The sequence below is a fragment of the Pelotomaculum propionicicum genome (genome assembly GCF_004369225.1).
Classification (GTDB): Bacteria; Bacillota; Desulfotomaculia; order Desulfotomaculales; family Pelotomaculaceae; genus Pelotomaculum_B; species Pelotomaculum_B propionicicum.
The window spans coordinates 1-47,858 of the sequence record NZ_QFFZ01000028.1 but is presented as its reverse complement, the minus strand read 5'-3'; the positions used below and the strand labels follow the sequence as shown (position 1 = coordinate 47,858).

The window sequence follows — 47,858 nt, the reverse complement described above, 5'->3', positions numbered from 1 at the left end:
GGACGAACCTGGATGGAACCCATACTTCATCGACAAGCTTAAAGCTGCCGGCCCACTCTTCGGGGAATTCCGGGAGTTCCCAGTGCCAGAAGCCAATGTTGCAGCGTCCGTCAAAAAAATCCCGGCCCAGGTGGTTAAAGACAATAGGCATCTGATCGGCGTTAATATGAAAGATATTGACCCCGTATTGGGCCTGGGAAACTTCTTTATGCCGCCACCTGCGGTCACGCATTCTCGCAGGGTTACCAATCTCAAAGTTAATGATTCCAAAAGGAATGCCGGCGGCATCCAGGGCATTTGCGGCCATCCGGCAGGACTCCCCGATGCCCATTTCAGCCCTGACATAGCCAATCAGGTTGACACCATATGGATGCTTTTCTCCAGCTGCCGCTTTACCATGGGATTTTGTTTCTACTTCGGGAAAGTTTAAATAAACATTTGACCTGTTATCAAGGCAGGCATTCCTCAAAATAAAGGTATTAATAGCTCTTTTTATGAATTTAAATCTAGATCCACTGCCAAACTTGCGGTTGACTGCGACAGCCAAACAAGACAATTTCCAAAAGATATTGGACTTTAACTTGAAAATATTTGCTCTTATATTTCGAACTACATTTTTTATAATTGATACCATCCTTTAAATTTACTGATTTAGTATATGAATCAAAAAAGAAAATTGTGAAAAAGCCCGTCACAATAGCCTCTTCAACGTTCCCTGGGCATACGGCAGAAGTCGCTTGATGACTCCGAGGATCCCAATATAAGGTATTCAAAAAGCAAGTAACTTTTGGAATGCTTGCGCAATAAAATATCAGGAAGCTGAAGTATAATTATCGCTGAACTGATGGATAAGAAAATGGGCAGCGAGACTGATGCGGGCGTAATATTAAAGTAAAAGAATATAAAGGTTGAGGTAAATTGTCAGAACCTGAGACCTCTGTGGTCATACCCAACTGGAATGGCCGTGACCTGCTGGAAGCCTGCCTTGGGTCTTTGAGGCGCCAAACATACCAGGACTTTGAGGTAATCGTGGTGGATAACGGCTCAAGTGATGATTCAGTGCAGTTTATTCAGACTAATTTCAGCGAAGTGAAGGTCACCCGCCTGCCCGTCAATCAAGGTTTTTGTAAGGCCGTAAATTGTGGCATCAAATTAGCTAGGGGTAAGTACATCGCACTATTGAACAATGACACAGAAACCCACCCGGCCTGGCTGGAAGAACTGGTCGGGGCGCTGCGGGAGAACCCCCGGATTGGCTTCTGTGCCTCCAAAATGCTGAATTTTTTTCAGCGGGACAGGATTGACAATGCCGGTGACGGGCTGTCCTATTACGGATACAATGCAGGTCAGGGCGAAGCCGATTCCGGGCAATACGACAGGACCAGGCTTGTGCTCTCGGCGTGCGCGGGCGCCGCTATCTACCGAAGGGAGCTCTTTTCCGACACCGGTCTCTTTGATGAAGATTTTTTCGCTTATTATGAAGATATTGACCTCGCTCTTCGTGCCCAATTGAAAGGGTATCAATGCCTGTATGTCCCAACTGCAGTTGTATATCACATTCATCAGGCTACATCAAACCGGATACTGGCGAAACAATTCTTTTGCAAGCAGAGGAATATCTGTTTTGTCCACCTCAAGAATATACCCTATAAGCTGTTGCTAAAAATACTGCCTGTATTTCTGGCCCTTCACCTCTTTGTATCATTCTCATACTTCGTAAAAACAAAAGATTTAAAAACAGTTCTCAGGATATACTGGCATGTTTTAAAGGCAATCCCTACAGTAATGAGAAAAAGAAAGGTAATCCAGGTTCATAAGACAGTGCCGTCCTCTTATTTTGAATCAGTAACCGGGCCTTTCCCTTCCCTTTTTAGCTATCTTTTCAAGCAGCGCAAAAAATGATTCCGGTCTTACAAAGATGGAGGCCGGAATCATTCAATTCTCATCGGCGCCACCCCAAAACAGCGTAATCCCGCCAGCCAAATAATATTTCATTTAATTTTTTTATATTACTATCATTTCCTTTTAATCTATATTTCTCAGGTAAAAGTGAAGAAAAGCGGACTTCCACATTTTTAAAACCAACAAATTCTAATAAGAATTTAAGCGTCGATGGAGGTATTGGCTTTCTGTGGGTTAAATCCAAATAAAAGTTACTCAGCGCAAAAAGGCACTCGGGATTCACAGTCTCCAATATTATTAATCCTCCTGGTCTTAATTTAACCAGGGCAGTACTAATAATTTTCCACATTTCCCCAGGATTGAGATGCTCAATAACCTGAAAAGCTGTCACTGCCGCCAGTGATTGATCATCCTGTGCGGCAATAGAATCATACGCGTCCCTTTGCTCTACAATTAAACCTTTATCCCTGCATTGCCGGACCATAACTTCATTTAGATCAACGCCTATTGCCGGTATCCCCTCGTCTCTTAGCAATTCTAGAAATTCTCCTCTACCGGAGCCAATATCCAGCACTTTGCCGCCAGTAAATTTAAATGCTTTTCTTATATAATCAATATAAATACTTTGTCTATTTTTAATAAGCTCTTCCGAGCCACGAAATTTTTGTTCAAAAGCATGGTAAAACCATCCAATGCTTGCCCGCTCAAAATTATCTACAGACTTATCATTTACTACTTCGCTTTTTTCTTCAAAAATGTGTCCTGCATGCAATTGATCTTTGTCATTCATATCCAGATATGCAGTCAGTTTATTAAGAATATTAATGACTGTATAATTAAAATTTGAAATCTGCTCAAATAGTGGCTGGTAAATCCAAAATGTAGCTTTTGCTATAAATTTTTTAACATAGGTAATTAATTTGCCAAATACCGGACGGTGAGAAATCACGGGCGCTTTTCCGGCATTAAGGTTTGCTAAATAGCTAAGATAATCCAAATCCTGTCTTATTTCATGAGACAGGTTAATTGACAATGGTTTACACAAAATCTTCTTTGAATTGAAAATTTCTTCCACGTCTTTTTTTATAGCTTCCTCTATAGGTTGCCCATCCAAAAGCTTTACCTCCCTCAAAAGCCTCATAGCCACCTGCCAGTATGAGCAATTTCATGAAATCATTTCACACTCCCATTCAAGTACCGGACGAACGGCCCCGGGTATGGGACCTGTGTACTGTCCCCTGGTTGCGCTTACATCGATTGGGTCTACCACAGTGAAACTCAGCAGGTCTTTTTCATAGAAATGAACCTTTGACGTCTGCAGGGTGGTCAAGGCAAAACCCACGTAGTAGGTTCCGTCGTTCAGAAAGTTACCGGGTATTTTACACCTTGCCCGGTATATTCCCGGCAGGACTTTGCGCTTGGCTTCCATATCGATGGGGGCATCCATTGTTAGAAAAGCGAATACTCCGTCGGAAGTAAAAAAGTGAAAATTTGGCGTCACCTGCGCGCTGTAAACGTTTACGCTGTAAATCATCTCGATGCACACAGGCTCTTCGATAAAGCTTTCGCTGATCACCTGACCGTCCTCATTTATAATTCTGGCCTTGAGTAAATGGGCTGTTTCATCGCCTATCCGTCTTGGATTCAGGCTGTAGTCAACTTCGCCAAAGATGTTGGAACCCTCAGAGTAATAGTGTTGAATGATATCCACCGCCGGGCCTTTACAGACTAACCGTCCTCCATCGAGTAAAACACACTGATTACAAAGAGAAGCAATCATGGGCATATTATGGCTTACAAAAACTACTGTCCGCCCCTCCTCGCCAACCTTTTTCATTTTTCCCAGGCATTTTTTCTGAAACTTGGCGTCTCCCACCGCCAGCACTTCATCAATCAGCAAAATCTCCGGCTCCAGGTGAGCGGCCACGGCAAAAGCAAGGCGCACGTACATCCCCGAAGAGTACCTTTTGACCGGTGTATCCAGGAATCTTTCTACTTCCGCGAATGCCACAATTTCATCAAATTTCTTATTAATCTCTGCCCGGCTCATTCCAAGGATGGCGCCGTTCAAAAAGATGTTTTCCCGCCCGGTCAGTTCAGGATGAAAGCCAGTCCCTACTTCTAACAGGCTCGCCACTCTGCCCTTAATAGCAACCCGGCCGGCCGTTGGCTCGGTAATCCGGCTGATGATTTTCAACATAGTGGATTTGCCTGCGCCATTGCGGCCAATAATCCCCAGACGGTCCCCCTGCCTGACCTCAAAAGATATATCCTGCAGAGCCCAGAACTCTTCTCTGCTTCGGCCGGCGTCCGGGCCAAAACGTGGACGGGCTAACCACCGGCACCAATTTGATATCGTGACGGCCATCACATCCCGCAGAGCCGTGTAGGGTTCTTGTTTTTGATGGTTGATGAGATACTTTTTGCTCACATTGCAAACCTTTACAACTTTACTCATAGGCACCTCATATAATATCGGCAAACGATGTTTCCGTCCTACGGAAATAACTGATTCCTATAATACAAAACAGTAAGGTGGCACCAACAGACATTAAAAAGCCGGGCCAAAATATTTGTGTACTATCACCCAGGATCGCCCATCGAAAGCCGTCGATGACTCCCACCATCGGGTTTGCTGAAAACAGCAGCCTCCACCTTTCCGGAATAACGCTGCTGCTGAAGCCAACCGGTGATATATAAAGGCCAAACTGGATGATAAAAGGTACTACGTAGCGAAAATCCCGGTACTTTACGTTCAGGGCTGACAACCAGAGCCCTGCTCCCAAAACCGCAAGGAGGTCCAGGAAAAGAAAAAACGGCAGGGTCAAAATTTTCCAGTCAGGCCAGAAGTGATACCATAGCATTAAGGCAAACAAAATGACTATTGAAATCAAGAAGTCTACGAGACTGACAGCCATAGCAGACAGAGGTAAAAGCAGGCGGGGAAAATAGACTTTCGTTAGCAAATTCACATTGTTGATCAACGAATTGCTGCTTTCTTGCAGGGCGTTGGCAAAGAACTGCCACGGCAGCATCGCGGCATAGACCATGATTGGGTAGGGGACACCGTCCGATGGAAGCTTTGCTATTTTCCCAAAAACCACCGTAAAGACGACCATGGTCAGGAATGGCCTGAGCACACTCCAAGCTATACCGATTACTGTCTGCTTGTAGCGTACCAAGATGTCGCGCCAGGTTAAAAAATAGAGAAGCTCGCGATAAATCAGTAAATCACGCCAGTAATGCCGGAAAGAGCGCCCTGGTTCGATTATCAGGTTGAAATCTCCGTTTAGAGCAGGTTCAAACAGCCCTGGACCGTTCTTTTGCGAATCTTTTTTTTTTTGTCGTGAGCCTCACCCCTTCGACGAGATATTTAGTTTAATATATTAGATAGAAATTAGAATTGACACTAAAACATACTTCATCCTGGTCATATGTCTGTCCCAAATTTCTAAAACTAACTTTATAGTGAAAAATTAATTTACATATAATGGTAAAATATATTTATCGTTAAACAAATGGGTTTGTCAAGCTTACATTTTTCAGTGCTTTGTTTTTTTCTTTAAATTTATATCATAGATAAGGGTATCTTTATCTGCAACACCCGTTTCTCCATCAATATAGAAACGCAAAACACAATTTCCCTTATCAACACACTTGAATTGATGACAATAGATCTTTTCTTCATCTTGAATGCTGTTATTAACTATTTGACGCAAATCACTTTCCGACATGTCTAGTTTTAATGTTCCATATCCTTTCGCTATATAAGAGATCTCATATTCCGCGCCAGGCTCCAGCAAGAGGTAGTCTGTAGCAAGGAAAAGACATCCACTGGCCGGAGCGCCTTTCTTTAACAAATAACCTTTTTTACCGTTAACAGGTATCTCAGTAACATATTGATCATTTTTTAAAACAAATCTTACCTCGGAAGGCTCCAGCCTGCTAAGAGCATCTTCGATGAATCCGCTCCCTATACCGGTGATAAATTGCTCGTTTACTTCCAAAACAATAATATCTCTACTAAAGACGTCCTTTTCCCAGTCTAATTCTCCCAGGTTGTCTTCTTCTGCTGGAACTTTGTCATCATCCTTACAATTCATTCGTTTATTATAGTAGAAGATGTCGGAGCATACCCCGTTTTGAACCAGAGTCTGGATAATCTGTCCGGAAAAGCTGCCCCCCCACGAATAAAACGTTTGGTTGAAAACCACCAGGAGCAGCAGTAATAACCGGATGGGGAACCGGATAGCGGTCCGGCGTTCTCCAGACGTTCAGCAGCAACGCCAGGTCGTTGTCCGAACCGGAAGGAATGTCGTCAAGTTCAATTCTTGTACATTCCAGATTAGTAATACTTCGATTGACCAGTTCCTGCAACTTGAGTATCATCTCCCTGGTTGTAAAATAAGCACCCAGGTAATTCCAGTGGGTCCCGCCCCTGCAAAACAGCGGATACTCCGATTTTCTTTTTTGTTTCATGGTAATCTCGTGGCCGTCCAAGTACTGGACATCATACTGTTTCAAGAGATCCACGAAGTTCTGATAGTTTCTGTTTTGCCCGACAGGTATTTTGTTAAAGGCATCCGGTATGTATTCAGGATAGATTGATGCCTTGCTCGGTGTTATTAAGACAACAGAAGCAATCCCTATATAATAGGATATTAAAAAGACAGGCATAAAAATGTAAATAAAAACAGGAGAACTGAAAACCACGGCATAACCCCTTTAATAATCGTTTAAATATATTTTTCCTTTCCTGTAAGCCTTAACTGATTAACCACCGACTTAATATCCTGTACCCGCTCTTTGGGGCAAATCAAAATCACATCTTCACTTTCCACGATCACCATGTTCTTTACACCAACAGTGGCAACCAGCTTGGATTGAGCCTCAATAATACAGTTCTCACTGTTAATATTCAGGCACTCTCCTCCAACCAATACGTTGCCGTCCGCATCCGCTGGCGCAATCCGTTCCATTGCCGCCCAGGAACCAATATCATCCCAGCCAAAATCGCCGGGTATAACCAGTACATTTTTTGCTTTCTCCATCACCCCATAATCAATGGATATATTTGGCATATCATGATAGCAGGCGTTCATAAGCTCCTGATTATTGTCTGCAACAGCCCTGCGCATTTGCGGCAGCTTTTTAGTTATACCGGGCAGGTATTCTTGAACCGAGCTCAGTAAAATGGAAGGCCTCCACACAAACATACCGCTGTTCCAGTAGTAGTTTCCTTCAGCCAGATACTTTTCTGCGGTGAGACGGTCAGGTTTTTCAACAAAGCGTATGACACTGTATATTCTTGCCCCGCCTTCAGTAGTCAGAAGCTGCCCTGCCATTATATAGCCGTAACCAGTCTCCGGTGAAGTCGGGTTGATTCCTATGGTCACTAAAACATCACTGGCAGCCGCAACGCTGCTGGCCGCCTTCATGATGGAAACAAACCGGTCATTTTGCTGAATAACATGATCTGACGGAACGATCACCATTACCGGATCGCCCTTGTTTTCCACATGGAGAGCCGCCAACAAAAGGCAGGGCGCTGTGTTCCTTCCCACCGGCTCCACGATCATATTTTGACGCGGCAATTCAGGCAGGTGCAGTTCAATTGTCGCAGCCAGTTTTTCGGTGGTAACCACCAGGATATTTTCCACCGGGATCCATTTTTGCAAGCGGTTAATAGTACCTCTCAGGAGGGAATCCTTTCCTGTGAAACATAGCAATTGTTTTGGTCTGGCAGCTCTGCTTTTGGGCCAGAACCGTTCGCCGGTTCCCCCGGCCATGATTACCGCGCAAAGTTTATTCTCAATCATTTTCAACCCCAGGACATGGTTTGGCTAAAGGTTTATTGTTCAAACTGGCTACACTTGACTTTGTAGCCGGCATCCATTAAAACTTTATCCTTCCGGGCTAACTCCAGATCGTGTTCAAGCATCATGTCAACCAATTGTTTAAAAGATGTTTTGGGCTGCCAGCCCAGCTTCGTCCTGGCCTTGGTTATATCCCCCTGGAGGTAATCGACCTCAGTAGGACGAAAATAACGGGGATCGATCACCACATATTTTCGCCAGTCCAAAGACAATTTTTCAAAAACCAGGTTTAAAAAATCACGGACGGTATGCGACTCTCCGGTAGCAATCACATAGTCATCAGGCTGATCCTGCTGGAGCATTAACCACATGGCTTCTACATAATCTCCGGCAAACCCCCAGTCCCGCCTGGCATCCAAATTTCCCAAAATAAGTTTATCTTGAAGTCCAAATTTAATTCGTGAAGCCGTCCTGGTTATTTTTCGAGTGACAAAATTCTCCCCGCGCCTGGGGGATTCATGGTTAAAAAGAATTCCATTCACGGCGAACAAGCCATATGCCTCCCTATAATTCACCATCTGCCAGAATGCATGCGCTTTGGCTGCCGCATAAGGGCTGCGGGGTAAAAAGGGAGTCGTTTCAGATTGTGGCGGCTTGGCATTGCCAAACATTTCTGACGAACCAGCTTGATAAAATTTTATCTGCCTGCTGTTCTCTATCTGACAGTCGCGGATAACTTCAATCAATCGCAACGCTCCCAAAGCCACAATATCAGCGGTATATATGGGCTTTTGAAAAGAAACCTTGACGTGCGACTGTGCAGCCAGGTTGTATACCTCGTCCGGTTTGACAAGATTTACAATTCTTCTGAGCACCGTAGAGTCGCTAAGATCACCGTAATGCAAGAAAAATTTGCAGCCGGCTTCATCCGGATTTTGATAAATATGCTCGATACGTCCGGTATTAAAGTTTGAAGACCTCCTGATTACACCGTGCACCTCATAACCTTTGTCGATCAAAAATTCTGCCAGATAGCTGCCATCCTGTCCGGTGATACCGGTAATAAGAGCCCTCTTAGTCATCTAAATCCTCCTAAAACCTGAGTTGCTTGCCCTCTAATAACCTTGATTAACATGGGTAAGCTGGATTGTATGGAAAACCGCTGCTCTACGCACTCCCTGCCTAGCCGTCCCATTTCCCGGCGCAGCCGTTCTGACCGGAGCAAGCTGCAGATTTTATCTGACCATTCGCCCAAAGATAAAGCCAGGTAGCCATTTACCCCATCTTTGACGATCTCATTATTAGCGCTTACAGGAGAAGCCACCGCGGCAACCCCGGCGGCCATATATTGAAGAAGCTTCAACCCGCACTTTCCCCTCGCTTCCTCACTTTCGGTTAAAGGCATCACTCCCACATCAAAACTTAGAATCTGCCCAACCTCACTTTCCAAAGACCACATCAGGTGTTCCACCTTAACTCCCGGACATTCAAAATTCTGTCCCCCAATTATTCTGATGAGAATGTTATAGCTCCGGGCGATTTCCTGAAAAACAGGCTTTAAAATATTGAGGTAAGGCAGTGAACCCGGCATGCCTATCCAGCCGATTACATACGGCTCACCCGGTTTTTTGCCGTTATATTGCTTCACCGGATATCTAACCAGATCGATGGATGTAGGAATAATTACAACATTGTTGTTATAAGTCCGGGCATAGTCAGCCAAATATGAATTCCCCGCAATTATTGTGTCGCATTTGGCAATCACCCTGGCCACCCGGTTGGGGTCGGTGAACTTTTCTGCCAGTGTTTTTTTACGGTGAAGCGATGTTGCATAAATGGCATCGTCAAAATCAAAAATGATACTTTTCCCCAGCAGGCCGGCAATCATACAGATAAGTATTTCCGGTAAAGGATAAATATGGGGCAGCACCAGCCGCTGGATAAATATCGTGTCGTAACGCCAGATTATGAAACAGGCCAGAATGCGGGAAAGAGCACTTATCCCGAAAAAGACAAATTTAGCGATTATACCTTTATAAGGGGCATACCTTGTGTAGACATAATCAGACACACCCGGCCTGCAATCGGCGACAATCCCCTGCCTTCTCAGGTGGTCCAGGTACTGGTAAATTCTGTACCTGCTGGGCGGGTCATTCCACGATGCCGTCGGAAGGAATAATACTTTCAACTCGGCCACACCTCAGATTTCCCCCACCATCCCAGGTTGCCGGCGTACCATTGGATAGTTTCTTGAAGCGCCCGGGCAAAATCATACCGGGGCTTCCAGCCCAGTTCGCGTTGTATTTTACCGCTGTCCACGGCATAACGCCGGTCATGCCCGGGACGGTCGTTTACATGCCTGATCAGGCTGGACGGTTTTCCCAGCTGTCTCAGTATTTCTTCCGCCAGTTCAAGGTTGGTAAGTTCGCGACCGCCGCCGATGTTATATATTTCACCTTCCCTGCCGTTGAGGATAACGGCTTCAAGAGCGCGGCAGTGGTCGGCGACGTAAAGCCAGTCACGAACATTAAGTCCGTCGCCGTAAAGCGGTACAGGCCTGTTTTCAAGTGCGCAGGTTATGGTTACAGGTATGAACTTTTCTGGGAACTGGCGGGGGCCAAAGTTATTGGAGCAGCGGGTGACTATAACCGGTAAGCCGTAGGTTTTGAAATAAGCGCGGCACAGCAGGTCAGCTGATGCTTTGCTGGCAGAGTAGGGGCTGTTGGGAGCCAGGGGTGAATCCTCGTGGAATACCCCGTCCGGGCCCAGAGAACCGTAGACTTCATCCGTGGATACCTGAATAAATTGTGTTATTCCGTGCTTCCTGGCGGCTTCAAGAAGCACCTGAGTGCCTTTGATATTATTTTCAATAAAAGGGGCCGGGTCGTCTATACTCCGGTCCACGTGAGACTCTGCCGCAAAGTTTACGATCACGTCTATACCTTTGCTGATAGCCGTATTTACTGTATCGGCGTCCGCGATGTCACCTTTTACAAATAGGTGGCGATCCTCGGCCAGTCCCTCGAAATTTTTAGGGTTGCCCGCATAGGTAAGTTTATCGAGGTTGGTGATCTTCCAGTCCTGATGTTCGCCGAGAATGTAGTGAATAAAGTTTGAGCCGATAAAACCCGCTCCTCCTGTTATGAGAAGTCTCATCTGCAATTCCTCCAGTATAAAAACCGAAACATCTTAAGTGATGGTATTCCTCCAGATTAAAACAAGTCATTTATAACCATGGTGTTGAACCACTCGTTTACCCTAAATACCTGGCAAGGGCATCTTCCCAGGTAGGAAGCAGGTAACCGATGGTTTCCTGAAGGGGAAATGGATCCAGGACAGAATTTTGCGGACGCCTGGCCGGGCGCCCCATAAACATGGTATTGCATGGAGTCAAATCCACACTTAGGCCTTTTCTGGCAAAGATTGCTTTCGCAAAATCATGCCAGGTGACGCTCCCCTGATTGGTAATATGATAAATCCCGTAACAGCCGCTCGCACATAAATCCGCTATGCCCCTGGCCAGGTCCACGGTATAAGTTGGGCTCCCCGTCTGGTCATTCACCACGCGGACCTTTCCCTCATCCCGTCCCAAGCGCAGCATGGTCATAACAAAATTATTTCCCCCCGGCCCGAAAAGCCAGCTGGTCCGTACAATGTAATATGTATTAGTATTAACGGATAACGCTTTCTCTCCCCAGAGTTTGCTGTTCCCATATATGTTGGAAGGACACGGGTCATCATAGATGGAATAGGCGCCCGGTTTATTGCCGTCAAAAACATAATCGGTGCTGACGTGTACCAGTATCGCTCCTGCCTCTCTGCAGGCAACAGCCAGATTCCGCGGCCCAAGGCCGTTGATCAGGAAAGCCAGGTGGGGCTCTGTCTCAGCCCCGTCAACATTGGTATAAGCAGCGCAGTTGATTACAATTTCCGGTTTCTCGCAGCATGTAACCCGCCTTACCAGCTTGAGATCTGTAATATCCAAGTCGGTCCGTTTCAAAGCGATTACCTCCGCCTCCCGGCTGGCGAACTCAGCCGCCACCGCCCGGCCCAACATACCGGCGGCGCCGGTGATCATAACCCTCACCCGTGAACAACCTCCCATGAGTAAGGTATTGACTGGTCATTATATGGAAGGCGGTATTCATCCGGATTTCCGTAATTGTAAAGTTTAGTGGGAAAGTTAACTATAAGAGCGGTTTCATTCCCCTCTGCCGTAAATCCATGGTAGACCAAAGGCGGAATCTTTAACAGCACCGGGTTAAGGTAACCCAGGTGAAATACATTAACCTTCCCTTTGGTGGGACTGCCTTCCCGCAAGTCACACAGGACCGTTCTGGCCATCCCCGCGACACAGACAAAATGATCCCACTGCAGTTTGTGATAATGCCACGCTTTGACTATACCCGGATAGCAAGCGGTAATATACGCCTGCCCAAAATTCATAAATTCCGGCCAGTCCCTGCGCAGCATTTCCATCAGAAAACCCCGCTCGTCAGGAATCAGCTTTAAATGCCTTACTTCCACGCCATCAATTAGATTTATCTTGAGCACCCCCGTCTTAAACAAATACTTCTGAATCGTCTCCCAGGAACAAGCGGACAGCCTTATGGCGGTCTTTCTTTTTACTAACTCTGGTGTTATTGCCGATCAAACTGTCCTCAATGCGTTCCACATCCTTTAAAAAGCAGTTATTGAGGACAACAGAATGTTCTATGCTGACGTTTTCCAGTTTGCTTTCTTTACCCAAGGCAGTATAGGGGCCGATAAAGGAATTATTAATTACAACATTTTCGCCGATAACTGCCGGGCCGCGTATTATACTGTTTTTAATCCTGCTCCCTCTGCCGATTTCCACTCTGCCCGTAACACTGCTTAATTGATCCACCGCCCCGTTTATTTCCGGCCGGGCATATTCATCCAGAACAACCCGGTTTGCCTCCAGGATGTCGTCTTTTTTACCGGTATCCAGCCACCAGCCCTCCAAAATACTTGCGTCTACACGGCAACCCGAATCAATCATTTCCTGAATAGCGTCAGTTATCTCCAATTCACCCCGCCAGGACGGCCTGATTCTGTCTATTGCTCCGTGTACGGCAGAATTAAAAAGGTAGATTCCTACCAGCGCCAGATTACTGGGCGGCTCTTTCGGTTTTTCAATAAGCTTTACCACCCTGTTTTTTTCATCCAATACAGCTACACCGAATTGGCCTGGATTGCCGACCTGTTTTAACTGGATAAACGAGTCAGCTGACGAGTTAATAAAATCTTTAACCATACGGCTAACTCCGCCCTGAATAAGGTTGTCGCCGAGAAACATTAAAAAAGGTGAATCCACCAGGAAAGACCTTGCTGTTTTTACAGCATGGGCCAGGCCTGAAGACGCATCTTGCATAATGTAAGTAACCCGCGCTCCCCAGCGCTCACCGCCGCCTATAGCGTCTTTTACCTGCTGTCCGGTTTCGGGAGAAATAACAACCCCGATGTCAACAATATCAGCCCCACGAACCTGCTCCATCACAAATTCCAGAATGGGTTTATTAGCCACAGGGATTAGTTGTTTTGCCGTGGTATAGGTTAATGGGCGCAGACGGGTCCCTTTACCGCCGCTCAAAATCAGGGCCTTCAACTAAAGCCACTTCCTTGATTTATATATTTTTATTTATAAGTACTCTTGAATGGATAATATGCGTTATTTTCAAAGAAAAAGTCGCGACCTTGCTTTAGCCGCCGTACTAATAGTCTACTTTAGGTTATTCCGGCATGGACCTAATTGCCCTCAGACGGCCGAATATTCTGTTTAAAGCCCAGCTTCTCTGCAGACCTTCACTGATTAAAATAAAAGCAATCATGTACACCTGCAAACGAATTCGATACAGGCCGCCCATGTTGGAAGAACCAAGGCTGTAAACCAGGCCGAAGCAGGTAATCACAATCAATAGAAACAGGCAGGCGCCCCGTTGATTATGCCATAGTTGACTAACACCTATTACAAAGTAGAAGTATAAGAAGTACATAAACGCCATTTCAGGAATCGTGATGATACGCATTGGTCCCATGGCCTGCCAGGGCAAAGGGCCAAGGAGAAAATAAAATATGCCAGTGGGTAAATATTTTAAAGCGTCGGAATAACTTTCAAAAACAGCGTCTCCCGCAAAGGCTGCCCCGCCATAGGCTGCAACTTGATGCTGTTCTCCGATGGTCTCAACGCTCTGGCTGAAAAGATAATTCGTGCCCAAAAAACCGTAACCCATTTGCTGCAAAGCAAATCCCGCGATTAAAAAAATGGTCAGGGCGTAAGCAAATCTTTGCCACCAGAGGAACTTTGTGGCGGTAAAAACATAAGAAAGTGTGATACACATGGCAAGCAGTATCCCAACATAAAACCGCAGCGAAACCAGAGCCATTAACAGCAAGGACATTAACAGCACCTTATTAAACACAAACCTCTCCATCAATTCAAGGTTTAGCCTGACAATCAACGTTATTAAAAAAATAATCAAGCTGTCTTTTAAATTTAATGATGACCACAGAATGGATGAGGGGAAATAGGCAGCTAGAAAAAAGCTGATTTTTGCCACCTTCGGGCTGCTTAGCCTTAAGCAAATAAAAAACAAGTTAAATCCTATGCAGACGGATGTAATGCTGTTCAAAACGCGGATCAGGTCCGGCTTAAATCCCACGAGGTAATAAATCAGGCCGTTCCAGTAGTAGTAGCCGAAATTATCCGTAAATATCGCTACTTTCCTTCCATCCTGCCAGGCGCTGGCAATCAATTTGCCCATGTCCTCATAGTAAAGCGCATCCGAATTATTGACGTAGTTGATGAAAGCTGTGTCAAAACTGTGAGTTGCCAGGATAAAAAGCAATCTTATCAGCAGCGCGCCCAAAGCCAGCCTGAATAAAAATATTCTATCGTTTTCCGGCACCTCATGTATCCGGGCTAAAAATAGAATGAGCGCGCTGAATACCAGTGAGATTGGTACTATTAAAAAATTTTCTATAGTAAGAATGCCTGCTATAAATCCTATCAGCACCAGAAATGGAACAGAAATTTTGATAATCTCACCTCCAAAAGACAATTGTTAAATTTTTGTAATTTTTTCTTTCCCCCTTTGAACCTTTTTTGTCGCGTTACGTGCATCCAAGATAAGTTTGGCATGGTCGACAACCCATTGATATTCAATACAACTGTGGTCGGTTAAAATTAAAACGCTATCTGCTTTTGCTAATTCCTCTTCTGAGATACTGATACTTTCCATGTATTTGTCATTCTCACTTGAAAGCTGGAACCTTGGTACGTACGGGTCATAATAGACAACCTCCGCCTGGTTCTTATTAAGATAATCAATAATTTTTAAGGCAGGGGACTCCCTGACATCGTCAATGTCTTTTTTATAAGTGATACCAAGGATTAATATCCTTGAACCATTCAAACATTTCTTTTGTCTGTTAAGTACTGAGATTAATTTTTTAACAACATGTTCCGATGCCTGCATGTTAATCTCTTCTGCAAGATCGATGAAACGTGTGTGAAAATCAAAATCTTTAGCCTTCCAGGCCAGATAAACCGGATCAACCGGGATGCAGTGGCCCCCCACACCCGGGCCGGGAAAGAATGTTTGAATGCCGAAAGGCTTGGTTGCCGCGGCTTCCACAACCTCCCAGACATCTATGTTCATCCGGTCACACAGGATCATGAACTCGTTAACCAGAGCGATATTAACCGACCGGTAGGTGTTTTCAAAAATCTTTGTCATCTCTGCTGTGTCAGGGGAAGAAACCGGCACCACCTGCTTTAGACCCTGGCTGTAAAAGGTGCTCGCCATTTCACGGCACAAGGGCGTGACCCCGCCTACAACTTTTGAGATATCCCGCGTGGTATAGTATTTATTGCCGGGGTCCACCCTTTCGGGGGAGAAGCTCAAAAAAAAGTCACTTCCTACAGTAAGGCCTGAAGCCTCCAGAATAGGCAAAATCACTTCCTGGGTTGTGCCGGGGAAAGTAGTACTTTCAAGACTGATTAACTGGCCTTTTTTGATTTGATTGGCCACCTCTCTGGTAGCGGACAGGACAAAGGAAAGGTCCGGCACCCTCATTGATTTTAAGGGAGTCGGCACGCAGATAATGATAACATCGGCTTCCTTGATGTTATCAAACTGGCTGCTTGCTTTTAATCTTCCCCCTTCCACAAGTTTAAAAATGTCTTCACCGGCAACATCCCGGATGTAACTCTTACCGTTATTTATATGTTTTACTTTGCACGAATCCAAATCTATGCCCAGTACAGGGAAACCTATTTTGGCCTGTTCAACTGCCAGGGGCAAACCCACATAGCCCAGACCTATTATTGATACCTTTGCCGACCTGTTATAAATTTTCTCTCTTAAAACTTTTGCCGGATGCTCTCCAATATTTTCATTTACTGGCATATGCAAAGACACTCCTAAGCCGAATAGTTTTTTCTGAAGTTCAGTAACACTTTTTGCAGTAAGGAAATTATTTCTCGCTCCCTGAAAGAAAATTCTGCGCTCATAAAAGTGCTCAGAACATTTTCCAGGTTTGCAAAATCATATTTCCCCTTGGAAACACAAAAGATCCGGTCATGTACCGTAGTGACTATTCCCTCATCTTCGGTTGCCAGTTTTTCTGCCAGTTTCTCACCTGGACGCATGCCGGTATACTCTATGGGTATTTCAGAATAAGGTTCAAACCCTGACAGTCTGATTAGATTCTCCGCCAGATCCAGAATCCTGACCGGACTCCCCATGTCCAACAGGAAAATCTCCCCGCCCTTAGCCTGAACACCAGCCTGAATAACTAACTGCGCCGCTTCCACAGGAGTCATAAAATAACGTGTCATATCGGGGTGGGTTATGGTTACAGGGCCACCCCGCGCTATTTGTCTTTTGAACAAAGGAATCACACTGCCCCGGCTGCCCAGAACATTGCCAAAGCGCACAGCGACAAAACGGGTTTTTCCTCTTCTGCTCATACTTTGCATAATCATTTCCGCTACGCGTTTGGTCGCGCCCATTATACTAGTGGGGTTTACCGCTTTGTCCGTGGAAATGAGGACAAACGTTCCGGCGCCGTACTTGCAGGCAACCTCAGCCAAATTAAAGGTGCCGATAATGTTATTTTTCACTGCTTCGTCCGGACATCTTTCCATTAGGGGGACATGTTTATGCGCGGCGGCATGAAATACAACGTCAGGCCTATGCCGGTCAAATATGTGGTTAAGCCGCACCAGGTCTTTGATATCACCAATTTCAGGTGTCAGGCACAGCTCAGGAAAAGCTTCTCTCAGCTTAAGCTCAATTTCAAAAATACTGTTTTCACCGCGGCCGAGCAAAATTATCTCTTTTGGCGCAAACCTGGCAACCTGCTGGCTTATTTCTGATCCTATAGAGCCTCCGGCGCCTGTGACCAGCACATTCTTGTTTGTGAGGTAACCGGCTATCTTATCCACATCCAGAGCTACAGGTTTTCTGCCCAGCAGGTCTTCAACCTCTACGTTTCTTATCTTGCTGATTTTAATCTTACCTGTAATCAGATCGTAGAAGCCTGGCAGTATTTTAAGACGTGCTCTGGTCCGGTGACATATTGCGATAATCTGGCTGATAACCTGCCCTGAAGCTGAAGGTATGGCAATAATTATCTCTCTTATATTGTGGCGCTCAACCAGCGCCGGTATATCTTTCTTAGTGCCCAAAACCGGCAGTCCATGCAGTATCTTATTTTGTTTCTCAGGGTCATCATCCACATAGCCGACTGGTTCGAAGTCATCCCTATCCTGGCTTTTGCCGAGGACATCCGCTACAATTATGCCTGCCACCCCGGCTCCAACGATTAAAACCGGCTTAGCATTCCCTGCCACATCTTTACCCTCTTTCAACCCGGCTAAACCTTTAAATCACAACAAATTACATTTATTGCATGATATGCATACCGGCTGAAAAGGTGACTGAAGGCAGAGGTTGCGGCCATATTGAAAAACCCACCTTCCGGCCGGCCTTAATTAAGCGTGGCTCTAATTAGGATTTTCAAAATGAAACGGAAACCCTAATCTAAGTACCCAATATAAATTCCCTTAAGCAAAATGCCCGGCTCAGCAAGGTCGTCTTTATTTTTATTCAGCATATTTTTCACCCTGCCTGATAAAACTAAGTCGCAAAGAAGGAGGAATGTTTATGGACCAAAAAGTTACACTTTATACCACGCCTACTTGACCGCACTGCAGCCACGTGAAGGAGTTTCTTTCGCAAAAAGGTGTGAGTTACAACGAGCTTAATGTTGCTGAAAATGATCAAGCTAGAAATGAAATGATCAAGAAAACCGGCCGCATGGCCGTCCCCACAATAACAGTGGGAAATCAGGTTGTGGTAGGTTTCAACCGGTCCGAACTGGAAAGGCTGCTGCCGTAGAAAAGCCCACCTGCAGGTGGGCTTCCATCATTTTGTGTGAACTTTTATTCAAAACACAGGATTTGTTCCATAATCTCTCTGAATAACGGAGCGGCGGACTCGCCTCCGCTGCCACCTTCCTCTAACATAACAACCGCAATATAACGTGGATTGACACGGGGAGCATAACCGGCAAACCAGGCGTTAGTAGTGCTTTGGCCTGCAATTTGAGCAGACCCGGTCTTCCCGGCGCTGCCATAGACAGGCACCGCTGCTGCTTTTCCTGTGCCTTCGTCTACGACTGATTCCATCAGGCTGCGCAGTTTGCGGGCAGTTTCCTCTGATATAGCCGCCTTACCTGGATCTGCAACAAATTCCTCTTCCACGCCTCCACCGTTTTTACGGATCTCCTTAACCAGCCGGGGTTCACGGTATATTCCACCGGACACCATGGTGTTTACCAGAGAAGCTATCTGCAGCGGCGTGACTAAAACCGGCCCCTGGCCCACACTGCTGTTAACAAGATTATAAGGCGCTCCTATAAGGCTCAGATCCTGACGCCGGTCAATAGGCGCCGGGTAACCAATTACATTTTGGTTTTCTAAACCTAAACGCCTGGCATATTCAATGATTTTGGGAGCGCCCAGGTTTAGGCCAATTTGGACAAAAGAAGGGTTACAGGAATTGATAAAGGCATGGGCAAAGTCTATCTCACCATGACCGGCTTTTTCCCAGCAGCTAATCAGCTCCTCTTTTTCGCCGCTGCAGTAAAAATGACTGTTAAGACTTTCGGTGCCCTCTTCCAGCGCAGCCGCCGCAATCACTATTTTAAAAACAGAGCCCGGCTGGTAAAGTGAGACGCAGTGATCAATAAAACTACCATCCTCCCGGGCGCCAAACTTCTCAGGTTGAAACGGGTCAAAACGCGGGCTGCCGGCCATAGCCAGGATATCCCCGCTGCCGGCTTCCAGCACCACTACAGCTCCTTTTACTGACTTATGGTCCAAAGCGTCTTCAGCAATTTTTTGCATGCGGGCATCCAGAGTCAGGAGCAAGTCCCGCCTGCCCCTATCCAGGGTATTTTCTTCAACCTCAAAACCCGGGCCCCCCAGCAGCTTGCCTCTGGCGTCAGTAAATACCCTGACCGCCCGCTCCGGCCTTGCTCCTTTCAGTTTCTCCTCATAAATTAACTCAAGGCCTGTTTTTCCCACAAGATCATTATAGCGGTAAATTTTACGCGAGCTTTTAGTAAGGTTAAGATATTCCTCGCTGGAAGACATTCTGCCAAGGTACCCCAGCGTTTGTGGCGCCAGTGTCCGTTCTCCATAACGGAATTGGACAGGTAAAACCATCACGCCGGACCAGTTTTTCTGCCTGATGGCAGCTTTCTGGGCACTTGAAACTGTGTACGGCAGGCAGCCGGGACCTTGCTTAAGGTAATCATCTATCATAGAACGGTCTGCGCTCATAATATTTGCTAAACCGCTTGCTGTTTCAGGCTTGTCCGTAATAAGCCTAGGGAAAACTATTACCCTGTCTTCTACCCTTTCGCCGGTCAGAGGAACTGAGTTGCGGTCCAACAATTTGCCCCGCGGCGCGTCCTCCAGGGCTACCCAGAGACTGTCCTGTGCAAGCGCCAGGGAGTTATAGCGGTCACCATTCAAAATTTGTATTTGCCAAAGCGGGAATAACAATCCCACTAAACACATTAGAAAAATAAAAAAAATTTGGACCAGCCTCTTCTGCCTTAAAACGTTCAACACTAAACTTCCTTTCCGCAAAAAGCAGCCTAACTCCGGAGGTATCCTCCTTCGGCTTGTGCTATATGTTACTAGATTGACCAAATTAATATATATTTAAACAATTTACTGGAAAGTCTCAATGAATTCAGGATTAACAGCTTAATATCGATGAATGTAAATAATTTCACTAGAGACAACAAGATATAAAGAAAAAAATGCCCTTTGATATGGATAAGTGGTAACAATTTATCCACACCAAAGGGAGAAGAGAGGTAGAGTATTTAGTTAGGGGTAAAACTATTTAAATATTAAATGGAATTATCAATAACCTAAAAAAAATGAACTATATATATCTTAAAACATATATCATTTCAACTATACTTATTTTAACACTCTTGTACTAAAAACAAAAATCGCATGTTGTTATTTGTACTATAATTCACACTTATACTCGACAAAAAAGTACTTCTCCCCGGGTGAACACCACCTGGTCATAAACATCCCTGTTTTTTCAAGCAGTTTCCGCCAGAACCGCTTTTTCTTCTAACTGGCTGCTTCTCATCCTGTAATTTTCAGCCTGGCTCACCAGGTTCCTTGCCCACTGCGGCACAGATACAGCGTGCAGGTGGGTATAGCTGGCCATAACATTCTTATAAACCAGGCCGTCAATGCCATCACCCATGCCTGTTCCCCTTTTTACATTATAAGCGACGCCTGCCTGCCCAGGTTCAAGATTGATCAACCTTGAGTGATGGAATTCATGTCCTCTAATCACTTCACCAACATTGAAATAGGGGTTTTCTCCCGACACTTCCAACTCAACATAGCCGTGACCCTGAGGTTTATCCGACATAATCACGTCAAAAGGCAAGACTCCACACATTTGGTAGGTCTGATCGCGCCAAATCAGACTGCGCCCCAGGTACATCAATCCCCCACACTCCGCGTAAACCGGCAGGTTTTCTTCAACTTTCGCCTTTACCGCCCCACGCAACGATTTATTCTTTTCAAGTTCAGCCGCGAATAGTTCAGGAAAACCGCCGCCTATATACAAAGCGTCCACATCAGGCAATTCAGGGTCGTTCAGTGAATCAATATATAACAGCTCCGCTCCGGCTCCCTCCAGTGCTTCCAGGTTCTCACGGTAATAAAACGTGAAAGACTGATCTTTAAAGATACCAATTACCGGTTTTTCTTTTCTGCTATGAAGTTTATAAGTTTCTTTTCCTGATTTGATTTCATCATTAACTAAGACAGGCGGAGCAGATCTAGCTATTTCTACCAGTTTCTCAAGATCCAAGTGTTTAATAGCCGTTGTTTTCACTTCTTCCAGCACAGCATGAAGTGAAGCGGTTTCATTGGCGGGAATAAGGCCAAGGTGCCTGTTGGGAATTTTTAAGGCATTATTCTTCGGCATGGCTCCCAGGACTGGAATACCGCAATAATGTTCCACCGAAGAGCGCAGCATGCTTTCGTGCCTGGGGCGGGCTACATTGTTGAGGATAACCCCGGCAATAACCAAATCCGGGTCAAAGTGCTGAAATCCCATAACCATCGCGGCAACACTGCGGGTCATACGAGTTGTATCCACTACCAGTATCACCGGCGCGTTGATAGCCTTGGCCACTTCCCCGGTGCTGCCGCTGCCCGCCAGATCCACACCGTCAAAAATACCCATAGCTCCTTCAACAATGCTTATATCAGCACTCCGGGCATACTTTAAAAAAGATTGCTGCAGCGCCTCCCTGCCCATCATAAAGCTGTCCAAATTACAGCATTGTCTTCCTGTAACCATGGTTAACCAGCTGGGGTCGATATAATCAGGACCTTTTTTGAAAGGCTGTACCGTAAATCCTTTTGCAGTCAAACCTGACATGAGACCTACTGAGATGGTAGTCTTGCCTGAACGGCCCTGTGGCGCTGCTATAACCAAACGTGGCATGTTAGTAAGTTTTCCCATGGTTATCCTCCATTACTACGTCCAAAATGCTTTTTTATCCTACAACAACAGGCCGGTTGTATTTTTGAGGACTTGATAGTCCTCAAAAATACAACTTACTGGGGTTTCCTATTCATTACACGCAACCGGTCGGTTTTGGCAATCCGGCCAGTTTACAGGCCCCTTTGGCCGGCCCGGAAGGAAATAGCTCATACATGTGCTTGTTGCTGCAGCCGGTTTCTTTACAAAGCTTCCTTACCATCGGGGCAGTCTGAAACTTATTAAAGTAGTCACGCAGATAGTTGATGATGTTCCAGTGTTCATCAGTCAGCTCATCAATTTCTTCCAGAGCGGCAAATGCCATTACCACATCTTCATTCCAATCAGACGGATCTACAAGAAAACCATCCTCGTCTACTTCAATCTCTTTACCTTTGACGTTTATAGTCCCCATAAGTAGGCACCTCCTATTTCAATTTTTTCCTTAGTATTTAGCCGACTATCAATTTTTTATTAATCCCACACCAAAGCCTTGCCCAGTAAATCAATCAGGCCTTTTACCTCCACCCCCAGTTTGTGCTCTTCAACCATGGGATAAAGCTGTGCTTTACAGATGGAACACGGGGCACAGAGAATGCCGTCGCCATTAGCGTCTACACCGGTAGCCCGAACCTGATCGGCTTTTTTCTGTGAAAATTTTATTCTCAGCTGATACATTTCCGGATCGTCGAACAGTATAGCTGAACCTCCGCCGCAGCAAAAATTAAGGTGCTTATTTGGTGTCATTTCCCGGAAATCGGCGACACAGGCCCTCATAGTCGTTCTCAAGGTCTCCGCCATACCACAGGCGCGCACATAATTACACGGATCATGCAATGTGACCGGCTGGCTGTTTTTAGACGGATCCAGCTTTAATTGACCCGTTCTGACATAGTAGGAGGTCTCATCATGCAGGTGAGTAATAGGCCAGCGCACCGGTTTGTCCGCCATGGTAGGGATATACATCTTGGCGGCACGCCAGCCGTGGCCGCACTCACCCCAAACAATTTTCTTCACGCCAAGTTCTTCCGCCGCCTCCAGCAATCGGTTGACATTGCCCCGCTGGGTAGCTCTCTGGTCAAAAAGATAGCCAAAGTTGCCGGCTTCCGTGACAATACTGGGTATCGTATAATTAGCTCCAATGTATTTAAAGAACATAGCGGCGCCCATCAGGGTGTACGGGTTAACGAGAAAATCAGCTGAAGATGGTATATACAAGATATCTGAATCTGGTTTATCTACCGGGAACTCGACCTCCACACCGAATTCTTCCTGGCATTCTTCAGCCAGAAACTCCAGGGTGTCCTCGATACTCGGTTTCAACAGCCCAACGTGGTTGCCCGTCTTTGCCATCGCTATACCGCCCCCGGCATGCAGCTTAGGCACTAGGCCCAGCCAGGTCAGGATCTGACGGCCGATAAAGGTAACCTCACAGGTATCAATGCCAAACGGGCAGGCAACCGCGCACCTGCGGCATTCGTTGCACTGGTAAAAATACGAATACCACTGTTCTATAACATCAAGACTGAGATCCTCCGCCCCTGCCAGTTTTCCGAAGTACCGTCCTTCAGGGGTAAAATAGCGTTTATAAATCTTGCGGATCAGATCCGCGCGATTTGTTGGTATGTTGTTGGGGTCCCTGGTGCCAAGGTAGGTATGGCAGTTCTCGGCGCAGGCCCCGCACTTAACACAGGATTCCATGGCATAAACAAATGACCGGTATTTTTTACGCATCTCATCCAGATGCTGCAGGGCTACTTCTACCTTTTTGTCATCAGGCACAGGGAGTATGTGTAAGGACTTGAGTTCTTTTTCATTAGCCCTAACAGGCTGGGATAAACCTTTAACGGCTGGCATTAGCTTACACTCCCCTTTCCCAACGAGCTTCCACAACAGGCACGTTCTTCAACAAGTCTGGCCCGGTCATGCCCGGCGCAGGGTTCTGATAAGGCCGGTTTTGGATATATCTGTTGCCGAACATACCGAAAAGGTGCATCAGTTTGCTGAATGGAAATACTACCATTAATATTTGCACCAGAAGTAAATGTGTAGCAAACAGCGGTTTATGCAGCACCTCAGCGTTGGCGGGAATTGGCTGCAGCAGGATCAATTGGGTAACATATTCCTTTACCGGGGCGTATTCTATACCAACACCCGGGAACAGGCGCATAAAATTACCTACGGAAACTATCGCTATCAGGAGTAACAGGTGCAGGTAATCACTGGTCAGGCTGACTTTCTTTACATAATCAACCGCCAGGCGCCGGTATAACAGGTAAAGTAAAGCCAAAAAGATCAAAATTCCGAAGATGAGTCCCAGATAGCTGGACATTTGCTCACTGGTATGCTCGGTTATGCCGGGTATGAAAGCAAAATGCTTGCCTAAAAAATAAATGCCCGTCAAGTGTCCGCCGAGAATAGCCCCAAGGGCGACATGCATCGGCCAGGCCCCTACCCATAAGCCCCGGTTAAGGTTGAAGAGGCTTTTAAATAAGACTATTTCAGTTCCTGCCTCCGCCACGGCGCCGGTCACCCCAGACGCAAAGTTGGGAGTGCTCAAAGTAATGTTGTGAACAATCCTGGCTCCGGCCCACCGGCCCAAACGGTAGATAACTCCAGCGGTAAATATGACAACAGTGATGTAAGGAAGTACTTGTAAGATCATAAAAGACAATTGGGTGCACACCTCCTGTGAGCAAAACCTGGAAGACCAAATCATTCAATACTTTAAAGCAGCTAAAGCTCGGTTACGGTTACGGCATCGTGCGGGCACGAAGCGACGCAGGTCTCGCAGCCTAAGCAGTCGGAAGGTTCACCGCTCATAACAGCTTTTCCATCCTCCAGCGACAACAGACTTGCCGGGCAAGCCCCGCAACATTCTCCACAACCCTGGCAGCTATCACTGTCAATGTTTACCATATACATATTTGCGAGCCTCCTCTTAATTTTTTTTTATAACTAAGGCTGCCGCGACGGGTGGCAGCCTTAGTCTGGCATCCCTGTGCTACTTGACTAGTTTCACGTAGGAAGTACCGATATACAGAAATTCCACTTTACCTTCTTTAGCTAGTTCCTTGACAATCTTGTCCACATCTGATTTCTTTTCTTTCAGGTTATCGGCCATGTCCCTGGTTTTAGTTTTATCAACCTTACCGAGATACTCAATAACTTTTGCCCTCAGATCCTCACTCAATTCTTCACCCCCTGGTTTATTACCACTTGAAGTTAGTGGTACTCCTGAATGACGGTACAGAGAAGATGAAATCATCAATATGTTTGTCTGTAAACGGCAAACCTGTCAGCTTAAAGAAAGACTCCCAGCCTATCCTGTCGATCCACTCGCCGTACCGCTCGCCCGGCCTGGCATTGGCAGCCCACACGTCAATCAGGTTCTTAATCGCATCAACAACTTCCGGCCAGCGGGGCGGGTTATTCGGCAGATAAGGTACGGCCAGCCTGGAAAACATCGGGCCAGTCCTGGCATTGGAGACCTTACCGCCAACCAGCAGCGCCACACCATCATTATCCGGGTCGGCAATCGGCATGGACGGGCACATAGTAAAGCAGTTACCGCAGTACATGCATTTCTCGGGGTTGACTTCCACACTCTTCAGTTTTGGGTTGGGTTTGATTGCGCCGGTGGGGCAACTCGCGATTAGAGTCGGGATCTCGCACTGTTTCTGAACCATTTCGTGGTTGATCTTCGGTAGGGTCCGGTGAATGCCCAGAATAGCTATATCCGAGCAGTGCACCGCTCCGCACATGTTCAGACAGCAGGCCAGGGAAATTTTGAGCGGCGCGGGCAAGGTCATTGATGTATAGTAGTCATAAATTTCATCCATAACCGCCTTCACGATGCCGGAAGCGTCCGTAGCCGCGGAGTGGCAGTGTACCCAGCCCTGGGTATGGATAATATTTTTGAGGCTGTTGCCGGTGCCGCCTACTGGTAATCCTTTTTCTTTCAATTCATTCAGCAGCGGTTCAACATTCTTTTCATCAGATACCAGAAACTCTACGTTGTGACGGGAGGTGAACCTGAGATAACCGCCACAGTATTTATCAGCTATGTCGCAGTACTCCAGGATCTTATCCATGCTGAGCAGACGCGCGGAACCCACCCTAACGCTGTATAATACATCGCCGCTCTTCGCAACATGTTTTAACACGCCTGGTTTGACTATTTCGTGATATTTCCAACTGCCATAGTTTTCCTTTATTACAGGAGGAAGAAACTGCTCGTAATTTGGAGGCCCCAGATCTGTTTTAGGCACTTCTCTTCACTCTCCTTATGTTTTATTTTTTCTTCGTTTACCAATTGATTTACTTGTTGATTTCCTCAGGCCACCAGAAGAAGTACGGGTTGGCCCTGGGGGCGGCAACCATCTGCGGCACCGGATCCAGTCCGATATCACGCAGGAATACGCGCATCCCTTTACGGTAAATTAACTCTCCGACGCGCTCACGCATCTTGCCGTTCTCATCCCACCACTCCCAGATCTTCCGCAAAAGATCTTTTACTTCGTCATAAGGAGGTTCCATCTTCATAAAAGGAACAAGTACCCACGAAAGGAAGGCCGATTTTAGAATAGTGGCTTTACCACCGATCAGAATTGTGGCGCCTTTTTCCTGGCCGACACTCAAAGCCTTCGGCATCTTATTGATGCAATGCATGCATCTTACGCATTCTTCACTTTTTATGGAAAGGGTCTTGCCGTCCCACTCAAGCGCGTTGCTGGGGCACTTTTCCACTACCATGCCTTTTATGTCATATCCGTTGTTGGCATAGGCCCTTACCTCTGCCTGGTCGATATTCAATGTGTCACGCCAGGTGCCGACAATAGAGAAATCTGCTCTAGCCACAGAGGCAACACAGTCGTTAGCGCATCCGGATACTTTTATTTTAAATTTATAAGGCCACATTGGGCGGTGCAGTTCGTCCTGGAACTCCTGGGTAAGGTTATAACAGATATCCAGGGTATCGATGCAGGCGTTCTCGCACCTGGCAGGTCCGACACAGCAGCTTGGAGACCGCAGGTCCGAACCGGAGCCGCCGAGATCCCAACCTTTTTCACTAAACTCATTAAAAGCGGGTTGCAAATTCTGGGTGGTAGTGCCCAGGAGTATGATATCACCGGTGGCGCCGTGCATATTGGTGAGGCCGCTGCCAAATTTGTCCCATGTCTTGAGAATGTCTCTCAGCGCGTCAGTCGTATAAAACCACCCGCTGGGCTGGTTAATACGCATAGTATGAAATTCCGCCACATTGGGGAATTCCTCAGGCTTGTCTGAATAACGCCCGATAACGCCGCCGCCGTAACCGGTAACACCTACAATACCGCCGTGTTTCCAGTGTCCTTTCTTTTCAGCGTAGGACAACTCGAGCTGGTCAAGAACATCCTTGACGGCCGGCTTTTTTTCGGCCAGTTTTTTCATATCAGTAACAAAACTCGGCCATGGTCCTTTTTCAAGCTCATCCAAGAGAGGAGTTTTTTTATCCTCGCTCATTCTTACACCTCCAAAGTTATTAATACAGTATAAAACACCGGTCTTTATGATTAGACTTTATATCACCCTCCTATTATATTAGTAACATTTGTTGATCAATAGGAATACTTTATTATGAAAATATACTGATATCCAAGACAAATACAGAGTCTTTAAATTAGACCAGCGTTAAGACCTCACTGGCTCCGCCGTTCATAATATATTTTCTGAATTCGTAGCAAGCCTTGGACTCAAAACGCTCTTTACGTCTGACAACGGTAAAGCTGCGTGTTTTCTTCAAATCCTTGATCCTGATTATTTTTAAAGTGCCCAGCTTCAACTCCTTGCGCAGCGCCCACTTTGAAAGCATGGCCACACCCATTCCCGCTTCCACAGCCTCTTTGATCGCCTGGGTACTTCCCAGTGTAATAAGATTAACAGGTTTTAGGGATATCTCCTGCAAAACTTCCTCCAGCGCGATTCTGGTGCCGGATCCCTCTTCCCTCATAATAAAAGTTTCGTTCTCTAAATCCTCACGTGTTATATATTTGCTTTTAGCCAGGGGATGTTGTTTTGAAACGATGAAGACCATCTCATCCTGTGAGAATTCTTCGATAATGAGCTGTTTATCCTCAATGTGTCCTTCAACTACCCCGAGATCTATTGAACCTTCCAGGGCTCTTTCATGGATTAATTCTGTATTGCCAATAGTTACTGAATATTTAACCTGGGGATATTTTTTTGAAAACGCTGCCAGCACTCGCGGCAAAACATATTCACCTATGGTGAAACTGGCTCCAATCCTCAGTTCTCCCGTAACCATCTCTACCAGGTCAGCCACCGCTCTCTTGGCCAGCATATGCAGCTTAAGGATTTCAGAAGCGCAGCTGTACAGCGCGGCGCCGGCCTGGGTCAGCTCAACTTTTTTACTGGACCTTTCAAATAACTTGGCCCCGTAATAGTCCTCCAGAGCCTGGATATTCTGGCTAATCGCCGGCTGGGTTATATTTAAAAGCTGAGCGGCCCTGGAGAAGTTTTTTTTTCCGCTACTGTTACAAATATAAACAACTGGTAATCAAGCATTTTCATGCCCCCCGGTTAAACCGAAATTTTTTTCTATCTATTATTTAAGCTTATTTTAGCATCACTATACTGAAAACAAAAATCGTATGTTGTTATTTAAACTATAACCTCAGCTTATCATTGGCGGCAGCTTCTTATAATGCGATATAGTGACACTCCTGCCTTGGTAATCCTGCAAGTTTAAGCTTTTTACGGCCGCTGCGGCAGCTGGTTATTTTTGTGCTATTCCTCCCTGTTGGTATTATAATTTATTATTCTCATTAATAAATACATGCCTTTATGCTTTGCTAACCCTCATTATCGCCTTCCTGAAAATAATTACACGCCACACCTTTGTCAGAAGGTGTTCTTAAATATCCCACACCTGTCCAGATTAAAACAGCCGCGAATAATATGCGAAGTAAACTCTCTGAGAGGATATAGGCCAGACTTGCTCCCAGGTACGTACCTATAAGAATACCGGGAATAAGCCCCTTCAAAATGCCGGTATCAATGTTTCCGAGGCGCCTTTGGGTTAAAGCCCCGGCTCCCCCAGCGGGGATCATGGCCAGGAGAGAACTGCCCTGCGCGGTATGCTGGGTAATGCCGGCCAACACAACCATAGAGGGAACCATGATCGTACCCCCTCCCACTCCCATCATACCGGAGAGAAAGCCAGTTAAGGCGCCTGTCAACAGGAGTATTATTATTTTTGGCAAGCCCGCCGCCGGGTCGTCACCACTATTAAGATAAGGCTTCAAGAGCAGCATCAGGGTGACCAGGAGCATAAACCCCCCGAAAAATCTCTTGAGCTTCCATTCAGGCAGGGCGTGGGCTACGTATGCCCCAGCCCTGGTAGTGAATATGGCGGTTGATGCCAATAGCACAGATGCCAGTATATCTACCGACCCCTTGAATGCATAAATAAGAGTCCCCGCTACGCCGGTGAAAACCAGCGCCACCAGGCTAGTGCCGGAGGCCTTGTGCAGTCCCGTTTTCAGGATTCCGGCCAGCAGGGGAACCATGATCACGCCGCCGCCCAGACCAAAAAGCCCGCCGAAAAGGCCCGCGGCCAGGCCAATCAAGAAACTCATTTAGTAAATACCTCGTAAGATATGGTTTCATCAAAAATATTTGGTGTTTTTAAATTTATTATTCAGCTGGGATTTGCATTTATAGGGTGAGTCTATCATGAAAAAGATTGGAGGGGAAATAACCGGTGGTAATGGAGAAAATAATAGAAACTTATAAAGGAAGCTTCGTGGCAGGATAATTAGAGTTTAAGATATTTCCCAGAAGGCAGTGCTGCTAATTATTCCTGCAATGAGAATTCTGAGGACTTAAAGGAAAAATAAATGGGGTTACACTTGACAAGCAAATAACTGCGGTAGTCATTGTTTGAACCACCACAGTCATTTACTGGTGTTTAAAGGGGGGCTTCCACTATAAACATTTCTCTCATAACCACAGAAATGAGGGGATTTTGTATTTTTACAACTTGCCCTTATTTACTGGGATTGACTGGTTATTTCTATAAACTTACCGTGCCAGTATCTCTTCTCCTGTAGCGTTGATATCTTCCAAACTCCTTTTACCGGTACTCTCACCAATGAACAGTACAAGAATAGCCGGTACCGCATAAAGTGTCGCCAGGAGGAGAAATATCCCTTTTATTCCGTAGGCAACGGCCAAAGCCGGAATATACAGCATTGCGGCGGATGTCGACAACCGGGCGGAACCGAACATAATTCCCGTGGCGGTACTTCTTACCTTGGTGGGATATGACTCGGCCAAGTAAGTCCACAGCAAGGTCATTACGCCAGTGGCAACCATAGTTTTAGCAAATCCGCTGACCATTTGAACCCAGGGTGTCATATCATAAGCCATTATCAGTGTAATTCCCGCGCATAGGAGCGCAAGAATTATTATAGGAATTTTACGCCCGCCCCTGTCGGATATTAATGAAGTCGCCGCGTCACCAAATGGAAAAGCATAGGCCTGTACTGCCGCTATCATTAGAGAAAGCTGGGTCGTAAATCCGAATTCTTTTAATAAAGTGGGATACCAGGCCGCTTTTAAGAAAATAGCCACTGTTATACCATTAGCCAAGATGAATAATACTATGGTCCGCTTTAAATATGCCGCATGAAACATAACCCTTAAAGCGTCAATAACCCCAGCCTTCTTTTCATCCGCCACAACCAACTCGATCTTTCTGCCTGGAACAACCTCTTCAATTATTTTAGCCGCTTCTGAAATCTTCCCTTTAGATACCAACCAACGCGGGGACTCTTTAAGCCAGGAAAGTCCCACAGGAATAAGCAGAATGGACAAACCACCTAAAATGAAAACAAAGCGCCAGCCATCAAGGCCTTGAGGTATAACCCACTTGGCAAATGTCGCGCAGACAGGTATACCGGCCGTACCGAAAGCTATGGTTAAAGCTTGATATTTACCCCTAGTAGCAGCTGGCAACATTTCTGAAATATACACCATCGCTATGACAACCATACCTATAACGCCAAATCCTGTCATAAACCTTGAAACACAGAACATGTGATAATTGTTTGTTAAACCGTTGGCTATCGAAGCAATGGAAAAAATAGCTATACATGATAACAATCCATTTTTGCGACCTATTTTATCTGCCAGCCATCCTCCAAAAATTGCTCCGAAAAACATGCCCAGGAAAGCTAAAGCGTTAATATCCCCGATCTGTTTCATCGTCAAGCCCATAACTTCCCTCAACTTAGGGGCCACATAACTGAAAGTGTTATTATCCATCTGGTCGAAGAAATAGGCTATTGCCGCAAACCACAGAAATTTCTTCTGTACTTTTCCGATTGGCGCGTTGTCAAAATACTGATTACTGCTTACTTTAACCGCTGCCTCACCCATAATGACCCTCCATTAAAAATATTCTGATGGATTTGACCTATACAGATGTTTACCCAGTCAATAAATAATGATGTTAAATTACGATACCTTACGCCTTGCCTGCCACCTAAAATCATTCAATTGAATTATACACCCAAGATATTAAATTTTGATTTTAGAATATTTGCCACTACTTCACTTATAGGATGCACATGTGGAGATTTTCACAATTAACTACTAATTATAGCAATTTTTGCATTAAGTTATCATTAGCTCATCACCTCAGATAGATTATACCCGGTGTGAAATTTTTTGACTAATTGGATAATAATATATTAGCCTCTTTGTTATTGCCTTTGCCTATAACCCTGAAAAGCAAGATGAGTAGGGTCTCCCAAGGCAATTCTTCTCGGATTGCAAACCTCTAACTCATCTCCGTCAAAATTAGCTTATTATTTTAAAGGAACAAAATCGTATTTGGAGGTATTCTTTACAAGTGTTTTCTGCAAAAATACCGAAGAATGGGCATACAAATAGTTAATATTTATCCAACAAGTGTATTAATCTTATCCTTGATTTGTTCTTCTTCCAGTTGACCCGCTAATTTACCCTGATACTCGCCGTCTTTAAAAAACAGGAGCGAAGGTACGCCTCTCAGCGAAAATCTATTGTATAAATCTTTTTCTTCCTCTACATCAACACTATAAAAGCCAAATTTACCAACATACTCTTCGGCAATATCTTCGACTAACGGGATTACTTCTTTGCAAACATGGCAGCTTTTTCTGGAAAAAGCAACCAGGCAGGTTTCACAGTTATCGTACACTACTTCTTCAAAAGTCACTGCATTTAGCTTCTTAAGTTCCATCAATTCCACTCCCTCTTTACTCTGAATAATTTAACGAATTTTTAGCAGCGATTCTTTTGCAGTTGCCCGAAATGAGCTGTAATGACAGTTCTAAATATCCTCATCAAAGATTTGGTAAACCGGCGCGCCCTCACACTGTGCCGGGAATCTCACGCCACCCAGTATGGCCATGGTCGGCGCGACATCAACCTGTCTGATCACACGATCCACAAAAACTCCTTTTTTGAAACCGGCACCCGCCGCTATAAATATCGGGGATACTGATGTGTCCGCATAACCGCCATAAGTCGGGAGAGAATCCCCGTGGGTTGCGTTAAAACCTTCATCCACGAAATAGATTATGTCACCGGATTCAGGCCCGCTCAAACCTAAAACCGCCGCGTCTTTGTTCCTTAATGCCGCTTCCCCCCTTAATATATTAAAAAAATTATATTACGCGTAAAATTTTTTTGCCAATTGGCAATTTATATATGAAGCTAGCGGCTATAGTTATTGCCTTTAGCGACAGCCTGAAAGAATCAGGCTTTCCACAATGACACCTCTAACGCGAAAAGACTATTACGAAGAACCCGGTCTTTGTATGCTTTATAAATTGTCAACAAATATATTGCATTAATTTATACTGTTTTCTAACCCAGTATTTATGTCGTCTAACTTGAAAGATCAGACTCTATTGATTTAAGAATTGATTGCCAGTCGCAGTGCCGCTCTATATTTTCCACCGCAATATTAATACCTTCAGCATCACCGGGAGGGATGCGCCTGGATACTTCCGAAATCTTCTCGATAGTGGTATAGGTGTCACTGTGCACCAGAATTACCGGGACACCTTTTTCCGCCGCGCGAGAAATAACCTTCACATCAGGGTAAAGTCCGCCTGTTAAAATTAGAGCCGAAGTGCTTGTCTCAAGAGTGGCCAGCGCCAGATCAGCCCGGTCCCCCCCCATAATCACAGCTTTATTGGCTGAGCGGCGCATATAACTAAAGGCGCTCTCCAAGGTCATGGCGCCTACAATAACCTCCTCCACAAGTAAACCAAGACCGTCTTCACCTGTCAGCAACTCGCCTCCCAGAGCCTCATAATACTCTGAAACAGTAGGTGAGGCGATTTCAGCGCGCAATGGGATCACCCCGACTGTTTTGCAGCCCATCTTTTCAAGAACCGGCTTAAAGATTCCGTCAGTTTTGGACATCAATTGCCTGGGTACGTTATTGAAGATATGGCCAATGACCTCTAATCCTCTGGCATTAATGTGATCATTAAAAAATATTGCCTGATCTAAACTGAGGTCGTTTTCAAGTTTAATGATATTTAAAATAGAGGCGTTAAAGAATCCGGCCAGGTTTATAGCATCAATGCCGTAAGACGCGCCGGTGTGGGGAAAGGATGCTCCGTCTATAATGACCAGGTCGGTTCCTCTTGCTATTTCTCCATATGCTTCATTGATGATATCAAGTATCTGCTGTTGATTCTTCAGCCCGGAAAGGTAAGAAGCGCCCAATGTAAAGGGAACAACCTTCTTGATATCAGCTTTAATACTTAGAACCTCTTTCATCAATAAAGCGTCGTTATCTTCGCCGCCGTTAAACTTGGCGCGGCTTCCAACCGGCTTGAAGTAAGCCACTTTGCAACCTTCTTTTTTCAACTTTAGCGCAATACCCAGAGCGACGGCTGTTTTGCCGCTGCCCGCCACTCCGGTTAGATAAATGTTTTTCATCTGTTTCACCTCATGATAGCGTTATTTTAACATCAAGCGCGGCCACACCATGCTCGTATGCAAAGACCGGGTTTATGTCTATCTCCATAATTTCGGGGAAATCAACGGCCAGCATGGCCACCCTCCGGATTACCTTGCTTACGGCTTCGAGATCAACCGGTTTATCGCCACGGTAGCCTTTGAGCAGGGTATAAGCTTTTGTTTCGCTAATCATTTCTTTTATTTCATTGACTGTAATCCCGTTCGCGAGCCGGAAGGTAACGTCTTTCAAGAGGTTCACGTAGATTCCTCCAAGCCCGAAGCCAATCATCGGCCCAAACTGAACATCCCTGCTCATTCCTACAATAAGCTCAATTCCTTTTGGCGCCATTTTTTGTATTTCAATACCGTGGGGAATGACTTTGGGCAAGTACCGGTGCACGTTTTCCATGACGTTCACATAAGCGCTTTTCACATCACCGGCTGTTTTCAATCCAATTTTAACTCCGCCCACATCGGTTTTGTGCTGTATTCTAGGAGAGGCTACTTTTAACACCACGGGGTAGCCCATATCATCTGCTTTTGCCGCAGCTTCTTCAGGAGAGTGGGTTAACACGGTGGGAATCGTGTCAATCCTGTAAGCGGCGATCACTTCCGCCGCTTCACTGCCAAGTAAAGCCAGGCGATTATCCCTTTTGACATCGTAAAATATAGCTTTAACTGTCTTTTGGTCAGGTTTGAAATCAGTTACTGTTATTTCCGCTGCAGTACGCTCCTTAAGCTTGCGATACATCGACATGCCCGCCATGGCGGCTATGGCCGGTTCGGGCATCGTAAAGCAAGGGACGCCGCCGGCGGAAAGAACTTTGGCGCCTTCAGCCAGTGACGGCCCTCCCATGTAGGCGGCAACCAGCGGCTTATCAGGGTAAGCTTTATTGAGTTCAACAACGGCTTGCGCCGTTTCCAGCGGCTCGGTAACAGCAACAGGGCACAACAGCACTGCCGCGCTGTGTACGTTTTCGTCCTTTAAAACTGTTTCCAGGGCGAATTTAAACCGGTCTGTCCTGGCATCTCCCAGAACATCCACCGGATTGTAAATGCCAGCCTCAGGAGGCAGGTTTAGCCGCAGCTCATCAATGGTCTCCTTAGCAAAGCGGGCCATGGAGAGACCGTAGCTCTCAACCTTATCAGTGGCTATAATGCCGGGGCCTCCCGAGTTGGTCACTATGGCTATTTTTTCTCCCTTCGGAACGGGCTGGCTGGTAAAGGCTATCGCCAGGTCAAACAGCTCTGACATGCTGTATACTCTCAACACACCGCAACGCTTGAAAGCGGTGTTATAAGCCAGGTCACTTCCCGCCAGCGCCCCGGTGTGAGAGGAGGCGGCCTGGGCGCCGGCCTGGCTGGTGCCTGACTTCAGGATGATAACTGGCTTCTTAAGGGTGGCCTGTGTCACTTTTTTTAAAAATTCGGACCCGCAGGATACATCTTCAATATAGCAGAGAATTACTTTTGTATTGGGATCATCCGCCGCTTCGGAGATGCAGTCGACTTCGTTGAGGTCCGCCTTATTGCCAAGGCTGTAAATTTTACTATAACCGATACCAGCTAACCTGCTCCAGTCCAGAATAGCCGCCAGCATTGCCCCGCTCTGAGAGATAAAGGCTATTTCTCCTTGGGGTGGGAAACCTTTGAGAAAAGTTGCGTTAATTGGGGTGTGGGTATCAATAAAACCAACACAGTTAGGACCAAGTAAACGCATGTTGTATTGCTCACAGAGAGATAATAGTTTCTTTTCCAACTCGGCTCCCGCACGGCCTGTCTCCTTAAAACCAGCCGTCAATACGATCAGGTTTTTAACACCTTTGGCGCCACATTCTCTGGCAATATCGAGAACTTTACCAGCCGGTACAGAAAATATCGCAGTATCAACTTTTCCAGGAATACCGGTTATAGATGGGAAACAGGGTATCCCATTAATTTCCTTTTCTTTTGGGTTGACAGGATAAATTTTTCCTTTATAGCCGCTTTGGACTATGTTATTCATCAGAACGTTGCCTATTTTACCGGTTTTCGGGGAAGCTCCAACAACCGCCAGGGATTCTGGCGCTGCAAATATACTTTTTCCAATCAGAATATTTCACCTCTTGTGCTCAACATTTTACTAAGTACGTAAAATAGTGTTAAATTTTTTAAGCAATTAAATAAATAATGACTAGACCATATAAGATTATATAGCTCGTATAAATTAATGAGTAATCGAAAAATCATATACAAACACCTGCGCTATAGCAAGTGCCTATAATTTTATAGAACATAAGGGTAACACCATATAATTACATTTCTCACAACGTATATAGATCATCTAATAAAAAAGACCGTTAACTATATCCCGTTAACAGCCTGATTTTAATTGATTACACATAGCCCCCAATATATTGAAAAGCCAATCAAAGATTTTCTCTGTTATAGCCTGACTTATTATATCATCCACAAGTTCATATACTTTGTTTCAAATCAAGTCTTGCAGCCCTTACGCAATATTTATTATTATCATATCCGCCTTCTTCTTACCTGGATATAAGCCAGTTATAAGCCATTTTTTCTAACATCTCCCATGGCCGCCTGATTAGTTCCTCATCACCAGGTAGCTTCCAATCAGCTTTTTTGACTTCCCACGGCGTTATCATGCGAGCTTGAGGAAACTCTACATTGCCGGAGGGCTTTGGCATGGATTTGGGTTCCGGGGCAGGACCATCCGAGTATCTGCCATACTCCATGATGGCGTCGAGCAAAGCCCGGAAGTTTTCAGGCTTAGTATCCTCAGGAACGTTAGTTCCACCACGTATAATCAGGCCTCCATCCTTGCCGACAGTCTCGCATAATAGTTTTACCCGGGCACGGACCTGCTCCGGGCTGCCAAAAATCAACGTCTGATCCGGCATCCCGCCGGCTATGCATTGCTTGTGCCCAAAAGCTTCCTTTGCTTTGAAGATATCCGTCCCGTTATCGATATCGCACAGCACCGTTCCCTTGGGAAATTCCGCTATATGGTGCCAATGCGCTTCCCAATTGCCTTCCAGGAATACCCGGAAGGTGTAGCCCGCTTCAATAAGCATCATCATACCTTTTTTAAATGTTGGCCAATAAAAATCATCGAACTGCTTAGGCGACAGGAAGCAGGGCTTATGAGTCGCGACAAATATCGGATACCGCTTTAGTGGGTCAGCTCCGGCTAAGGTTATATTCAGAAGATCGGGCAGGATCGCCTCGCACGCCTCCTTCACATTATCCGGCTGCCTGAACATGTCCCGTATAATCCCGTTAAGTCCACGGAATCTATCTGAAAGATAATCAAAAGGAGCCACGAAGTTTCCCATAACTGGTACCGGCATGCCAACCTCAGAGGCTAATCTGGCAGCTCTTTCACGATTAATAGCATTGTTAATACCTTGTGCCATACCGGACTTCAAAAACGCCATATGGGAGCGAACAGATCCTTTCCCTTCATACTCTCCAAACACCCTGGGAAAATAACGTTCCATCCTGAAGCCTACCGGGTCATCAATAAACATCCGGTACTCATCGGCTTTCATGTACTCAGTTTCATCAAACTGCTGTAATGACTTTTCGGAAATATCACGTCCCGGTACTTTAAAGATACGGTAGTCCGTCACATCAAAGCTTGGCGCCCACAGCAAATTAATCCGGAATATATCCACTTCCGGATACTTCCTGGAGAAGTCAAGCTTAACCTTGAGCCATATCTCAGGATCGTACATAATCTGCTGATAATTGTAGCCTGAGTTTTTAATAGCAAAATAGAGAGTCTGAAACGCTGTCGGCACCCGGTCAGTCGGCTCCATTGCTATGGCCGCCTGGTAGCGGCCCAGTCTTTGGTTAAATAGTCTCTTAATTTCCTCTGACATAAAAACCCTCCTGGTCGTTTATTGCCTGATTGGTTTTAATACCAGTTTTCATTGCTGGATTCTTCTTTTCAAATTTCTTTAAATTTGGCCTTTGCCGTACTAATGAACAGACTCACGTTAATCCAGCCATATGAAAGAGTCCCATCCTACCCGCCACCTAGAAATGGGACTATAAACAAACGGTCTCCATCCTTTAATTCTGATTCCATTCCTTTTAAAGAAGCGATATTCCTGCCGTTTAGCAGAAAACAAAGTTCTTCCTTCAGTTCCTTACCTTCAGAATCAAAAATCCTCTCAGTAAATTCACTGCCGAAAGATTTAGAAAGGAGATCCAGAAGATCACGACAGGTAGCCTGAGTTTGCAGAGTGACGCTTTCTTCCCCCCTGGCTCCCTTAAAACCATCAAAGTCGACAAGCCATTTTACTGTTACAGTGATCATACTTGCCTCCCCAACGCTCTGGAAAGAGTACCCCCCTCAACTAACGCAATTTAATCGTATCTATTTAAAACCGCTTATTCCCCGATATAAAGTTCCTCTACCTTTTCCGGCAACGGCACTCCCTCTTTATGCCAGCCCATCAGAGTATAATAATATCTTTTGGCCTTCTCCATCTTATCGGGGTCGAGGCACCTGTCCGCCAGTGCTCCGTCAGTTGTAGGCTGGAAGAACCGCAATGGCAGCCTGTCGTCATCAGCGGTCAATCCTTCCCTAATATTGAATAACCTGGCCATAGTCATGATTCTCTCAGCTACCCTCAGCTGCTCCATAACACTGGTATCCCACCCGGTAACAGCCGCCGTAATGTCAGCAACAGTCTTGTGATCCACAGGCACCGCGGCCAGGTGACACATCAGCAAAGAGTCAAACAGCACTTGCCTGAGATGCTCCACCTTGAACAAAGCTACTTTGCGGGGTCCAATATCATCTTCCGGCAAAGTATCGAGGAATCCCATATATCTATAGGTTTTCATCCTCTTAGCGTCAGCAAATTTGTAATCGTGCACGTTGCAGCAATGGTCGGCGCCATGAGGGTTAACCATAAAGCCCAGGCCCATGCTTGGCATGCGTCTGGGATCGTGTTGCCCCGGCTCCACCCCCTTGACGTGCACCGCGAAATCCTCGGCTCCATTACCGATTTTTTTTGCTAACCAGGCGGTACCTTCAGCCAGCAGATTGCCGAAACCATCTCTCTTGGCAATAAGCTCAACGCATTTCAGCATAGCTTCAGCATTGCCGAACCGCAGTTCAATACCACCGGTGTCTTTAACGCTCAACAACCCTTTTTCAAAGCACTCCATGGCAAAGGCAATGGTACAACCTGTCGCTATGGTGTCTATCGAAAACGCATTACATAGTTCGTTAGCTTTAACGATAGCTTCTACATTATCCACACCACAGTTGCTGCCAAATACGGACAGGCTTTCATATTCCGGCCCGCCGTAGGCGGGGTCGATAGAATATTTTTCCGATTTGCACACTTTTTTACAACGCACCGGACAGGCAAAACAACCGTCCATACCAACTCCCATGGTATTCATTATAACTTCTCCGGTAATCTTCTTTACCTCGGGGAATGCTCCGTCACGGAAATTGCGAACCGGCAGGTCGCCAACCTCCATGCCTGTCTCTATGCTGGGACCACCTGTGCCGTATTCGTGCCATTCCCTCACGATCATATTGTTAAACATGGCGTCTTTTAAAAATTTATTTAATTCCTTAATACGTGCGGGATCAGCTACCCGTGGCGCTTTGCGGCCTCTAACCGCGATCGCCTTGAGGTTTTTCGAACCCATTACCGCACCCAGGCCACCCCTGCCGGCGGCGTCGAAAAGCCCATTCATAATGCAGGCATAACGCACCATCTTTTCTCCGCCTGGCCCTATCAGCGCCACGCGTATCTTATCGTCACCCAACTCAGACCTGATCATTTGCTGGGTCTCTTTTGTATTCTTACCCCAGAGGTGACCGGCGTCCCGGATACTCACTTCCTCATCATGTATCCAGATATAGACCGGCTTAGCCGCCTTCCCCTCGATGATTAGAGCGTCGTAACCAGCCCACTTGAGCTGGGCGCCCCAAAATTCACCCACCTGCGACAGGGCTATTCCGCCGCTTTGGGGAGATTTGGCGCCAACACCATTACGGCCACACGCTATAACAGGTGTTCCCGTCAACGGCCCATTGGCAAAGACAAGTTTATTCCTGGTCCCAAGAGGGTCAATTCCTTTTTTCAGCTCTTTAAGCAAAAAGTAGGAGATAAAGCCGGAGCCACCCAAATATCTCCGGTAGAATGTATCATCCTTTCTTTCTACAGAGGTGCTCATTTCAGATAAATTAATTCTCAGGATTTTACCGCCATAACCGCCAGGCACTTCTGCTGTCATTAACTTTACACCCTTTCACAATGAAAAACCTTGGCACTCCTTAATTGGGATTGTCACATACTCGCAGAAACATTTTAAATTAATGCGGTGAGTCAACATGCAGTTTGACGTTTTGAGCAGTCAAACGCTTCTGAAGTTCGGCGATATCCAGCTTTGGAAAGTTGTTACCGATTGCAGCCGCTGTGCCGGCCGCCTCACCGGTGACAGCGCAGGCCGGTATGACCCGGGTGATCTCCCACATGGTGTCTGTGACGGAGATATCCCGGCCGGCTGCAAGAAGGTTTTTTACCTCGTTGCAATAAAGCGTTCTGAACGGTATCTCATAAGCGGGCCCGCGTTTTCGCCAGTCGCCGGTCATACCGATGCTGTCCGGCATATATTTACGGTTCTCCGTATCATCCATCGTGTAGGCGCCAACGAGCCGGCGTGACATGCGTACGAGCGGAATTGCAGATATCGTGACGGGGACATATGAATTATCGGTCTTTCTGTGTTCCAGGATATCTTCATACATCTTGCCGTGCGCTGCGATTACGGCACGGCTGAGTTCCTCACCGTCAACTCCTGAAAAACGGTGGTTTTTATCCAGACTCTCAACCTTGCTGGCTTTATACTGATCTTTTTCTTGACTGCCTGCGTTCTGCGGCATCTGATCCGGCACGATATCGGCCAGTCCGAACATTTTCAGTGTCACTTTGCCGCCGCTGTAATAATAATACCAGCTGGCTAATCCGTTGCCGCCTTCGTGAAGTACTGTTTTCGCGCCTGACATATGGCAGATATCGGCATCACCCGTGCAGTCGATGACGGACTGCACGGCAATGGCGGACCGGCCGGACTTGTTCTCAACAATGACTGATGTGATCATTTCATCTTCGCAAGTGACGGCACAGGCAAGGGTTCCGTAGAGAATGGTCACCCCCAGCGTTTTGAGCAACGCCTCGGCTCTCAGGGCAAACAGGTGCGGATTAAACTGCGTGATGTAGCGGTTCTTGATCCGTTCCTCAAGGCTGCCGCCGTCTAGCCACGCGCTCGGATAATTGGCCTCGGCCCCGTGCTCAATGGACAGCTTCAGGAGTTCCTCTCCGATCCCGAAGACCAGCTGATTCCCCTTGCCGTCGCATAGCGGCAGGTAGATCGTGACTAGTCCGAGCGTCGCCAGGCCGCCCAGCAAGTATTCGCGTTCGAGCAGTACGACATTTTTGCCGCCCCGTGCGGCAGCCATCGCTGCCGCGATGCCGGCAATACCGCCCCCGGCAACGAGTACGTCGCATGACAGGGCTATGGTCGTTTTCCTTTTTCTCTCGAAAACAAACTTTTCCACAAATCATCATTCCTTTCAGTCCTCTCGCCGTTTTTTGCCGCATCGGTTTTCTTGGCTGGACGGCAGGAGTATGGGAAAGAAACTAATCTTTTTTTGTGATCTCAATATATCCCTCGTCGGCATTCACCAGCACCATATCGCCTGTTTCGATGACAGTCATCGGGTCTGTTTCAAAGTCCGTCATCGACGGGATGTGGGCGACCATCGCGCAGGCGACGGCCAGCGGGCATGTTTCGGTATGAACGAACGCCGCCGGCTTCAGCTGACCCCTGCCGTAGCTCATAAACCCGCCCGAACCCCTCGGTGAAGGATAGACGAGAACTTTGCCTGCGTAAGGCACTTTAAAAAGCGGATGGTTTCGCTCCGTCGTATAGCCTCTTTCCGGGTTGCAGTTGGCAAATCCTTGCAGCGGTTTCGGTGACACCAGTGCTTCGGCTTCCACACAGCCACCGTATTCTTTCCGGCCGTATATTCTGATCTTTCTCATATTGTCATCTCCATTCCCCGTGCCATCTGCCGGTCAGCGCCGCGTCGACGCAGTCGTCCTGTGAACCGTAGCAGACCTGCAGCCTGTTGTCGTCGTCGGGATAGCGTCCGGTGATGTAATACGATTGTTTTGCAGAGTCAACGGCCAGATTCCTGACACCTGCCGGTACGGCGCCCATCGCAGCCGGGCACGTGCCGGTCATGAGATGCGCGCCGGCATCCTCATATATTTTGAGATACCCGATGTTCTTTGCGACATCATACAGCCACGGCGCTGTCATAATCCAAAGCGGTATTTTGCATTTTTTCCCTTCAAGCTTGCGCGCGATCAGCATAAGGTCGACGATTGTCAGATGAGGACATCCGAGATAAACAAGATCCACCTCATCCGATGTATGGTAATTCAGCGTCTCGTAGGCCCTTTTAAGTTCCGCCTCCCCGATCATTGTCACACGCTTCGGTTTCTTGCCATTCAAGGCAAACTCAAGTGTGGGCGCCTCAGGCGTGCTTCCGGGGATGTGGTACATACGGACGGCGCCGCCTGTATTCATAGCGGAGTTGAGCTTCATGATCTGTGTCGTCGTCGGTTTTCCGGTTCCGGTCAGGACAGGCACATGGACGCCGACATCCTCTCCGACGGCGAAGCCGAAAACATCCCATTCAATATCTGTTTTGATGGTTCTTTCTGTTTTGACAAGGACGGTAGCATACCGGTTTTCCGTGATGTGCATGTCATAATAAGCTGCTTTCCCAAGGAAACAAGTGGCAAAGCTGCCGTCGATGTTCGTGCGTGCGCCGAGGTTGGCGTTGCAGTACGGGACAGCGGAGCTCTCGTTCCAGGAGCAGTGTTGCCCCATCGTAGGGAGATAGGTAGAAGTCATATAGTTGGCGCAGGAGTGCGTTGTCATCATGCCCATGCGCCTGTAAAGTTCAATCCATTCCTCACACATGGCTTCCTTATGGAATTCCGGGTCATTATGCTGACAATTCTTATTGCCAGAGGCGCAAACATTGCACTTTTCCCAACCTTGAACGGGAGGCAGCATATAGAAAGGCGATTTGTTGGCAAAAGTCGGAATTTTAAAATGGGCTCCGGCGTCGACGATTTTTTTCAGCTCTTCAATAGGGAACGCATAAAACGGCGACATCGATGTCATTGGGGTATGGAAGTCACCTGTGCCGTCAAGGTCAATCAGTTTTTCCGCACCGGCTACCTCGCAGACTTCTACGAGATACTGCATGCAGATCTGAGGCACAAATCCATCTTCGCCCTGAAGCATCCGTTTTTCGTCATCGGTCAATTTCAGCATATTACTTCTCCAAATTAGAAAATAATCACATTACGCAAAGCTTCTCCTCTTTCCGAGGATGCTATCGCTTCGTTAATCTGGTCAAATGGATAACGAGCGGTGACAAGTTCATCCAGTTTTAAACGGCCCCCCTTATAAAGCTCTATAAGGCGGGGAATATCTATCCTTGGTCTGAGCGCTCCCATCGCGCTGCCCGTTATCATTCTCTCTCCACCAATTACATCAGTTGAATCGAAAGGAGTTAAAGGCTCCTTCTTGCTGTGTCCGATGAAAACAATCATTCCACGTGGTCCTGACATCTTAAGTCCTTGATACTTGACTTCAACGCCTGCGACTGAAACAAAAACATAATCAGCGCCGCGGCCGTAGGTCATATTTATTACCGCCTCGATTGGGTCGGACACCTTCCTTGTGTTGACTGTATGTGTAGCGCCAAAAGCGCGGGCCGCCTCTAATTTGCTGTCCAGGACATCTACCGCTATAACCGGATATGCTCCTGAGATTGAAGCCGCTTGTATGGCATTCAGACCAACCCCGCCGGTACCTATCACTACAACACTACTGGATACTGGAACTTTAGCGCGGTTGACTACCGCCCCGTAACCGGATATGACGGCGCAGGACAAAAGAGACGCCAGATCTATAGGCATATCCCTGTCGATTTTAACCAGATAATCTTCATTAACAATGGTATACTCGGCGAAGCCGGCAAAGGTAGGCGCATGCTGGGTAAGGCGCACTCCGTCCTTGTTGATAAGATGACCTGGCCCGGCCAGCAAGAATTCCTTCGTGCTGGTTCTCTTTATCCTGCGTTTCTCGCAAAAGTTAGGAAGCCCTATTGTACAATAATAGCAGCGCCCGCAGCCTGAACCCACCAGGCACGCCACAACAGGGTCGCCAGGTTGTACCGCTGTGACGCCTTCTCCCACTTCTTCCACATAACCTGCCACTTCATGACCACCTACCGCAGGCAGTGGAGCAGGCCCGTGCTCGCCTTTCAGGAAGTGGAGGTCACTATGGCAGATGCCGACCGCGGCGATACGGATTTTAACTTCGCCCGAGCCCGGTGGTTCAATAGTTACCTCTTCTATCAACAATGGTTTGCCAAATTCGTAACAGATAGCCGCTCTCATTTCGCTTTGCTCTTCCTTCCGTTGAAGTTTATTAGTTAAAGTTCTAGATCTCCTCATCAAAAATCTGGTAAATCGGGGCGCCCTCACACTGTGCCGGCATTCTCACCCCACCCAGTATGGCCATGGTCGGCGCAAGATCAACCTGTCGTATTACGCGGTCCACAAACACTCCCTTTTTAAAGCCCGTGCCCGCCGCTATAAATATCGGTGACACTGACGTGTCCGCATATCCCACGGTAGTTGCCAGAGAATCTCCGTGGGTCGCGTTAAAGCCTTCTTCAACAAAAAACACTATATCCCCGGTCTCCGGCCCGCTCAGCCCAAATACCGCCGCATCCTTATTTCTTACTGCCAACGCGACAACACGCTTACCCGTTTTGGGATCCCTGTAACTATATAAGTCGTCTATAATTTTTCTTTCCAGTTCCTCTTTGTCTTTTGGATCAACAATACCCGTCTTATTCCTTCCTTTCAGGTTAATCCATATGAAACATGAACGTGTGTTGACAGCCTTTGTTTTTTCCCAGTCAATCTCTTTTAAGATATTGCCCTTTTCATCCTTCTTAAGAACTGTGTAACCCAACTCTTTCATAACGCCTGCGTTAACCCCGTTAAGATCGGCTAACAGAGGTGATTCATATTCCGGAGTGATTAAACCATGGTCGGAAGTTATGATTATAGACCAGCCTTTATCCAATAAATGCATAAACCGTCCCAGATACCTGTCCGTATCTATATAAACGTTTTCCATGAATTTTTGATATACAGTCTCGTCATTACCAAGCTCTTCTTCCCTGGTCTTACAGTAGTACCAGTAGGCATGTCCCTGGGAGTCGACATTATGAACATGCGAGAATATCACATCATAGTTTTCTTTTTCGATTAAGTAGTTTAATACATCAGCCTGCCACTTTGTATATCTTTCAGCTGCCGGTTGTTTTGCCGCCTTAAGCATATATGGGTCTGTATTGCTGCTGTTACACAGAGAAGGAACATAACCGACATTTTCGATTACATCTTTATACAGATACTGTGGGTGCCACATAGTATCACATTCAGCGTCCAAGGCGTTGGTCATCCATATTTTTACTTCGGAGCCGTCCGGCGCTATTTCCAAAGCTTTATACGTTCTAGTACATGTGAATGTGTCTTCTTGCGCTTTAATCTCTTCAAGAACTATAGGTGAAAACCCTCCGTTCTTTTTAATAGTCACATAGGGTTCCGCTTCTTTCTTGGACTTATAGACAGCTACCCGGTCATATACACCGTTTTCGTTTTTCAGAATCAACGCGGGTCTTCTGGCAAGCCCATTTGAAGTAACTATGGTAAACTCTTTCGCGCCTGCCGGAGCATGCTCCCAGCCTGTTGGTTCTTTAATCGGAGAGTTAACCAGGTCAAAGGCCAGTTTTTCAATAGCCCTCTCTCCGTCATCATGAGTAAGCATAATATTCTTAAATTCTTTTTTGCCTAAAGCTGCGCCAAACACGTCAGAGCCTTCTTTATCAACTTCCAGATCTGTGATTATACAGCCCGCTCCCGCTTTATGAGCGGCGTGAGGCTGGTATAAAACCGATTCAATTTCTGTTGAAGCATAAATAATTTTTTCCCAGTCCTTAAGCGCGACACTCATATTAACCATGACCGGATTTGTTCCATCAACCACATGCAAATTAGGGTTGTCCGAGGTTGGGGGCCATGCGCTGCCCGGCCAGTGCCAAACAAGGGTCTTTTTCCCCGCGGACGCAAAAACGTTCCATAGCGGCTCAGCTTTAGAATCCCTGGAGTCCAGGTTGTAAACCACTGTATCCAAATCTTCCGGCGACTGCCTGAAGAAATCAGTGACACCATGCGTCTCCGGATATGCGCCCGTCGACAGTGTCGTCCACAATGGCGGTGTAACTGTGGGATGCGCGCCGAGCATCACCAAATCTTCCCTGGCAACGCCGCGTTCTAAAAACTTTTTGATGTTTGGAAGCTTACCCTGGTCCATGTACTTTTTAGTCAGAGACGGTTCCAATCCGTCCACACCGAGCACAATTATTTTGTTGCTTAACGCTTTTCTTTTCACAAATATCCCTCCTTAATTTGTTATAAAAATTATATGGCTCATAAAATTTTTTTACCAATCGGCAATTAATATATGAAGCCAAAGGTTATAGTCATTACCTTTAGCCAAAGAAAAAACCGGCCTTCTGAATTAGAAGCATCCGGTAGAATATTGTTAAGAAAAACTAGCAGATCGGTAAACCTGCTCAAATCACGCGATCCACATATACTTTTTATAAAACCTTAGTGTATTTTTGTTATTTTAGATCCTATTTATTTATGATAAAATTTTTAATAATATCTGAACTATTTAAATCCCATACAATTAATTTCCGCATAAGGCTTCCGGTTTTACCCAATAAGCTATAGGGGGATTGGTATGCGCTTAGAGCAGTTATACTATCTAACTGAAGTAGCTAAAACAAAATCAATAAGTCTTACTGCTGAACAAATTTATGTGTCACAGCCAAGCATTAGCGAAGCAATTCATAAGCTGGAAAAAGAGTTGGGAGTTACCTTGCTTACCCGTTCCACACAGGGTGTGTGTCTCACAGAGGACGGTGAGGAGGTTGTTAAAAAAAGCAGGGAAATTTTAAAACTTGTTGAGGATTTAAAACTAGGTTTTAAAGCTTGTGAACCTAAAACTCCAACCCTCAGAGGAAATCTGCGCATTTCTTCCTCGCCTGTCATATGTGCCGGTATATTACAGAAAGTATTGATAACTTTTAGCAGAAATTATCCCGATGTAAATATAACTGTAAAAGAAAAACTACCAGAGAAGGTAATATTAGATGTTAATACAGGCAAAGCTGACCTTGGCTTAATTGTAATACCGGATGGGTTTTCAACCAGCTGTGAATGGGCAGAAATCTATTTCGAACGGCTGTTTTACGATAAGCTAGTTATTGGCGCAGGAAAGTCTTCTCCACTTTCGAAGAGGAAATCTATTTCATTAAAACAATTATTGAAATATCCTGTGGCGATTCACCAGGGCGAAGATATTAACGAGAACTGGCATGTTAAACTTTTAAAAAAATATGGCGAACCAAAAAAAATATTAAAGTTAGAAAATCCCAAACTGTTTTATAAAGTAATTATTGAAGGAATAGCTATAGGATTCTTTTCCAAGTCATTCTTGAAGAATTTCTACCTTTTAGAAGATATTATCTCTATACCTATAAGTAATACTATACAATTATCTTATGGGTGGGTAAGGTCAAATACTCATCCTTTTTTAGCAACCGCACAAGAATTTGTCAAGGTACTAAAATCATCTTACTAATCTATGATTCCACTGCAAAAAGGGGTGTTTTTTTCTTTTCATTTGCCCCTTAAGAAAATTGACTGGGATTATCATCCATCTAACTGACCGTTATGTTGCTTCCCTTTACGGTTTTATGCATGGATTATGG

General features: G+C 46.1%; 41 protein-coding genes and 2 pseudogenes. 3 read left to right on the top strand and 40 right to left on the bottom strand.

Going from position 1 to position 47,858, the window contains the following annotated elements:
* A pseudogene (locus Pmgp_RS12315) lies at positions 1 to 547 on the bottom strand (hypothetical protein); the annotation flags it as partial.
* A 371-nt stretch (positions 548 to 918) separates the two neighbouring features.
* On the opposite strand from Pmgp_RS12315, the gene Pmgp_RS12310 reads away from it, so the two are divergent.
* Positions 919 to 1,902, top strand: coding sequence for a glycosyltransferase family 2 protein (locus Pmgp_RS12310; protein WP_134214286.1), 984 nt, complete (start codon positions 919 to 921; stop codon positions 1,900 to 1,902).
* Between the two features lie 40 nt (positions 1,903 to 1,942).
* Here the strand turns inward: Pmgp_RS12310 and Pmgp_RS12305 are convergent, their stop codons facing one another.
* The 15 genes from Pmgp_RS12305 to Pmgp_RS12235 form a co-directional block, all read right to left on the bottom strand.
* On the bottom strand, positions 1,943 to 3,016 hold the full coding sequence (locus tag Pmgp_RS12305; protein ID WP_192902917.1) for a class I SAM-dependent methyltransferase: 1,074 nt from the start codon (positions 3,014 to 3,016) through the stop codon (positions 1,943 to 1,945).
* A gap of 51 nt (positions 3,017 to 3,067) precedes the next feature.
* Positions 3,068 to 4,360 (bottom strand): ABC transporter ATP-binding protein, encoded by a 1,293-nt coding sequence (locus Pmgp_RS12300; protein ID WP_134214284.1) that lies wholly within the window; start codon positions 4,358 to 4,360, stop codon positions 3,068 to 3,070.
* Between the two features lie 7 nt (positions 4,361 to 4,367).
* Positions 4,368 to 5,126: an ABC transporter permease gene (locus tag Pmgp_RS12295; RefSeq protein WP_282432904.1), complete on the bottom strand. Its 759-nt coding sequence runs from the start codon at positions 5,124 to 5,126 to the stop codon at positions 4,368 to 4,370.
* Positions 5,127 to 5,444: 318 nt separating this feature from the next.
* The gene (locus Pmgp_RS12290; RefSeq protein ID WP_134214282.1) at positions 5,445 to 6,005 is read right to left on the bottom strand and encodes a hypothetical protein; all 561 of its coding nucleotides are present in this window, start codon (positions 6,003 to 6,005) and stop codon (positions 5,445 to 5,447) included.
* A gap of 7 nt (positions 6,006 to 6,012) precedes the next feature.
* Complete coding sequence (locus Pmgp_RS12285; RefSeq protein ID WP_153189217.1) at positions 6,013 to 6,615, bottom strand: alginate O-acetyltransferase AlgX-related protein; 603 nt, start codon at positions 6,613 to 6,615, stop codon at positions 6,013 to 6,015.
* Positions 6,616 to 6,638: 23 nt separating this feature from the next.
* Positions 6,639 to 7,721 carry a mannose-1-phosphate guanylyltransferase gene (locus tag Pmgp_RS12280; RefSeq protein WP_134214280.1) on the bottom strand — a complete coding sequence of 361 codons (1,083 nt, stop codon included), beginning with the start codon at positions 7,719 to 7,721 and terminating at the stop codon, positions 6,639 to 6,641.
* A 32-nt stretch (positions 7,722 to 7,753) separates the two neighbouring features.
* Positions 7,754 to 8,800 carry a GDP-mannose 4,6-dehydratase gene (gene gmd, locus Pmgp_RS12275; RefSeq protein WP_134214279.1) on the bottom strand — a complete coding sequence of 349 codons (1,047 nt, stop codon included), beginning with the start codon at positions 8,798 to 8,800 and terminating at the stop codon, positions 7,754 to 7,756.
* Positions 8,797 to 9,906 (bottom strand): glycosyltransferase family 4 protein, encoded by a 1,110-nt coding sequence (locus Pmgp_RS12270; protein WP_134214278.1) that lies wholly within the window; start codon positions 9,904 to 9,906, stop codon positions 8,797 to 8,799. The genes gmd and Pmgp_RS12270 overlap by 4 nt, the downstream gene beginning before the upstream one ends.
* Positions 9,903 to 10,874 carry a dTDP-glucose 4,6-dehydratase gene (rfbB, locus tag Pmgp_RS12265; RefSeq protein WP_134214277.1) on the bottom strand — a complete coding sequence of 324 codons (972 nt, stop codon included), beginning with the start codon at positions 10,872 to 10,874 and terminating at the stop codon, positions 9,903 to 9,905. Before rfbB ends, Pmgp_RS12270 begins: the two co-directional genes overlap by 4 nt.
* 97 nt (positions 10,875 to 10,971) lie before the next feature.
* Complete coding sequence (rfbD, locus tag Pmgp_RS12260) at positions 10,972 to 11,796, bottom strand: dTDP-4-dehydrorhamnose reductase (protein ID WP_243119833.1); 825 nt, start codon at positions 11,794 to 11,796, stop codon at positions 10,972 to 10,974.
* 5 nt (positions 11,797 to 11,801) lie between these two features.
* Positions 11,802 to 12,287, bottom strand: coding sequence for a dTDP-4-dehydrorhamnose 3,5-epimerase family protein (locus Pmgp_RS12255; RefSeq protein ID WP_243119830.1), 486 nt, complete (start codon positions 12,285 to 12,287; stop codon positions 11,802 to 11,804).
* Positions 12,280 to 13,347 carry a glucose-1-phosphate thymidylyltransferase gene (locus Pmgp_RS12250; RefSeq protein WP_134214275.1) on the bottom strand — a complete coding sequence of 356 codons (1,068 nt, stop codon included), beginning with the start codon at positions 13,345 to 13,347 and terminating at the stop codon, positions 12,280 to 12,282. Before Pmgp_RS12250 ends, Pmgp_RS12255 begins: the two co-directional genes overlap by 8 nt.
* Positions 13,348 to 13,471: 124 nt before the next feature.
* Positions 13,472 to 14,647 (bottom strand): hypothetical protein, encoded by a 1,176-nt coding sequence (locus Pmgp_RS12245; protein WP_153189216.1) that lies wholly within the window; start codon positions 14,645 to 14,647, stop codon positions 13,472 to 13,474.
* 156 nt (positions 14,648 to 14,803) lie between these two features.
* On the bottom strand, positions 14,804 to 16,150 hold the full coding sequence (locus tag Pmgp_RS12240; protein ID WP_134214273.1) for a nucleotide sugar dehydrogenase: 1,347 nt from the start codon (positions 16,148 to 16,150) through the stop codon (positions 14,804 to 14,806).
* A gap of 14 nt (positions 16,151 to 16,164) precedes the next feature.
* Positions 16,165 to 17,598: a polysaccharide biosynthesis protein gene (locus Pmgp_RS12235; RefSeq protein WP_134214272.1), complete on the bottom strand. Its 1,434-nt coding sequence runs from the start codon at positions 17,596 to 17,598 to the stop codon at positions 16,165 to 16,167.
* A 313-nt stretch (positions 17,599 to 17,911) separates the two neighbouring features.
* On the opposite strand from Pmgp_RS12235, the gene Pmgp_RS12230 reads away from it, so the two are divergent.
* Positions 17,912 to 18,145 carry a glutaredoxin family protein gene (locus Pmgp_RS12230; RefSeq protein ID WP_134214271.1) on the top strand — a complete coding sequence of 78 codons (234 nt, stop codon included), beginning with the start codon at positions 17,912 to 17,914 and terminating at the stop codon, positions 18,143 to 18,145.
* Positions 18,146 to 18,189: 44 nt separating this feature from the next.
* Here Pmgp_RS12230 and Pmgp_RS12225 read toward each other — a convergent pair whose 3' ends face one another.
* The 24 genes and pseudogenes from Pmgp_RS12225 to Pmgp_RS12110 all read right to left on the bottom strand — a co-directional run bounded on the left by Pmgp_RS12225 (position 18,190) and on the right by Pmgp_RS12110 (position 46,468).
* Positions 18,190 to 19,788 carry a peptidoglycan D,D-transpeptidase FtsI family protein gene (locus tag Pmgp_RS12225; protein ID WP_192902916.1) on the bottom strand — a complete coding sequence of 533 codons (1,599 nt, stop codon included), beginning with the start codon at positions 19,786 to 19,788 and terminating at the stop codon, positions 18,190 to 18,192.
* Between the two features lie 589 nt (positions 19,789 to 20,377).
* Positions 20,378 to 21,826: a cobyrinic acid a,c-diamide synthase CobB gene (locus Pmgp_RS12220; RefSeq protein ID WP_134214269.1), complete on the bottom strand. Its 1,449-nt coding sequence runs from the start codon at positions 21,824 to 21,826 to the stop codon at positions 20,378 to 20,380.
* Between the two features lie 115 nt (positions 21,827 to 21,941).
* The gene (locus Pmgp_RS12215; protein ID WP_134214268.1) at positions 21,942 to 22,259 is read right to left on the bottom strand and encodes a TusE/DsrC/DsvC family sulfur relay protein; all 318 of its coding nucleotides are present in this window, start codon (positions 22,257 to 22,259) and stop codon (positions 21,942 to 21,944) included.
* Positions 22,260 to 22,318: 59 nt separating this feature from the next.
* Positions 22,319 to 23,701, bottom strand: a complete 1,383-nt coding sequence (gene dsrK / locus Pmgp_RS12210) for a sulfate reduction electron transfer complex DsrMKJOP subunit DsrK (protein WP_134214267.1) — start codon at positions 23,699 to 23,701, stop codon at positions 22,319 to 22,321.
* A gap of 4 nt (positions 23,702 to 23,705) precedes the next feature.
* On the bottom strand, positions 23,706 to 24,509 hold the full coding sequence (locus Pmgp_RS12205; RefSeq protein ID WP_243119832.1) for a respiratory nitrate reductase subunit gamma: 804 nt from the start codon (positions 24,507 to 24,509) through the stop codon (positions 23,706 to 23,708).
* Positions 24,510 to 24,580: 71 nt separating this feature from the next.
* A complete protein-coding gene (locus Pmgp_RS12200; protein ID WP_134214265.1) occupies positions 24,581 to 24,769 on the bottom strand; it encodes a 4Fe-4S dicluster domain-containing protein in 189 nt (62 codons plus the stop codon).
* A 79-nt stretch (positions 24,770 to 24,848) separates the two neighbouring features.
* Positions 24,849 to 25,037 carry a hypothetical protein gene (locus tag Pmgp_RS12195; RefSeq protein WP_134214264.1) on the bottom strand — a complete coding sequence of 63 codons (189 nt, stop codon included), beginning with the start codon at positions 25,035 to 25,037 and terminating at the stop codon, positions 24,849 to 24,851.
* Positions 25,038 to 25,056: 19 nt separating this feature from the next.
* Complete coding sequence (dsrB, locus tag Pmgp_RS12190; protein ID WP_134214263.1) at positions 25,057 to 26,115, bottom strand: dissimilatory-type sulfite reductase subunit beta; 1,059 nt, start codon at positions 26,113 to 26,115, stop codon at positions 25,057 to 25,059.
* A 49-nt stretch (positions 26,116 to 26,164) separates the two neighbouring features.
* Complete coding sequence (gene dsrA, locus Pmgp_RS12185; protein ID WP_134214262.1) at positions 26,165 to 27,349, bottom strand: dissimilatory-type sulfite reductase subunit alpha; 1,185 nt, start codon at positions 27,347 to 27,349, stop codon at positions 26,165 to 26,167.
* Between the two features lie 157 nt (positions 27,350 to 27,506).
* Positions 27,507 to 28,187 (bottom strand): LysR substrate-binding domain-containing protein, encoded by a 681-nt coding sequence (locus Pmgp_RS12180; RefSeq protein ID WP_243119828.1) that lies wholly within the window; start codon positions 28,185 to 28,187, stop codon positions 27,507 to 27,509.
* A gap of 511 nt (positions 28,188 to 28,698) precedes the next feature.
* Positions 28,699 to 29,484 carry a sulfite exporter TauE/SafE family protein gene (locus tag Pmgp_RS12175; RefSeq protein ID WP_134214260.1) on the bottom strand — a complete coding sequence of 262 codons (786 nt, stop codon included), beginning with the start codon at positions 29,482 to 29,484 and terminating at the stop codon, positions 28,699 to 28,701.
* Between the two features lie 445 nt (positions 29,485 to 29,929).
* Positions 29,930 to 31,288 (bottom strand): MFS transporter, encoded by a 1,359-nt coding sequence (locus Pmgp_RS12170; protein WP_134214259.1) that lies wholly within the window; start codon positions 31,286 to 31,288, stop codon positions 29,930 to 29,932.
* A gap of 523 nt (positions 31,289 to 31,811) precedes the next feature.
* The gene (locus Pmgp_RS12165) at positions 31,812 to 32,135 is read right to left on the bottom strand and encodes a thioredoxin family protein (RefSeq protein WP_134214258.1); all 324 of its coding nucleotides are present in this window, start codon (positions 32,133 to 32,135) and stop codon (positions 31,812 to 31,814) included.
* Between the two features lie 90 nt (positions 32,136 to 32,225).
* Positions 32,226 to 32,534 (bottom strand): annotated as a pseudogene (locus Pmgp_RS12160) (alkaline phosphatase family protein); the annotation flags it as partial.
* Between the two features lie 251 nt (positions 32,535 to 32,785).
* On the bottom strand, positions 32,786 to 33,853 hold the full coding sequence (locus Pmgp_RS12155; RefSeq protein ID WP_134214256.1) for a phosphotransacetylase family protein: 1,068 nt from the start codon (positions 33,851 to 33,853) through the stop codon (positions 32,786 to 32,788).
* 10 nt (positions 33,854 to 33,863) lie between these two features.
* Complete coding sequence (acs, locus tag Pmgp_RS12150) at positions 33,864 to 35,966, bottom strand: acetate--CoA ligase alpha subunit (protein ID WP_427910033.1); 2,103 nt, start codon at positions 35,964 to 35,966, stop codon at positions 33,864 to 33,866.
* Between the two features lie 436 nt (positions 35,967 to 36,402).
* Entirely contained in the window at positions 36,403 to 37,761 is a 1,359-nt protein-coding gene (locus tag Pmgp_RS12145) for a uroporphyrinogen decarboxylase family protein (RefSeq protein WP_134214254.1), read from the bottom strand.
* 146 nt (positions 37,762 to 37,907) lie between these two features.
* The gene (locus Pmgp_RS12140) at positions 37,908 to 38,201 is read right to left on the bottom strand and encodes a MoaD family protein (protein WP_134214253.1); all 294 of its coding nucleotides are present in this window, start codon (positions 38,199 to 38,201) and stop codon (positions 37,908 to 37,910) included.
* 74 nt (positions 38,202 to 38,275) lie between these two features.
* Positions 38,276 to 40,147 carry an aldehyde ferredoxin oxidoreductase family protein gene (locus tag Pmgp_RS12135; RefSeq protein ID WP_134214252.1) on the bottom strand — a complete coding sequence of 624 codons (1,872 nt, stop codon included), beginning with the start codon at positions 40,145 to 40,147 and terminating at the stop codon, positions 38,276 to 38,278.
* A gap of 79 nt (positions 40,148 to 40,226) precedes the next feature.
* Positions 40,227 to 41,471, bottom strand: a complete 1,245-nt coding sequence (locus Pmgp_RS12130) for an FAD-dependent oxidoreductase (protein ID WP_134214251.1) — start codon at positions 41,469 to 41,471, stop codon at positions 40,227 to 40,229.
* Between the two features lie 82 nt (positions 41,472 to 41,553).
* A complete protein-coding gene (locus Pmgp_RS12125) occupies positions 41,554 to 41,958 on the bottom strand; it encodes an aconitase X swivel domain-containing protein (RefSeq protein WP_134214250.1) in 405 nt (134 codons plus the stop codon).
* Positions 41,959 to 41,962: 4 nt separating this feature from the next.
* A complete protein-coding gene (locus Pmgp_RS12120; protein WP_134214249.1) occupies positions 41,963 to 43,267 on the bottom strand; it encodes an aconitase X in 1,305 nt (434 codons plus the stop codon).
* A gap of 14 nt (positions 43,268 to 43,281) precedes the next feature.
* Positions 43,282 to 44,400 (bottom strand): alcohol dehydrogenase catalytic domain-containing protein, encoded by a 1,119-nt coding sequence (locus Pmgp_RS12115; protein WP_134214248.1) that lies wholly within the window; start codon positions 44,398 to 44,400, stop codon positions 43,282 to 43,284.
* A gap of 43 nt (positions 44,401 to 44,443) precedes the next feature.
* Entirely contained in the window at positions 44,444 to 46,468 is a 2,025-nt protein-coding gene (locus Pmgp_RS12110; protein WP_134214247.1) for an alkaline phosphatase family protein, read from the bottom strand.
* A gap of 357 nt (positions 46,469 to 46,825) precedes the next feature.
* On the opposite strand from Pmgp_RS12110, the gene Pmgp_RS12105 reads away from it, so the two are divergent.
* Positions 46,826 to 47,728 (top strand): LysR family transcriptional regulator, encoded by a 903-nt coding sequence (locus Pmgp_RS12105; RefSeq protein ID WP_134214246.1) that lies wholly within the window; start codon positions 46,826 to 46,828, stop codon positions 47,726 to 47,728.
* Positions 47,729 to 47,858 lie beyond the last annotated feature (130 nt).

Bases quoted from the DNA above. Each gene is read 5' to 3' on its own strand.
- Pmgp_RS12175 (WP_134214260.1), bottom strand. From the start codon at position 29,484: ATGAGTTTCTTGATTGGCCTGGCCGCGGGCCTTTTCGGCGGGCTTTTT.
- Pmgp_RS12290 (WP_134214282.1), bottom strand. From the start codon at position 6,005: ATGAATTGTAAGGATGATGACAAAGTTCCAGCAGAAGAAGACAACCTG.
- Pmgp_RS12145 (WP_134214254.1), bottom strand. From the start codon at position 37,761: ATGTCAGAGGAAATTAAGAGACTATTTAACCAAAGACTGGGCCGCTAC.
- Pmgp_RS12120 (WP_134214249.1), bottom strand. From the start codon at position 43,267: ATGCTGAAATTGACCGATGACGAAAAACGGATGCTTCAGGGCGAAGAT.
- Pmgp_RS12280 (WP_134214280.1), bottom strand. From the start codon at position 7,721: ATGATTGAGAATAAACTTTGCGCGGTAATCATGGCCGGGGGAACCGGC.
- Pmgp_RS12170 (WP_134214259.1), bottom strand. From the start codon at position 31,288: ATGGGTGAGGCAGCGGTTAAAGTAAGCAGTAATCAGTATTTTGACAAC.
- Pmgp_RS12140 (WP_134214253.1), bottom strand. From the start codon at position 38,201: ATGATCACTGTAACAGTAAAATGGCTTGTCGACTTTGATGGTTTTAAG.
- Pmgp_RS12105 (WP_134214246.1), top strand. From the start codon at position 46,826: ATGCGCTTAGAGCAGTTATACTATCTAACTGAAGTAGCTAAAACAAAA.
- Pmgp_RS12135 (WP_134214252.1), bottom strand. From the start codon at position 40,147: ATGACAGCAGAAGTGCCTGGCGGTTATGGCGGTAAAATCCTGAGAATT.
- dsrA (WP_134214262.1), bottom strand. From the start codon at position 27,349: ATGAGCGAGGATAAAAAAACTCCTCTCTTGGATGAGCTTGAAAAAGGA.
- Pmgp_RS12240 (WP_134214273.1), bottom strand. From the start codon at position 16,150: ATGCCAGTAAATGAAAATATTGGAGAGCATCCGGCAAAAGTTTTAAGA.
- Pmgp_RS12300 (WP_134214284.1), bottom strand. From the start codon at position 4,360: ATGAGTAAAGTTGTAAAGGTTTGCAATGTGAGCAAAAAGTATCTCATC.
- gmd (WP_134214279.1), bottom strand. From the start codon at position 8,800: ATGACTAAGAGGGCTCTTATTACCGGTATCACCGGACAGGATGGCAGC.
- Pmgp_RS12215 (WP_134214268.1), bottom strand. From the start codon at position 22,259: ATGGGGACTATAAACGTCAAAGGTAAAGAGATTGAAGTAGACGAGGAT.
- Pmgp_RS12165 (WP_134214258.1), bottom strand. From the start codon at position 32,135: ATGGAACTTAAGAAGCTAAATGCAGTGACTTTTGAAGAAGTAGTGTAC.
- Pmgp_RS12125 (WP_134214250.1), bottom strand. From the start codon at position 41,958: ATGAGAAAGATCAGAATATACGGCCGGAAAGAATACGGTGGCTGTGTG.
- Pmgp_RS12200 (WP_134214265.1), bottom strand. From the start codon at position 24,769: ATGTATATGGTAAACATTGACAGTGATAGCTGCCAGGGTTGTGGAGAA.
- rfbB (WP_134214277.1), bottom strand. From the start codon at position 10,874: ATGAGACTTCTCATAACAGGAGGAGCGGGTTTTATCGGCTCAAACTTT.
- Pmgp_RS12180 (WP_243119828.1), bottom strand. From the start codon at position 28,187: ATGCTGGCCAAGAGAGCGGTGGCTGACCTGGTAGAGATGGTTACGGGA.
- Pmgp_RS12155 (WP_134214256.1), bottom strand. From the start codon at position 33,853: ATGAAAAACATTTATCTAACCGGAGTGGCGGGCAGCGGCAAAACAGCC.
- Pmgp_RS12115 (WP_134214248.1), bottom strand. From the start codon at position 44,400: ATGAGAGCGGCTATCTGTTACGAATTTGGCAAACCATTGTTGATAGAA.
- Pmgp_RS12220 (WP_134214269.1), bottom strand. From the start codon at position 21,826: ATGGGAAAACTTACTAACATGCCACGTTTGGTTATAGCAGCGCCACAG.
- dsrK (WP_134214267.1), bottom strand. From the start codon at position 23,701: ATGCCAGCCGTTAAAGGTTTATCCCAGCCTGTTAGGGCTAATGAAAAA.
- Pmgp_RS12205 (WP_243119832.1), bottom strand. From the start codon at position 24,509: ATGATCTTACAAGTACTTCCTTACATCACTGTTGTCATATTTACCGCT.
- rfbD (WP_243119833.1), bottom strand. From the start codon at position 11,796: ATGATCACCGGCGCCGCCGGTATGTTGGGCCGGGCGGTGGCGGCTGAG.